Consider the following 57,671-nt stretch of genomic DNA (forward strand, 5'->3'; position numbering starts at 1 on the left):
ACATATTTGCATCGAAATGGTTACTTTAAACACTAAAAAGGCCCTGGTGGGCCTTTTTAATTAGTTTACTATGAGCTTCCACCCAAGTTTACCTTGTTGTTTAGACTCTTGTTGTAGCTCGCTGGCCATTAATGGATGATCTTTTAACCAGTTACTTTCAAACTTAAGGTCTAACACTTCATTTTTAGCAGTTAACTTAAACTTAGGCAGTACGTCATCTTGTCTGCGCATTGATAAGATGACTGCTATTCGTAGTAATCTCACTATATATTGCGCTAATAGACTATTTACGCCGAGTGAATTAAAACAGCCTTTTGGAAAATCAGAACGATGCGCATCCGCTACCGCTACTATTAATTTATGCTCTGACTGTGAAAAACCAGGCATATCAGTATTTTCCAAAATATAAGCAGTGTGTTTATGGTACTGCTTATATTCTATTAGTAATCCAATCTCATGAAGCTGCGCTACCGCTTTTAATAGTGGTAACCCATTTAAACTTTCAATTGGCCAATCTTTATCAATACTTACCGCTAACTGCATAGCCAAGCTTGAAACTCGACACGCTTGTTTTTGATCAACGTGATAACGACTCATAAACCCATCAACTGTGCGTTTACGAATGTCGTTATTATGAAACTCCGGAACCATGCTATATAAAACACCTTCACGCAGTGCTCCACCCGCCAACCCCATTTTTTCTATTTCAAGAGATTCAAATAGTGCGATTAAGATTGCAAGTCCTGATACAAATACCAGTCGACGGTCTTCACTTAATCCAGGAAGGTCTAGCGCTGCAATAGTGCTAAATGCAATTGCTTGCTCTTTTATAGTGTTGAGCTTTTCAAGCGTAAGTAAATCGTCAAGATTTTGAGCGACCATAATTTCTTGAATTGCTTGCACTGTGCCAGAAGCACCAGATGCAATTTGCCATCCCGCTGTTTTATATTCTGGAGAAATTTCATCAATGACTGTACGAGCTGCCTTTATGGCTGCGTTAAAGTTACTCTTACTTAATTGGCAATCTTTAAAGTAGCGCTCAAGATAGGTAACACAGCCCATATTGAGGCTTTTGTAATGTAAGGCATCAAATGCTTTACCAATTACAACTTCGGTACTTGCACCACCAATGTCAATAACAAGCTGTTTGCCAGTACAAGATGAAGTATGAGCAACACCTTTATAAATTGTGCGCGCTTCTAATTCTCCGCTAATAACATTAATGTTATGGCCAAGAATCTTTTCTGCATGATTTTTGAATACTTCGGCGTTAGTTGCTAACCGTAAGGTGGCTGTTGCTACTATGGTGATGTTTTTATCTGGGATATCTTGTAGACGCTCAGCAAAAAGGGCAAGGCATTCCCAGCCTCGCTGCATTGCTTCAGTGCTCAATACGTTATCTTTATCAAGCCCTGCGGCTAATCGGACTTTGCGTTTAACACGTCCAATTGTTTGTAGACCGCCAGCAATTGATTTGGCTATAAGCATATGAAAGCTATTTGAGCCCAAATCAATAACTGCGTACACATTTTTTTGCGGTTTAAGTTGCCCCACCGTTCAAAAACCTCTAGTTACTACTACTTATACAAACGGTCGTTTACGACCGTCCTTTTTGGTAACTATTATTTGGGCGACGTCCGCTGTTATTACTACGGTTACGTGGACCTGTTGAATAGTTGCGCTTTCTTTGAATAATAGGCTGAGTTAAATCATCTAGCAATGCTGTTTTATCATAATGTGATAAAGGAATGCTGTGCTCTATATATTCTTCAATTTCATGCAGGTTATATGCATATTGCTCACATGCAAAACTAATTGCGTGGCCTGATGCACCAGCGCGGCCAGTACGACCAATACGGTGAACATAGTCTTCACAATCGTCAGGTAAATCAAAGTTAAATACATGACTTACTTCTGGAATATGAAGACCACGCGCTGCAACATCAGTCGCAACCAAAAAGTCTAAGTCGCCTTTGCTAAACTGCGCTAATATAGTTTGGCGTTTTTTCTGGTTAACATCACCAGTAAGCATACCTACACGATGACCGTCTGACTTAAGCCAAGCATATACTGTTTCACAACTGTGCTTGGTATTTGCAAACACGATTGCTTTCTCTGGCCATTCTTCTTCAATTAAGGTTAACAACAGCTTAATTTTATCTTCTTGCGAAGGATGAAATAGCTCTTCTTGAATACGTTTACCCGTTTTAACGTCAGGTTCAATTTGAACATGTTCTGGGTTTGTCATGTGCTCAAAAGCTAATTCTTGTACGCGATACGATAATGTGGCAGAAAATAATAAGTTTAAACGCTTTGATGTATCTGGCATACGATCGAACATATAGCGAATATCTTTGATAAAACCTAAATCGAACATACGATCAGCTTCGTCAAGCACGACTACCTCAATTTCATTAAGGGTGTAACAGCCTTGCTTATACAGATCAATTAGACGACCTGTAGTACCAATTAAAATATCAACGCCTTTTTCTAGTTGTGCACGTTGTTTTTCGTAATCTTCGCCACCATATACTAAACCTAAGTTAAGATTACAGTGCGGCGCTAAAATTTTAGCATCTTTGTGTATCTGAATCGCAAGCTCCCGAGTAGGGGCCATGATCAGGGCTCTTGGATGTTTACTAGGTGCTTTGCTAGATTGTAATAACCGATGGCACGTGGCAGTTAAAAACGCCAACGTTTTGCCTGTACCTGTTTGAGCTTGGCCCGCGATATCGCGTCCATCACAAATAAAAGGTAGGCATTTTGCTTGAATAGGTGTGCAATATTCAAACCCATTCTCGGTTAAACCGGCAACCACTTCCGGTGCGATAGCAAAGTCTGAAAACTTTTTATCGGTTAAATGTGTCTTAGTCATAGCGTTTAAGCATAACGTTTAAACTTGCAATAAGAAACAAGAGTGTTTAAATACGCACTAAATATTTCGCCTAACTAAATCGGAGAGCGCAATGAGCGAGAAAATAATCCAAATTACTGACGATAGCTTTGAAGCTGACGTATTACAATCTGACAAACCAGTACTAGTAGATTTCTGGGCTGAATGGTGTGGACCTTGTAAAATGATCGCCCCTATTCTTCACGAAGTTGCTGATGAATACGACAGCCGTGTGACTGTTGCTAAATTAAACATTGACCAAAATGCTGGCACACCGCCAAAATTTGGTATTCGTGGTATCCCTACTTTACTTCTTTTTAAAGATGGTCAAGTAGCTGCAACGAAAGTAGGTGCTCTTTCAAAAACTCAACTTATTGAGTTTTTAGAAAACAACATCTAACTGTAAGCTAGAACAATAAAAAGGGCTTTTTGCCCTTTTTTAAATTTATTTTGTATAAAGACTGGACGCTTTGCCAGTGAACTGCTAGTTTATAAAGCCAACTAATCCTTAGTTATATTCAACAAACCTCACTCAACGATCAAAGCGATTTTGAGTATGACAACTGTAATAAAGAACCCACCAATATGCATTTACGCGAATTAAAAGACAAGTCCATTAAAGAGCTTGTAGACTTAGCTGAGTCCATGGGGCTCGAAAACGTAGCCCGCTTAAGAAAGCAAGATATCATTTTTGCCATTCTTAAATCCCATGCCAAAGGCGGAGAGAATATCTTCGGCGGCGGTGTATTAGAGATTTTACAAGATGGTTTCGGCTTCTTAAGATCATCAGAAGCCTCTTACTTAGCTGGCCCAGATGACATTTATGTTTCACCTAGCCAAATTCGCCGTTTCAGCATGCGTACTGGCGATTCAATTTCAGGTCTTATTCGTCCACCTAAAGACGGTGAACGTTACTTTGCTTTACTTAAAGTAAATGAAGTTAACTTTGATAAACCTGAAAACTCTCGAACTAAAATTCTTTTTGAAAACCTTACTCCATTACATGCAAACGAACGTTTTCGCATGGAACGTGGTAACGGCAGTAAAGAAGATATTACAGCCCGTGTACTTGATTTAGCATCTCCTATTGGCCGCGGCCAACGTGGTTTGTTAGTAGCTCCGCCAAAAGCGGGTAAAACAATGCTACTTCAAAATATTGCACAATCAATTACGCACAACCATCCTGATGTAACATTAATGGTTTTACTTATTGATGAACGTCCGGAAGAAGTAACAGAGATGCAACGCCTAGTTAAAGGTGAAGTTATTGCATCAACGTTCGATGAACCAGCTTCTCGTCACGTACAAGTTGCCGAAATGGTTATCGAAAAAGCAAAACGCCTAGTTGAACATAAAAAAGATGTTGTTATCTTATTGGATTCAATCACTCGTTTAGCACGTGCTTATAACACCGTTATTCCTTCATCAGGTAAAGTACTTACTGGTGGTGTTGACGCTAACGCATTACATAAACCTAAGCGCTTCTTTGGTGCTGCACGTAACGTTGAGGAAGGTGGTAGCTTAACAATCATAGCTACAGCTCTTATCGATACTGGCTCTAAAATGGATGAAGTTATCTACGAAGAGTTTAAAGGTACTGGTAACATGGAACTTCACCTTAACCGTAAAATTGCGGAAAGACGTGTATTCCCAGCTATCGACTTTAACCGCTCAGGTACTCGTCGTGAAGAATTACTAACAAAACCAGATGAACTTCAAAAGCTTTGGATTTTACGTAAAATTGTTCATGACATGTCAGAAATTGATGCAATGGAATTCTTAATCGATAAACTATCGATGAGCAAAACCAATGATGAATTTTTTGATTCGATGAGACGCCAATAAAAGCGTTTTAATTGAATAAAAAAGCGCCTTAGGCGCTTTTTTTATGTCTGGATTAAATACAGTTTAACTTTCATTATACTTTTTAAGTACACCCTGCAGCGTATCAACGAGCGCTTTAAAGTCATTTGCACTGCTTTTTTGGCTTCTGCGTAGAAGTGCTCTGTCTAAATTTTTAGCCGATTGCGCAATTTCATCCAAACCAAACATTTGTGCAGCCCCTAAAATGCGATGGCTATCTTTTTGTAGCGCATCTAAATCTTCGCTTATAAAATGCTGCGTAATCGTTTCACTCTCCAAAGCAAAGCTCTGCTTGAAACTAATCACAAGATCGCTCATATCAACTTCATTTTGCTTTGTAATTGGCTGATCTTCTGCATTATGTAGGTGACTAGAAAGCGCTTTATAAAATGACTCTTTGTCTATCGGTTTACCTAAGTAACCAGTAAACCCTAACTCTAAATAACCATCCACTTCATGACTCATAGCATTTGCTGTTAAAGCAAAAATAGGTCGCTCAAAACCACATTGTTTTAATAGCTGAAAAGCAGAACGCCCATCCATCACTGGCATTTGAATATCGAGCAATACCAAATCTGGATATTCTTTTAAGCACTGCTCTACCGCTTGCTCACCATTTTCAACAGCAATAACCTCGAGTCCCATTGAGCGTAAATAACGACTTATTAACCTACGATTATCAGGATGATCCTCCGCAAGTACGACACGACCTGCCAATTGCTTATTTGCCTTAGGAGCACTTTGAGTTTCAATCATGCTTTGAGATTTATTTACTTCTGCGCACGGTAAAAAGAACGAAAACTGACTGCCCTTTTTGTATTCGCTTTGTACGCTGATATAACCGCCCATCATCGCAGCTAATTGTTGCGATAAGCTAAGGCCTAACCCTGTACCACCAAAGCGACGGCTAATGCTGTTATCAGCTTGGCTAAAGCATTCAAAAATAAGCTTTAACTGTTTAGAGCTCATACCAATACCGGTATCTTTTACAATAATAACTAGTCCTTGCTCACTCTTATTTAATGCAATAATGATCTGCCCAGAATGAGTAAACTTAATAGCATTTGCACATAAGTTTATAAGAATCTGTTTTACGCGTATTAAATCCAGCTTAGTGTAAAACTCATTACCCACTTGATTGTCTAAAATAAGGTGTAGATTTTTTGCTTTTGCTTGGGTGATAAACATTGCGTGCACATCATTTACCAGCTCTACAATATCAAAGCACGAAATATTTAACTCTAATCTATTGGCTTCAATTTTACTTAAATCGAGTACATCATTTATTAAGCTTTTTAAATGGTCACTGTGACGCTGAATTACTCTTAATTCATCTTTAAGTGACTCAGGCTCATATAATTCATTAATCAAAGCATCTGTTTGCCCTAAAATAGCCGTTAGTGGAGTGCGAATTTCGTGACTAATATTAGCCAAAAACTGGCTTTTAACATCGTTGGCTTCTCTCAGCTCTTGTGCAATTGCCTGCAATTCTGCAGTACGTTGCGTAACTTGTTCTGTTAACTGCTGCTTAGCGCGTTTTTCTGCACCACGGCGATAAAGCGCGATACCAGTTACGACAACTAAAAGTAATAGTAAAAAAGAGAATAAAGTAAGCTGAGAACGCTGCGACATTTTTAGCTCTTGCACACGGCGATCTTGCTTAAGTTTTTCTATCTCTTGGTTCAATTGCGTTGCTTTAAATTGATGCTGAAGTACCGCTAGTGCATTTATAATTGCCGTACTTCTAAGCTTTCGCAACTCACTAATATATTTTTGTTGCAAAGCCATTGCGCTTGAATAATCGCCTTTACTGGCTTCAAGAAGTGCTTTGGCCCCTAAGCTCTCTCTAATTATTCGCTCACTACCATATTCATGAGCAAGTAAAATAGCTCTATCTAAATTTATTTGCGCCTCTTCTAAGTTACCCTTAACAAACTGAATTTTAGCCAGCGCATGTAGCGCATTAAGCTCTAAATTATGATTATCTATTTTAAGGGCGTAGTACTCACCTAATTTAGCTTGCTCGTACGCTTCATCCACTTTTTTTAATACTAAATTAGTATTTGCTAAATTTGTATATTGTGTAGATAACTTATTGTAATCATTAGCTGAAATATAATAGCGCAGCGCTAACTGATAATAATGCAGTGCTAAGTCAAATTGATTACTCTCCATATGGGCAACACCCATATTGTTATATACCTGCGCAATACCGCTTTTATCATCTAATCGTTGATAAACCTTAAGTACATCTTGATAAAGACCAAACGCACTATCGTAGCGTGATAAGCGTATATAAACGCCTGCTATATTAAGTAGTATATCGGTTTTATCTTGCTCACTGCCGTACGCCTCGTAGATAGCTTTTGCTTTTAAATAAAACTCTAGGGTATCGCCTAGCTTATTCATATTAAAATAGGCCAAACCAATATTATTTAATAAGTTTGCCTGCTCTAGTAATTGCTTATTCTTTTCTGCTAATGCTAGGGTACGGGTATATTCAATAATCGCTTTTTGAAATAAGCCTTGATAAAAAAGTACAACACCTTGCATTTTAATTGCACGAAAGTGCTCATCAGGGAAGAAAGTATCCGAAGTATGTTGTTCAAGTAATTTAAAGTAATGTAATGAGTCTTTAAAATTATCAACCGATAACGCAGTATTACCCAATGCCGAATAAACAGCGACACGCTCTTTTTTGGAGGCATTTTTATTAGCAAGTAGCATGTTTGCTAATTGTAATTTAGGCTCCCACTGCACTTCGTTTTTGAATTGCTCAAATAACGAATCATTATTTTGGGCATAGCTAGGAGCTATTAGTACACAGCATATAGTAAATAAGAGGCATTTTAACTTGCCCAGCATAATTTTAATCCTTCAAACCGTTACTTATATCAGTGTAATCTTTATTGAAGATACACCAACTACTAGGGCCTAAACAATGCTTAACCCACTGATTGATGAGATTTTTGAGCTAATACTAACAAAGCAGGTTTGGCAAGTTCATACTTTAGCAGCAGAACTGACAAACCGCAGCGCTATGACCACTCTCGATAAAAGTCCTGAACGTGATTTATTTAAACGTAACTTTTTAATCATGAATGCACTGTACCAACTGCAGGCACAATTACGCCCTCAGAGTTTACTCATTTCAGCTCTGCATATCGAGCTTTTAGAAAAAGGAGATAATAGTTTAGTAACAACAAGCGAAAATTTGCGAGATTATTATTTAGATTGGCATAATTACGATACCAGTGAAGAGCAGATTGATGAGCTTTTAAATAGCTTTTGGCGTCAGTTTAAAACGACATCACCACAACAGGCTTTAAATGAAAATGAATTTAAAGCATTGGCTTTAGAATGGAAGTTACCTGAAAATTTCACTCTTAAAAATGTTCAAAAGCGCTGGAGACAACTTGCATTACAAGTGCACCCAGATAAACCAAATGGCTGTGAAGTTGAGTTTAAAAAAATAAAAATACAATACGAGCAGCTAAAGGTAGCTGCTCGTTAATCTATTAATTTAGAAGTTTAAATTAACGAGTAAGGCGGCGTGCGCGTATTTTACGCCCTTTAATATTGCCTTCGGTTAATTTACGAAGCGCAGGTTTTAATGAGTTACGCTCAACAGCAACAAACGCTACGTTATCAAGTACGTTAATTTTACCCACCTGACGACCTGCAACCCCATCTTTACCCGTTAAAGCACCTAAAATATCACCTGCACGTACTTTTTGCTTTTTACCTGAATCAATCATCAAAGTAACCATTTCAGGGCGGTATGGTGGCTTGTCTAATAAATTAAATGGTGGCATTTGCTCTGGAGTAATATCGCGTTCGTAATGTTCGCCTATTTGAGCAATTTTAAACGCTTCGGCTTCACCGTAAATAGAACATGCAATGCCCTTTTTACCAGCGCGACCTGTACGACCAACACGATGCACATGTGTTTGCGTGTCATGTGCTAAATGGTAGTTAATCACCATATCCATATCGTCAATATCTAAACCACGTGCAGCAACATCGGTTGCAACAAGTATTGAAGCACTTTTATTTGAAAAGTGAATTAACGTACGTTCACGATCGCGCTGTTCTAAATCACCGTGTAGCGAAACAGCACTAAAGCCTTCATCAGCTAAATCGTCACACACTTGTTGTGTTTCTACTTTAGTATTACAAAACACAACACAGCTTTGTGGTGTAAATTTAAGTAATAATAATTTTAGCGTTGGGTAGCGCTGCTTATTATTATCCATTTTGTAGAAGTACTGCTTAATTGTACTTTTGGCTTGCTCTTCTTCTACTTTAACCATTTCTGGATTTTTAAGTACACGCTTAGCAATTGCTTCAATAGCTCTTGGGAATGTTGCACTAAATAACAATGTTTGACGATTTTGTGGGATACGCTCAATAATTGCATCAAGTGTATCTTGAAAACCCATATCAAGCATTTGATCGGCTTCATCAAGTACCAATGTTTCAACATCATCTAAACGTAAAGTACCTTTACGAATATGGTCATCAACACGCCCAGGTGTGCCAACAATAATATGCGCGCCATGTTCAAGCGAGCCTATTTGTGGACCAATTGATACACCGCCACATAACGTTAATATTTTAATGTTATGGATACCGCGCGCTAATTTACGCATTTCAACCGCAACCTGCTCGGCAAGCTCACGAGTAGGACACAACACTAAAGATTGAATACGAAAGCGTTTTACGTTTAATTTAGCTAACACACCCAAGCTAAACGCAGCAGTTTTACCTGAACCGGTTTTTGCCTGAGCAATGATGTCTTTACCAGCAAGTACAGGCGGTAAACTTTGCGCTTGTACAGGTGTCATATGCGCATAACCAAGTGTTGATAAATTATCAACGAGTCCAGCTGGTAAAGCCAAAGATGAAAAAGCAGTTGAAGTCACAGTAAGTTCCATAGCAATAAAAATAACGTGGGGGAAAGCCCCACTAAATATGCTGCTAATAATAGCAGAATTCGTAATTAGCAACCATTAACAAACACATAATAAAGCACGTTAACAAAAGGCGTTGAAAATGATAGTAGTTTGCATTAAGATCGCGATTGTTTTTTACATATCACTGCTGGAAGCAAACAATGAAACTGAATTCTCTTTACATAGCACTATTAGCAAGCATTACAACAAACACATATGCAAACACTACCGACCTTGAACGCATAGAAGTAAAGGGTAGCTACTTTAACGATTACAAAGTAGATAACGCTAATGGCGCAATGAGAACATCAGCTTCATTACTTGAAACCGCACAATCTGTCACTGTAATAACCGACACTATTATTAGCGAACAGCTTGCCACTACACTTGGCGAAGTACTCACAAATGACGCAAGCTTAACTGCAGGCTCACAACAACGAAATCGTGAAGTATTTAACTTACGTGGGTTTGAGCTAAGCTCATCAACAGGTTATTTACGTGATGGGCATCAGCATTGGTCGCACTACCAACAACCAATCGAAATTTTACAACAAGTTGAAGTAATTAAAGGCCCATCGAGCATTTTATATGGTCAATCAGGTCCGGGTGGCTTGGTGAACATGGTTACTAAAAAGCCTACAGCACAAACATTATTTAACGCCAGTGCCGATGTAGATCAACATGGCTCAACGCGCTTTATGGTTGATGCTGCAGGTGCCTTGACTGAATCTGAAGATTTACGTGCTCGTGGTATTTTAGTTAAACAAGATGTTGATTACTGGCGTGAATACCAAAACGGTGAAAACCGCGAGCGTGACCGCTTTTTAGGTGCTTTAGTTGTAGATTACGATATTAGCGACAACGCATTAGTACGTGTGCATTACGACCGCACAGACGACGAAGCAGGTTTAGATACTGGCGCATGGATAGACGATAATGCCAATGTAATTGGTGATGATAAAACAATCCGTGATATGTCTTGGGCGTTTACCGATATAACCGTAGAAAACCTAGGTGTAGACCTAGAAGTATTTTTAACCGATAACTGGCAAGTAAAGCTTGGCTATAACGAACAAACGTTTGAGCGCCAACGCTTTGAGTCAGCACCGAATATGCCAAGTGACTTTGTTGAGGGGGACAGCTATGAGTCTCGTCCTTACGACCGTTTTGACGATTGGCAATTTAAAACTGCATTTATTGATTTTATTGGTGAATTTAAAACAGGTAGCTTACAGCACCAATTTTTAATTGGCGCAAACTCGCTTGATTATTACTACGGGCAACGTCGTACCTCTGCCGACTCTTTTGATTTTTCTGCAGGACAAGCAGAACCATCTCGTCCATCAGTAAGCTATAAAACAGATGATACAGTAAGCGAAACTGAATACGACTACTACGGAATTTACGTTCAAGACTTAATTTCGTTCTCGCCTGAGTGGCAACTATCATTGGGTGGTCGTTACGACAAACAAAATAGCACAGGAAATGATAACGAATCATTTGTACCAAAAGTAGGTGTGCTTTATCACCCAAATGCTTCTGCAACTATATACGCTAGTTACTCAGAAGGTTTTGAGCCTCAAGGTAGCGAAACACTGATTGATGAAACAGATGTAAATAACGGCATGAAATTAGATGCTGTTACATCTAAGCAAAGAGAGATTGGTATAAAATGGCAGTTATTTGATGACCGCCTAATGCTTACCAGTGCTATTTTTGATATTAGCAAAGAAGGTACTCTTGTTAGCGAACAACTTGAGACGCCTATTGGCTCATTCACAAGTGAAACAAACCAAGTGGGTGAACAACGCCACAAAGGTGTTGAAGTAAGCGCACAAGGTGCCGCTACTGACCGCTTATTTGTTATGGCATCAACTATGTACTTAGATGCTAACTTTGAACGCGATGAAGTATTGGAAGGTAAACGCCCTACCGATGCACCAAAATGGTCGGCATCACTTTGGACGCGTTATGAATTAAATGACGCCATTGCACTTAATGCTGGTGCATTTTACGAAGGTGAGCGCTTTGCCGATAGCAACAATACAATTACTAAAGATGCATATACGCGTGTTGATGTAGGTGCAACTTATAAGTTTAACTTAAGTAATACCGATATTAACTTACGCCTTAACATCGAAAACTTATTTGATAAAAGCTATTTAGGTGGTGGCGGCACAAATAATGTAACTGTTGGCGAGGGTACAAATCTTCGTTTAGCTGCGCAATTTAGCTTTTAAATAAATGCCTTAAATAACAGCTTTAAAATATAGCCCGCGTACATTTACGCGGGCTTTTTTATATCTAAATATTTACACTTAACAGCATTAAACCTATTACAAAGCCTATTCATCTCATCTATTTTTTATCATGTTTGTTACATGCTCTAATAGCGCTAATTATTAAAAAGGCCTACCAAAATGAAAAAATTAATTACCGCACTGCTGCTTACTAGCAGTATGGCTGCAAACGCTAACAGCGCCGAATTTACCCAAAAGCAATTACAACAAGTAGACGAAGTGCGCACCTCTACACTAAATAGTGATTTAAGCTATAAATTACTAGAGTCATTAACAACTGAAGTAGGCCCACGCCTTCCTGGTACCGAAAACGATAAAAAAGCGGTTGCATGGGCTCAAGCCAAATTTAATGAACTGGGCTTTGATAAAGTATGGTTAGAAAAAGCCACATTTCCTGAATGGCGCCGTTATAGCGAAAGCGGAAAAATACTAACACCAAGCGAGCAACCACTGCACTTAACTGCATTAGGTAACAGTATAAGCACGCCAAAAGATGGGATTACAGCGCCGGTTGTATTATTCGAAACACTTGATGAATTAAAAGCCGCACCGGCGAACAGTTTAAAAGGTAAAATTGCATATATTAATTACCGTATGAACCGCGATATAGACGGGAATGGTTACGGACCTGCTGTAAAAGCACGCGGTACAGGCGCTATAGAAGCGTCTAAAAAAGGCGCTGTTGCCTACATGATGCGCTCGGTTAGTACCGGTCATCATCGTTTTGCACACACCGGTGGTAGTTACTATAAAGAAGGTGTTACAAAAATACCTAACGTAACAATTGCTAACCCAGATGCAGATCAAATAGCACGCTTAGTCGCTTTAAATAAAGACGTATCGGTAAATATTAATGTGCAAACCGAAAGCCTTGGTGAAGGCACTGGTTATAACGTGATTGGCCAATTTAATGGTACCGAAAACCCTGAGCAATATGTATTAATTGGGGGGCATTTAGATTCTTGGGACTTAGGGACTGGCGCATTAGATGACGGCGCAGGCGTTGCACTAACAATGGCAGCCGCTAAACATATTAGCGATGTAAAACGTCCTAAGCGCAGTATTCGTGTGGTACTTTTTGCAGCTGAAGAGCTAGGTCTTTGGGGTGCAAAAGCTTATTTTGCAGAGCATAAAAACGAGCTAAGCAATATTGTTGCAGCCGCTGAGTCTGATTTTGGCGCCGATGTTGTATATGCTTTTGAATCGAACGTAAGCGCAGAGTCACTTCCTGTAGTTCGCGCTATAGCAAAAGAACTTGCGCCGTTAAATATTGAGCACATTGGTAAAAACCAAGCGAATGGTGGCCCCGATCTAATTCCACTTAAAGCAGCAACGTCAGCGCCTATTTTTGAACTTGCTCAAGATGGAACAGATTACTTTGATTACCACCATACAGCTGACGATACGCTTGATAAAGTAACACCTGCTAAGCTTCGTCAAAATACCGCTGCATACGCTGTATTTGCTCTAATGGCTGCCGATGCAAAAACCACTATCAAGCCTAAAGCTCAAAATAAGTAATAACAGACATACTTACTTACAGTTTGTAGCTTTAACTAACACGCTTCTTGTTTTACCTTTAGGTAATTAAACAAGGAGCGTGCTTTATGTTACTTTTCAACACGAGTGAATCATTTCCACATTTTGCACAAATAACACGCTGCCCTCACTGCCAAAGCGACGCCTACCATTTAGTAAATAAAAGCCGCTATTTACGATTTAGCATTTTACCTATGCTTGCCTTAAAATTAAGCTATAAACGCGAGTGCTATCAATGCGGAAAAAGCGAACCTGTTAAAATACCGCAACTACCGTTAATAGAAAAACTAAGCCTACCTAAATACTTTATTGGCGTATTTTTATTGCTTTGGATTGTTTCGTTTTTTTATCAACAACACCTTGATACAGAGACTCAAAAGCAAAGCTATTTGAATACACCTAAAATATATGACACCTACTTAGTACACGCCGACAAATTTACACACGAACCCTGGACCCTAACCAATTTAAGAATTGCTCAAGTTTTAAGTTTTGATAAGCAGTTTATTACCTTTCAGATAAGCAACTACAGCTATAAACGTAATAATAGTATTACCTTGGCAATGCGTACCAGCCAACTAATTCAAGACAATTACTTCTCCACTAAAACAATCACTCTCCCTCGTGATGAAGTAAAGCGTTTGTATAAAGACGAAGCTATTTATGACGTGCTGCGACCTTATGCCAACAGCCTTTATGGCGGGTTTGTGATGTTTCCTCCCAAACCTAAGCCACTATATAAAGGTTTAAAACTCGATAAAAACAATCAACAAGGCATTATTTATTTTAAAGATAAGTTGTTTTTTGAAGCATTTAATAGCTTTAAGCTAGCTGCTGAAGCGGGTTCTCAATGGGGGCAATTAAATTTAGCGCAAATGTATCGTGATGGTCAGGGAATAGCTCAAAATTATCAACAGGCTATTTATTGGTATAAAAAGGCCATTGAGCAAAAAAATACTAAAGCACAATTTGAATTAGAATCGCTTTGTAAAATAGCTAACTGTGAATGAGTGAATTTAAATATAGCTGGCGCAACAAGTACGCCAGCTATAAACTATTTTTTAAATAACTTTGTATAACCTACATGTATAAGCACAACAACTAAGCCGGCAATAACACCTAGCAAACCATCAAACAAGAGAGGCGCTAATACTTCTCCTGTGCCGCCAGCAACAGACTGAGCATAGCTCGTTACATCCACTTGAGTATGATGCAATAACTCAACACCATGCACTAAAATCCCGCCGCCTACTAAAAACATTGCAATGGTGCCCGCAAATGCTAAAAACTGCATCAACCTAGGCGCTGCTGCGAGTAAGCCTTTTCCGAGTAACTCTTTAAATTTATTAGCTGACACTTTAGATTGGTTGAGTAAATAAAGTCCTGCATCATCCAGCTTTACAATACCGGCCACCAAGCCATAAACGCCAATCGTCATTATAATTGCGATAACACAAAGCACTAAAGCTTGGTTAAGTAATGTAGCGCCTGCCACAGTGCCTAAAGTAATAACAATAATTTCGGCAGAAAGAATAAAGTCGGTTCTTATTGCCCCTTTTATTTTTTGTTTTTCATACTCAACTAAATCTAATTTTTCATCTTCATCTACCACTTCATTGTGATGAGGCAAAAACTTAGCAAATACTTTTTCAGCTCCCTCAAAACATAAAAATAAACCACCCATCATTAAAAGCGGTGTTATTAACCAAGGCAGCCATACGCTTATTAATAAAGCGGCGGGTACGAGTATCGCTTTATTTAAAAATGAGCCCTTTGCCACAGACCAAACAACCGGTAATTCACGCTCTGCTGCAACACCTGTAACCTGCTGTGCATTGAGCGCTAAGTCATCGCCTAATACACCCGCTGTTTTTTTTGTTGCTACCTTACTCATTGTCGCAATGTCATCAAGTAAAGTGGTTATATCGTCTAATAACGTTAAAAGGTTAGTGCCTGCCATAAAGCTTCCGAGCTCAAAAAATATTGCTATAAACATAACGTAAAGCGCTACTTTCACCAACGGTTAATTTTGCTTTGTTATTCTTACATTAGATTAAAATTTTGCCCTGTGTTTTAACTAACGTTTAAAGAAGGTGGGAGGAAAAATGAAAGTATATTTAGCATTAATCGCTATTTTACTAAGCTTAACCGCATGTAGTGATTTAAAAACCAGTACTGCTTACCAATGCGATGATGAGAGCGTAAAACTCAATATTATTAATAATTCTGAAGCCGAACTTATCTTTAACAATAAAGTGCATGTACTTAATCACGAAAAAAGTGCATCTGGGAATAAATATATAAGTGAAGAGGTACTGTTTTGGGGTAAGGGTAATGAAGCCATGTTAATCATTGCAGGTAAAAAAAGACAGTGCATCAAGGTTTAACACAAAACTAACCAATAAATTACAGCAATGCTACAATAATTAAATACCCATTATTGTGATGAAGTTATGCGTTCAATTGCGATCAAACATAAAATAATTTTAGCTTTTACAGCCATTGGTTTATTGGTGCTAACAAGTAGTGTGTTTTTTTATTGGTCATTAAACAAAATTAGCGTTAACAATACCCGAACAGAAAAATTAGCGGTTCCTGTACAACAGTTCAGTAAAGATTTAAGGCTATCACTACTGTCTATTACCAAATTTAACGCCTTAGCTTACAGCCAAGCAAACCTTGATTTACTTCAACAAAATAAAAAACAGTCGCAAGCTGAGCAACAACAATTTAGCGATATGCTCAATTCGTTAAGCACTCAACTAAATCAACAAATAACAATGCAAAATTTACTCGCCAGTACCAACGAAGGCTTTGAGCAACTGACTAAAGTAAGTGTCGCAATGTTTAGCGCTAAAGAGAGTAAGTTTTTAGCGCAAAATTCCACCATAGAATTATCAGCAACGTTTAACGAGCAACTTTACAATTTAAGTTCTAACTTACTTGATATAGAACTTTTAGAAGTGCCTGCAAAACAGCAGGCGCTACTTAATGCTATGTTTGGAACAGCGACCCGTATAGATGATTTATTGTTTAACTTAAGCAATAATATAAAAAGCATTACTCAAACTACAAGTATCAATGATTTAAATAGTCATCAGCAAGATACTCTATTTCTACTAGATAACATCCAACCTAATTTCACCTATTTAGAGCAACAAGCGCTACCTTTTAATAATGCGTTTAACGCTAAAAATTTAACGGCTAAATTTAATCAATTAAGAGAGTTACTTAACAACAATACAGGAATTTATGCCCAACAAAATAAAGTACTCAAAAGTACTATTGCTGCGGCTCAAAATTTTGAACACTTTCAACAGCAATTTATAACAACAGAAAGTCAGCTTATTGAACTTAATAAATTGGCTGATAAGCGCTTTAATGCATTACAAACTAATGCAAAGGCCGCCATAAATACTGGGATTAGTTCTGTAGTAATTATTACGCTTGTTTTAATTATATTGATTATCGCTATCTCTATTTTTACAACTCGCGCAATGCTAAAACCGCTTAAAAAAGTAAACCGCGATTTAGCCCGAATCGCCTCAGGTGATTTATCAAAGCGAAGCCATCCGCGCAGTAAAGATGAATTTGGTACTTTGCTAAATAACATAAATAAACTCAGTGAAGACCTTACCCAGTTAATTGGCGCAATTAGTAGTGACGCCCATGAACTAGACCGCAGCGCTATTAAAACCAGTGAAAAAGGTCAGCAAATGACGGTTGTTGCACAACAGCAGTTGGAGCGAAGCGCGCAGGCAACATCGCTTGCACAAAATATGCTAACCAACTCACAAGCGGTTTATGAACAAGCAGATAAAACATCAAGTGAAATAACCAATGCATCGCAATTTGCCAATGACGTAAACAAGATTGCTAATCAAAATAGTCTAAGTATAGAAACTTTATTACAGCGCCTTGATAAAGCAGTAGGCAGCACTGAGGAACTAGCCCAACACACTCAGCTTATTGAAGCCATTGTTGAAACAATTAGCAGCATTGCCGAGCAGACCAACTTATTGGCACTCAATGCTGCAATTGAAGCAGCGCGAGCGGGTGAAAACGGACGCGGGTTTGCTGTAGTTGCTGATGAGGTTCGATCATTAGCTGCACGTACACAGACCTCGACTAGCGAAATAAACACCATGATCCAAACATTGCAACAACACACTAAAACAACTCAAGAACACATTACTGATGGCCAACACCAAGCCAAGCAATGTGTCAAAAACAGCACTGAACTAAATAAAGCCGTAGAGCGTATTAAAAGCACATTGTTGTCTGTTAATCAGATGAGTGAGCAAATTGCTCATGCATCACATGAGCAATTGACTAACAGTAGCGACATTCAACAAATAATGGCCAAGGTGACAGAGCAAGCAACCTTGAATGCCAAAAACGCGACAACCCTAGCAAGCGAAAGTGAAGACGTAAATCAACTTGCACACTCCTTAACAAGTGCCGTTGAGCGCTTTAAGTTTTAAGTGCAAGTAATGACTTGGCTTGCATGAAATGGGTATAATACTTCAACTCTTTTGCTTAATAGCGGCCCACAATGAAATATAAAGATCTACGTGATTTTATCGATTTGCTTGAAAAAAAAGGCGAACTTAAACGTATCACCCAAGAAATCGACCCGTATCTTGAAATGACCGAAATATCTGATCGCACATTGCGTGCTAAAGGTCCTGCGTTATTATTCGAAAATCCAAAAGGCTACGATATGCCGGTGCTTACCAACTTATTTGGTACACCAAAACGCGTAGCAATGGGCATGGGCCAAACAGACGTTAGCGAGCTGCGCGAAGTGGGTAAGCTACTCGCTTTTTTAAAAGAACCTGATCCACCAAAGGGTATTAAAGAAGCTTTAGGCGCTATACCTATTTTTAAGCAAGTGCTTAATATGCCTGCAAAAGAAGTTAAAAAAGCACCTTGCCAACAAGTGGTTTTAGAAGGTGATGACGTAGACTTAACTAAATTACCTATTCAGCATTGCTGGCCAGGTGATGCAGCGCCATTAATTACTTGGGGCCTTACAGTTACTAAAGGGCCTTATAAAAAGCGCCAAAATTTAGGTATTTATCGCCAGCAATTATTAGGCAAAAATAAAATAATTATGCGTTGGTTGTCGCATCGTGGTGGCGCGCTTGATTTTCAAGAATGGTGTAAAGAAAACCCAGGGCAGCCTTACCCTGTCTCGGTAGCACTAGGTGCCGATCCAGCTACTATATTAGGTGCAGTAACGCCTGTACCCGACACATTAAGCGAATATGCATTTGCTGGTTTATTACGTGGTAGCAGAACCGAAGTTGTAAAATCTATTTCCAATGACTTGCAAGTCCCTGCCAGTGCAGAAATAGTACTTGAAGGTTACATTATGCCAGGTGAAATCGCACCTGAAGGCCCTTATGGTGACCACACCGGTTACTATAATGAAGTAGATGACTTTCCAGTTATGACTGTGACTCACTTAACGCATCGTAAAGATCCTATTTATCACAGCACATTTACTGGCCGACCGCCTGATGAGCCTGCGATTTTAGGTGTAGCACTTAATGAAGTGTTTGTGCCTATATTACAAAAGCAGTTTCCTGAAATAGTCGACTTTTACCTTCCGCCTGAAGGGTGCTCATACCGTATGGCGATTGTAACAATGAAAAAACAATATCCTGGCCATGCTAAGCGCGTGATGATGGGAGTTTGGTCGTTCTTACGTCAGTTTATGTATACCAAGTTTGTAATTGTGTGCGATGACGATATTAATGCCCGTGATTGGGAAGATGTTATTTGGGCTATAACAACCCGAATGGATCCTGCTCGCGATACAACATTAATAGAAAACACACCTATTGATTATCTCGATTTTGCATCGCCAGTCTCTGGCCTTGGTTCAAAAATGGGAATGGATGCCACCAATAAATGGCCTGGCGAAACCACCCGCGAATGGGGCGAGCCTATTGTTATGGATAAAGACACCAAAGACCGCGTAGATGATATTTGGGAAAGCCTAAATATTCTTTAAGTGTTTATATGTAAGTACATAACAGGCTATAAAATAACCCTGCAGATATGCTAGAATCGAGTCATTCGATTGCGTATCTGCTGTTTAAAGCGCTGCTAAAAGGTAAAAAATGCAAACATTAAAAGCTGAAGTTGTAGCTATCAGCCCACTTACAGAATTTGTTCACAAAGTAATTTTAAAGCCACAACAACCTGTGACCTTTGAAGCTGGCCAATACATGCAACTCGTATTGGGCGAAAAAGACAAACGTGCTTTTTCTATAGCTAGTCGCCCTTCACAGTGCGATGCAATAGAACTGCATATTGGCGCGTCAGGTGCCGATTCGTATGCAATGCAATCGCTGGAACATTTACGAAACGCCCATACCACTGGGCAGTTAGTAGACATTGAAGCTGGCTTGGGTATTTCACAGTTGCGCCTGCAATGTGAGCGTCCTATTATTTTACTTGCCGGTGGCACTGGTTTTTCATACGCAAAATCAATGGCTGATCACTTAGCTGAAATTAAGTGCGACCGTCCTGTATTATTTTACTGGGGTGTAAAAGAAGAATCTGCTTTATACGCACATACAGAAATGCAAACATGGGCCGATAGCCACAAAAACTTTGAGTTTATCCCTGTGGTAGAAAACCCATCTGCTAATTGGCAAGGTCACACTGGCTATGTACATAAAGCGGTAATGCAAGATATTGTATCACTTGAACCATACGATATTTACATGGCCGGTCGTTTTGACATGATAGGTATTGTCCGTGATGACTTTATTACTCATGGTGCAATTCGTGAAAACATGTACGCCGATGCATTCGCATTTATCAAATAATTGAAATTAACTTTCAGTTATGAATAAAGGCACCTAATCGGTGCTTTTATTTTATATAACAACAAATACTTAATAGTTAAAACCTATCAATCTCATCAACATAAACAATTTCCTAAATCCCTATCTATAAACCATACTTTGTATAGAACATCAGCGGGAGAGACCCAAATGCTAAATACAAAAGTAAAAGATTTTATGCAACGCAAGTTGCCAAATATCACACCAGATACAGAAATGACGACAGCCATAGCAGAACTACAAAAATTTAAACTACTTGGCGCACCAGTATTTGATAAAGATAAATGCCTAGTCGGATTTATATCTGAGCAAGAACTATTAAAACCACTTACGCAAAGCAGTTATTTTTGTGATGGGATGGTTAAAGTATCGCAACTTATGCAAACAAAGGTAGTGACCGTTAGCGGCGATACCAACATTATTGAGCTTGCACAGCAGATGCAGCCTGGTAAACCAAAAAACTACCCTGTTGTAGAGGGTGCTAAAGTAATAGGCATGATCAGCCGAGCAGATGTACTTAAAGCACTTTACGATAATTACATAAGCTGCCAAACACACTAAATTGCAGATAACAAAATGCCGCTTATAAAGCGGCATTTTTAATGTGTATTAAATAGAGTTAACGTGCGCTAACGATTGCTGAAAGCTCTTTTTTATCGCCATCGCTTAAAAATGCTATTTCTAATGCATTTTTTTGGGCTTTTTCCATATCAGCTTGAGATAAGCCCGCTTTAGGTGCTGCAACGGTATATTCGTACTCAATTTCAATGCCTTCAACCGCAGGGTCATCAGTATTAATACACGCTAAAATACCGTGATCTAAAAACTGTTTAAGTGGGTGCTTAGCTAAATCGTTTACTGTACTGGTTTGAATATTACTTGTTAAGCACGACTCAATACCAATACGGTTATCGCGTAAGTAATCCATTAGTTTTGGATCTTCAATAGCTTTAACGCCATGCCCTATTCGGCTTGCACCTAGCTCATTAATTGCTTGCCAAATACTTGGAGCACCGAGTGCCTCTCCAGCATGAATAGTCGAAGCTAAATAAGCATTTCGTACTTGTTTAAAGTGCTCTACAAACAACTCACCAGGAAAGCCAATTTCGTCACCGGCTAAATCAACAGCGACTAAATCATTTTTAAATGCGAGTAATGCATCAAGCTCTTTTTGACATGTTTTTACGCCATAAGTGCGCGATAAAATACCAATCAAGTTAGCTTTTATATTTGCACCCTTTGTTGCTGATTTAATACCATCAACAACCGCCTCTACAACCCCTTCTGGGTGTAAACCTTGGCTTTGTGCCATGTAGTAAGGGCTAAATCGAAGCTCTACATAATCAAGGCCTTGTGCTTGTGCATCTTCAATGTTTTCAATCGCTATGCGTCTACACGCATCGTAGTCGCCAAGTACAGTGACACCCCAATCTAACTTTTGTAAAAAAGCCATAAGGTTTGGCTCAGGGTCAATAACTTGAACATGAGGAATTAATGCCTCAACGTTATCTGCAGGTAACTCTATATTAAACTGACGACCAAGTTCTAATATGGTTTGCGCACGTACATTACCATCTAAATGACGGTGAATATCTAGCAAAGGTAATTTTCTATTGATCATAATAGCAACCCAGTTTAGTTAAATTTGCGCGCATGATACGCAGATATAGTTATTTTTCAAGTCTATATGGTTTGCGTTAAGTTTAAGCGGTCATATGTCTGCTTTTTGTGCAAAAAATAACGTTACTTATTTATTTATTTGATAAATAATGCCAAAGAGTTTTAAAAAGCGTATTTGCATCAATAGGTTTGGTAATATAACTATTCATTCCAGAGGCTAATGCCTTTTTAACGTCATCGTCATGAGCGTTCGCCGATAGCCCTATTATGGGTAAATCAATTAACCCTAAATCACAACGAATTACTTTTGTTGCTTGGAGTCCATCCATTTTTGGCATCTGAATATCCATAAGAACAATGTCGTAGCTATTTTCGGTTAGCTTTTCTATGGCTTCAAAACCATCATTAGCAATATCGGCAATACACTCTTTTGTTTTTAAAATGGCACTGGCAACATGCTGGTTAAGTGGGTTATCTTCTACTAGAAGCAACTTATAGTTTGCGAATGATAAGGTACTTACATCTATTTCGTCGTATTGCTGCTGAATTTGCTCTGCCTTTGGTAAAGGCGATATAAGCGGCAAACTAAATGTAAATGTAGAACCTTTGCCTTCATAACTGACTAAATCAATTGCACCACCCATTAACTCAACCAGCTTTCTGCAAATACTTAACCCTAAGCCTGTACCACCATATTGACGTGAGGTTGAGCTATCGGCTTGCGCAAACGGTTTAAACAATTGTTTTTGTGCTTCACTACTAATACCAATACCCGTATCGTTAATACTAAAGTAAGTCATTTTTTTCGACTGCCAAATTTTCAGAGTGATCTCACCTTCCCCTGTAAATTTAACCGCATTATTGAGCAGATTCAGCAGCACTTGTTTTAAGCGGATTGGATCGGTATTAATGACCAAAGTTGATGTTTTATCAAAATCGAGACTTAACTTTATTGATTTAATGTCAGCTTCAAACTGAAGTAAATTAAGCATTTCATCCGCTAAACTCGCTACATTAATAGGCTCTTGCATTAAGTCTAGCTTGCCTGCTTCCATTTTTGAAAAGTCGAGCACATCGTTTAATACCCGCAGTAAAACACCCAGTGCTCCATCTGCTTGTTCAATGTAACTTCTTGCCTGTTGCCAATCATTCTGCTGCAGCGCTAAATAATGCAGCCCTTTTATACCGTTAATAGGGGTGCGGACTTCGTGACTCATGTTTGCTAAAAACTGTCCTTTAATATGACTCGCTTCATCTGCTTTTTGTTTTTCTTTGCGTAGTGTATGTGTTTGCTTGGCCACTTGTTCGCGAATTTGTATGTTTGTACCTGTAACTGAAATCAAAAATGTAATCAGTAACCACACAAACAACATACCTACTATTTGTGCAAGCCAATACATTAACCAAGACGTTCTAACTATTGGTTCATATAACTCGACCTGCCACATGCGCTTGCCAATCAACAATTGATATTCTTTAAATAGCGCCTGCGAGTTATCGGTATCGGCAATATAAATTGCCTGCTTTTTCCCTGGTATCGTTGTATCAAAAAAACTGGCTGAAATTGAGTTGTTGTGATCAAATAATAGTGTTTGCGATAAGCGTTTCAGGCTGATAATCGCTGCCACAAAGCCTTGAAAATCATCTTCGGTAGAGGACTCTCCAAAAACAGGATATAAAAAAAGTACACCGTGTTCGGCTGTATTTTGGACCAAGTTAATTGGCTCACTTAGTGCAAGTTCATTAAGCTCTTTCGCTTTGCTAAGCGCTGCACCTCTTACTTTACTAGAAGCTAAATCAAACCCTAAAACATCTTCATTACCTTTTAAGGGATATACGTACTTTACTGGAAAGTAATTACTACGAGTACCTGCAGGTTGCCAAGCTCCATCTAGTGACTTTTCTTTTATATATAGAGGTTGGCCGGAGGCTGGATTTTCATGTGTTTCAAAATCTGCGAGTTTATTTGCTGGTATATAAGGTATCCATTCAAATGCTAGAATTTCTTGGCTGTAGCCCAACTGCTTTGAAGTAAATTGTTTAAACTCTTTGAAATCCACGTCACTACTACTAGCAAAAAATGTAGCTAATAAGCCTAAATGAGCAGTAATACCATCAAGCTTTTGGCTTATAGCATTTTGCACAACAAGTATTTTGGCTTCTTGCTTTTGAATATCTTTTTCTTTTTTAACACTAGCAGCGCCATAAAAACTAACGCTAATCAGTATGTAAATTAATAGTGAAGGTAAAATTACCAACATACGGTGGCGTACTTGCGTGTAATTAAAGGCTGCGAGCATGAGTGGAGTAAATATAAGTACACCAATACTGTCGCCAATCCACCATGCTATAAAGTTATCAAAAATAGCATTGGTCGGAATCACATTATTCAATGCTAATAAGCTAGTTCCCACACCTGCAGCAATAACACAACATATTGGCCCCGCTACTATTAAGCTTTGAACACTGTGTTTTAAAGAAGATAAATCTAGCGGAGCCTTTATAACATTTACTATAATTTGACGACCAATCCAAGCCTGTAAAACAGAGGCTAAAGTGACGCAAATAGCTTGTAAAAGCACATTAAAATGAAGAATATCTACGGTGTTATCAAGGTGAATTAAGTTAGTACAGAAAGCACCAAGAATAAGGCCAATAAATGACTTACGTCCCCAAATTAAAAAGCTCGCTAAAGCAATTCCTGAGGGCGGCCAAGAGGCGACCGCATAGCCATCTACAGAAAGAAGTGAATTGCTAAAATACCCAGTAAAGAAGTAAGCACAAGCCAAGCTAAGGGTTAATATTAAAAACTTTCTCAATGCTTGTGCTCCTGAACTACAAAAAATGCTAAGTAGTTATAGTGTAGTCATTTATTGATATAAAACGAGCGCCTTTTCTGCTTGTGCACTATTTTTATAACTCAAAACAGCTTGTTCAGAGAACTGTTTTTTATTGTCACTATTCAGTGCTTTATCAAAAATTCTAGCTGCTAAGTCATAATCACCTTTAGCATTAGCAAGGCAAGCCAGCGCAAGTAATAGTGAATTATTTGAATCATCCTTTTTAAGGCGTTCTTGTATGTTTATTTGCAACTTAGGCGCATCGGCTGCTGTTGATTTACTTAATATATTGGCAAGCTCTAAGTGTTGCTCATTGTGCTTAACCATTTTAATTAAGTCACTTTCAATAACAGCCAATTGACCTGCTTGCGCCATTTGCATTAAATATGCGGTGTGGGCATGAGCTTGCAGCTTTTTAGGTAGCTGTTTATATTTTTCGCTCAGTTTGTCTGCATCTAACGCATTAAAGTAGGCACTAAATAACTGCGTCCACTGTGCATCAGTAAGTGCTTTTTTGCGCAGTAAACGCGGCAAAAAGTCTTCCAGCGCACTAAAGTGTTGTTGCTGTACTAATACTTCTGCATAAAGTTTTAACTCAAGTGCGGTGACTTTTTTAGCTTCTGCACTAATACGCATTTGTGACTCAATCGCGCTACTGTCGCCACTTGCCAACCATAGCTTTGCTACTTTTAATTGATGCTCTGTGCTTATTTCAAATAAACGCTCAAGTGCTTTATCTGTTTGATTATTAGCAAGCGCTGCTTTTGCAAGTAATGCTAAGCGAATATCTTCAAACTTATCTGGTACGCTATTACCCGATAAAGCCTGTTCTACGTGCTCGTAATCATCATTAATAGCACTCCACAGAGCCTGCTCAATAGCTGCTTGTTTGCGCTCTTGGCTACGTGCAAAAAAGCCATGTTTAGTATTATGATAAATCGATAATAAGTAGCGGATTAGCTTGTATGTTAAATATAAAACAACAGCGGTAATGACTGCCATTATACAAAACGATACTATCGTGCCTTCTATCGTCGTATTGTTAAATGAAATAAGTACATAACCTTTTTCATCTAGCACAAATGGAGTAACCGCTAGTACAACAACAATAGCTACAATTAAAATAATTAGCCCTATCATTGCGCCCACTCCTTAACCTTTTGTGTACTATTTAAGGTTATTTTTGGATTAAAATTAAGCTGCTCTTTTTCGAGTTTAGACAACGCTTTAAGTACCGTTTTGGTTGCATCATCGTCTTGCTTAAAGTACTCACCAACTAAACGCTTTGCTTCACTTAAGGCGCTAAAGAAAATACTCGCCTGCTTACTCATAAGTGCATCTTGTGCCTGAGTTATATTAAGCTTTATACGTTGATTAATTAAATGGCGCTCTTGATCTGTAAGTAATGGCTCAATGGAAACACCCTCGTGCTGGCGAATAGTAATAAAGCTATCCACAATTTTATTCCAGCTATTACTCAGGTTTTGCTGCCAATCACTCACGTCATCACTTAAAGCATTTTCATCTATTGCAGCCGCTTCTTCTGGCAAGTTAACCGCATTAAAAACTAAATTATCAACGCTATTAAGTGCACTGTTTAGCTGTAAATAAATAGCCTCTGTTGCTATAGGTTTAAGGCTATCAAGTGTTTGTATGTCTTGCATAATAGCTTGGCGAACTTCAACTGTTCCTGGGTGTTCGCTAAGTAATGCATCTAAGCGCTTTAAAACAGCACTAGTGCCTTGGTAATCTTTTTCAGCCCATAGTTTAAATTCAGCCATACGCTGTAAGCTGGTTACTTCTTGTGGGTTTAAAGACGAGCCTTGTTGCTGCGCTTTTTGCAGGGCTGCTTTTAGCTCTTGCTGATTTTGAGCTGCACTTTCACTTAGGGTTGCGGCTACTTTTTTCTCACTATTAAACAGCGCTTGCTGCAAATTAGATTGCGCCGATTTAAGTGCTTGCAGCTCTTGAACGAGTAACTTATTTTGCTCGCTTAACTCATTAACGGCTAGGTTTTGCGCCTTACCAGCATTTAATTTTTGATAAAACTCGTATCCAACACCAGAGGCCACAATTAACGAAATAAGAAGCGCAAGTGCTGCAACCTTACTTACCTTTTGTTTGTTTTTTTCTGTCGTATTTTTTGTAGCTGCTGGCTCTTGCTTAGCTGATTTAGCTGAGGCCGTGTTAGCTATTGTTGATGTGGCTTTTTCTGCCGTAACTGGCTTTGACTGTTCGCTCATGTTGCTACCTTGCTGATTTATGCAGGTAAACATAGCATTATCGCTAGCCCCTGCTGCAATGTGTATATTAGCCGAACTTACCTGTTGCAACTTTAAATAAGCGGCTATCCGCTCGCTTGCAACATAAAATCGGCACTGTTGTAACCATTGTAGTTGGTGTGCAGTAAGGCTTTTAAATATAGCATCAACTGCTGCATTACTTGTTATGACTATACCGTGTACATTCTGGCCTTTCCAGTGGTCTGTCCAGTTAGGGGTGATACTCTCTGTGGGTTCACGTTTGTACACAACACAATTATTTAAAAAAGCACCACGCTCTTTTAGCGTTTTAGCTAACTCAGGGCGGCCACCTTGCCCCTTAACTAACACTATATTACTGCCATCAACCTCGGCGAGTGATTTGAGCGCAAGTAACCCTTCTGAATCATACTGCTTTGGTACTGCTGCGCGCACACCAAATTGCTCATATATAATGTTGGCTGTTTGTTGTCCAACCGCATAAAACTGCGCTTTGGTATTTATATCGGGTTTTAATTGCGAAAGTGCACTGACTGCATCTTGCGATATAAATATTATTTTATCTGCATTTAACAGCGGACTAAGTTCAGTGCTGGAGGGTGTTAAATGCGTTATTTTTAATACCGGAAATAAAGACGCCTGATAACCCGCTTGCTCAAGTTGCTGTGCAAGGGCTGCGCCTTTTCCTTCGGGCCGAGTTATCAGAATATGTGTCATTTATGCGTCTCTATAAACTTCAGCTAATATTTTGTCTGCGCCTTGAGCTAGTAATTTTTTAGCAAGCTCAATACCTAGTTCTTCTGCGTCATTTACATGACCTGTTACTTCGTCACGTAAAATTTCGCTGCCATCAACAGCACCCACTAAACCACGCAAATGTACCTGCTCGCCATCAACTAATGCATAAGCACCAATAGGAACTTGGCAACCACCTTCTAAATAGCGGTTCATCGAACGCTCTGCGTTTACGCGAATACGTGTTTGTGTATGCTCAAGTGGTGCAAGTAATGCCTTTGTTACTTCATCATCAATACGACATTCGATACCTACAGCGCCTTGACCATTTGCCGGTAATGACACTTCTGGCTCAATGTAGTCAGCAATACGCGACTCCATTTCTAAACGAATAAGCCCTGCAGCCGCTAAAATAATAGCATCATATTGGCCGTCATCTAATTTACCTAAACGCGTATTTACATTACCGCGCAAATCACGAATATCTAAATCAGGGCGAAGTGCTTTAATTTGGCACTGGCGGCGTAAGCTAGAAGTACCCACAATGGCGCCCTGTGGTAGCTCGTTTAAATTTGCAAAATTGTTTGATACAAACGCATCACGCGGATCTTCACGCTCACAAATAGTATACAGCTCTAATCCTTCTGGGAACTCTACTGGCACGTCCTTCATAGAATGCACGGCAATATCAGCTCGGCCATCTAACATGGCTTGCTCTAGCTCTTTAACAAATAAGCCTTTACCGCCAATTTTAGCCAATGGCGTATCTAAAATTATATCCCCTTGCGTCGACATTGGGACTAATTCTACGCGCACATCTGCATGAAAACGCTCAAGCTCTGCTTTTACAAATTCGGCCTGCCAAAGTGCTAAGGCGCTTTTGCGCGTTGCGATGCGTACTAATTTTGTTTTTTCTGTCATAGGGGTATCCAATTAATTACTGCGTTTAGCTAGTTTTAGTCAGCTAAAATTCTAAATTCTTTTTGGGCAATTAAATTGCCTTGCTCATCAACTACATCAACACGCCAATGGCCTGTCTGTGTGTCCATGATATTTTTTGTTGAGTACGTTCTGTAGCGAGGCGAAGTAACATTAAGTGTAATTTCAGCCATAGTTTCACCTTCAAACGACCAAACATGCTTAACTTGCTGGCCTTGAAGGTTTTTAATCTCACTAAAAAACGAAAGCCCTTCATCAAACTGACTTAATCTAATATCAGCAGCAAACACATTAGTAGGTTCACGCTTACTTACTTTGCGAGTAAGTACTGCACGGCTAATTTTACCTGTATCTATTTGCGCCCCCAATGCCACACTTGCCACTTGTGCTGTAGGTGAAAAACCTTCAGTGCCACTCAATGCACCATCATCACTTTCTAAATCTAAAAGTAAGTCGCTTTGACTGGCTGGCTCAGCTACGTTTTGAGCTTCTGCGGTTTCTTCTTGCACATCATTATCAAGGTTTGAGTTTAACTCTGTATTAATACTCTCACTTTGATCAATCACAATATCGTTGTTAGCTAATAAAACTGTATCAGTATTTACAAGATCCGCTTTATCAGGTGCATTAATTGATATGCTTTGCTCAACCTCATTCTGCTCAAATAATAACGGTTCAATGCTCGGTTGCGTTATCTCTGCGGGCTCGTTAGGAGTGTTGTTTACTGATGATTGAGGCTCAACATCCGTTACTTCAACGCTTGTCTGGTTTTGAGCGTTACTACTAAAGCTTAAAAATTGCTCCTGCTCATTTGGATGCTCACCTTGCTCTGCACTGGCTGACGTTGTTAAGCCATACACAACTGCTGCAGAGGTCATTAATACCAACATAGCAATACTCACAATACGACGCCAATTCCACTCGTAGCTTACCGTTGGTACACTCTCTTGTAGTTCGCGTTTAACATTTGCTTTAATAACTATTTTTTGACTCATATTGACCTCAGCGGTTCCAAAATTAGCTTAAACGAGCAATTAACCATTGGCGAATAGCTTGCAATTCTTCTGCGCAAACTTGGTGGGCCATTGGATATTCTTGCCAGCTTACATCCATGTTATGTGCTGTTAATACTTCAAACGCACTTCTTCCCGCACTATGCGGTACAACGTTATCTTGGCTACCATGAGCCATAAATACGTTTAAATCAGTATGCTTTGCTTCATCAGTAAATTTTTGCGGCACACACATATAAGTAGAAAGCGCCATAACACCCCCAAGCTTTTGCTCAAAGCGCGGTGCTAAATGCAGAGACACAACACCACCTTGAGAAAAACCAGCTAAAATAATTTTATTAGCAGGTATGCCATTAGCAATTTCTTTATTAATTAACTCTTCTACCTTTGCAGCCGAATCCCTTACGCCTTGTTCATCGGCACGCTTATCTAATTCTATAGATTTAATATCGTACCAAGAGCGCATTTCCATACCACCATTTATGGTGACCGGTTGTACTGGCGCATGCGGAAAAACAAACCGTATACCAAGCTCACTTGGTAAATTAAGCTGCGGAGCTACTGGCGCAAAACCATCCCCAGAGTCACCTAAACCATGTAACCAAATAACCGTTGCTTTGTGCTCACTTTGGGCTGCATATTCTACAAATTCTAAACTCATAGTGATGATTGCCACTTAACTTCTTGGCCTGCTTGGCGAGTTGAGGCTTCATTTATAAACGCCCAAAATTCAGCGCCAGAGCGGTTATCAATCCATAACCCATCACGCATTTCAAAATGATGTCCGTTAAACTTAGTCGCAACCCATACTTGATGAAGAGGTGCTTGCTTATTAATCACTATTTTACTTTTATCAGGAAAAATAATTTCTAAAATACCTTGTGCCGATTCGTAATCTAAATCAGCTTCGCAATCATCAACCTGCTCTTCAATAGTGAACATAAGAGCTTCGGCTAATCGGTGATATTCGTGTTCAGTCATTGTTATTTCCTTTGCAGGCGAGCCGCCTAATATTGGGTACGTTTTAGCTTTGAATTAGCTTTAAAAATGTGCAGCTAGTGTAACAGGAATAAAATCATCCGCGAATAGCTGCATTTTTTAGATATTCTGTTACTCTGCGATTATAAAGCCAGCAACCGTATTAATCTAATGAAAGCGACACATACCTTACAATTAAAAAAACTATTAATAAGCACTGTACTGTTAAGCGCCTTAGCTGGCTGCGGACAAAGCGGTCCGTTATATTTACCAGAGCAACAAACAGAACAAAACCAACCTCAAAATACAGCTCAGCCAGTCACTACCGCTGAGCAAGCCAAAACACAGCAAAGTCAGGGGCAATAAATGGATTATTTTAACTACAAAAACAACCAATTATTTGCCGAAGATGTAAGTGTGGCAAGCATAGCGCAGCAATACGGCACGCCGTGTTATGTGTACTCGCGTGCTACATTTGAGCGCCATTATTTAGCGTTTGCTAACGCCACTAAAAATCATAAAAGCTTGGTATGTTACGCCGTTAAAGCAAACTCAAATATAGCCGTACTTAATATATTAGCGCGCCTAGGATCGGGTTTCGATATTGTATCCAAAGGCGAACTTGCACGTGTAATTAAAGCGGGAGGCGATGCTTCTAAAGTGGTTTTTTCGGGCGTGGCGAAAACGTCTGACGAAATAGCTTACGCATTAAAACTGGGCATTAAATGTTTTAACGTTGAATCAGCCTCTGAGCTTGAGCGTATTTCTGAAGTGGCTTGCGAGCTTAACCTAGAAGCGCCTATTTCTATTCGCGTAAACCCCGACATAGATGCAAAAACACATCCGTACATTTCTACTGGTTTAAAAGAAAATAAATTTGGTATTGATATACAAACTGCAGTAAGTGTTTATCAACAAGCAGCGGCTTTACCTGGTTTAAAAATTATTGGTGTTGATTGCCATATTGGCTCTCAATTAACTGAAGTAAGACCATTTTTAGAAGCCCTTGATAAACTCATGGCGCTTATTGATGAGCTAAAAACCAACGGTATTGAGCTAACTCACTTAGATATTGGTGGCGGTTTAGGCGTGCCATATAACAACGAGCAACCACCGCACCCAAGTGAATATGCAGCGCAAGTTACCGAACGCTTAGCTAACTACAAACACCTTGAACTTATTTTTGAACCAGGGCGCGCTATTGCAGCTAATGCAGGTATTTTAGTTACTCAAGTTGAATTTATTAAACAAAACCAAGACAAATTTTTTGCCATTGTAGATGCCGGTATGAACGACATGCTTCGCCCTGCGCTTTATCAAGCGTGGCAAAAAATCATTCCGGTATCAGTTCGCGACGACGAAACACCTACTCACAACTTTGATATTGTGGGTCCGGTGTGCGAAACCGGCGACTTTTTAGGAAAAGATCGTGAACTAGCGCTTAAACAAGGCGACTTACTCGCACAGCGAAGTGCTGGTGCGTATGGCTTTACCATGAGTTCAAACTACAACTCGCGCCCGCGTGTTGCAGAAATAATGGTAGATGGTCAGCAGCATCATCTTATTCGTGAACGCGAAACTATTGAAAGCCTTTATCAGGGTGAGAAAGTTTTACCATAAACGTTTTTGTCTACTAGCTGCTCTGTGGCATGATTAGCACAGAGCAAAACCGAATTAGAGCGCTATGTTAGTTAATTTTTCCAAAATGCACGGCTTAGGCAACGACTTTGTTGTGATTGATAACATTACACAAAATGTTTTTTTGTCGCGAGATCAAATCAAAAAACTGGCAGATCGCCATTTTGGCATTGGCTTTGACCAATTGCTGATGGTTGAAGCGCCGTACTCTCCCGATCTCGACTTTCATTATCGAATATTTAATGCCGACGGTACCGAAGTAGAACAATGCGGTAACGGCGCACGCTGTTTTGCCCGCTTTGTACGTATGAAGGGCCTTACTAACAAGCATAAAATTACTGTGTCGACCAAGTCGGGCAACTTAACGCTCTACATCGAAAAAGACGGTCAAGTAACGGTTAACATGGGTCATCCAAATTTTGAGCCAAGTAAAATCCCTTTAAAAGCGAGCAAGCGTGAGCTTACTTATATTATTAGAACCGAAGAACACACTGTATTTAGTGGCGCGGTATCTATGGGTAACCCGCATTGCGTGCTAGAAGTTGACGACGTAACCACCGCGCAAGTTGATATATTGGGTCCATTACTTGAAAACCACGAACGTTTTCCGCAAAAAGCGAACATTGGCTTTATGCAAGTTGTATCGCATGAACACATTAAATTAAGAGTGTGGGAGCGCGGCGTTAACGAAACCCTAGCCTGTGGCACAGGTGCGTGTGCAGCAATGGTGATTGGTCATATGCAAAATAAGTTATCAACAACTGTTCAAGTAGATTTACCAGGCGGTAGCTTACAAGTACGTTGGAGTGGCGAAGGTCACCCAGTACGCATGACTGGCCCCGCAGAGCATGTGTTCGACGGGCAAGTAGCGCTATGAGCGAGCTAAGTAAAGAACAGGTTATTGATTACTTACATCAACATCCTGATTTTTTGGTTCAGCACCCGGAGCTACTCGCACAACTTGAGCTGCAACAGCAAGCTCAAGGTGCAACGTCGCTGGTACATATTCAGCAACGCCAATTACGCGAGCACAACACGCTTTTAAAAAGCCAAATAGACGCCATGAGCAAGCATGCAACGCAAAACGAGCTTGTATATCGTTTGTTTAGCCAGTGCCATCGCCAGCTTTGGAATCATGACGATTTTGATACTCTTGCAAATAATCTACGCAATATAATTTGCTCAAGTGAAGATGTTAACGACTGCAAATTAGTAAAATATAATCCCGAGTACGACGAGCTTATTGCGCATCGCCTTACCCATTCTGGGCATTATTTAGGGCGTATTAATCAGCAAGAGCGCGAATTATTATTTAGTGAAGATACACAATCCGTCGCTATTTATTTAATTGGCGACACCAAGCACCCTATCGCTATTTTGGCGTTTGGTAGCAGTAACGTAAACCATTTTGAGCCCGCTCAAGATAATCTGTTTGTACTCGACTTTATAAACGCATTACACCTGCGGTTGCAAAAACTAGCATGAGTGACGATGCGCCTAATATTACCCAGTTAAGCGACAATTGGCGTACACCTATAACGCTATTTAGTGACTATTTAAAGTTTGAAAAACAATATTCAGCGCACACCGTAAACCAATATGTAAGCCAGCTTGGCTTTGCAGCACTTTATTTTAGCAAATTATGTGACGACTGGTTTGGCGTGCAAGGCGAGCATATTCGCCGCTACAGCATGGCACTACGCTCAAAACAATTAAGTGGGCGTACTATTAGTTTAAAGCTCAGCTGCATTCGTAGTTTGTATAAGTTTTTAAAAGCAAAAAACATTGCCGAGCAATCGCATTACCATAATCCGGCTATAGGTATAAAAGGCCCTAAGTTTGCAAAGCCTCTACCTAAAAATCTCGACGTAGATCAAATGGCACGCTTGCTCGAAATACCCGACGACGAACCTCTCGCAATTAGAGATAAAGCAATGATGGAGCTTATGTATTCATCAGGACTGCGTATAAGCGAGTTAGTTGGCGCTAACATACAAGATATTAGTGCTGCCAATGGCGAAATTTTAGTGCGTGGTAAAGGCAATAAAGAGCGATTAATTCCGGTGGGCAAAAAAGCGTTAGATGCATTAAAAAAATGGCTCACAATACGCCCTCAGTTTGCAAAGCCCGATGAAATAGCAGTATTTTTAAGTAGCCAAAAAAACCGTATTTCTATTCGCCAAGTGCGCCTACGCATGCAAGAGTGGGGAATAAAACAAGGCATTAGCTCGCAGGTTCACCCGCATAAGCTGCGCCACTCGTTTGCGTCACATATTTTAGAATCATCTGGTGATTTACGCGCAGTGCAAGAATTACTAGGGCACAGCAGTTTGTCGGCTACACAAGTATATACACATTTAGATTTTCAACATTTAGCCAAGGTGTACGACAACACTCACCCTCGCGCAAAAAAACGAACTGATTAGGAAAATAAATATGATCCGATTTAATCGTGCTATTAAGCCATTTTCTGTCATGAGCTTTGATTTAGACGACACGCTATACAGCAATCACCCTATTATAAAAGCAGCCGTTAAAGCCCAACAAAATTATTTAAACGCGCTACCGGGCTATCAAGAGCAAGGTCCAAAGTACTGGCAACTATGTCGCGAACTTGCCGTAATACAAAACCCAGATCTCGCAGATGATGTAACTAAATGGCGCAAACACACCCTACGTTTAGCGCTTTCTAAACTTGGGTTTACCGCAGATGATGTAGAGCGCCATGCAAATGCCGCCTATAACGCCTTTGCCGATACGCGCAGCAACATAGTCGTAAGCGATGACGTACTAAACTTACTAGATAACCTAGCCAAACACTTTACGCTTGTTGCGATTACTAACGGTAACGTTGAAATTGAACGCTTTAACTTACACGATAAATTTGAACTCGTACTGCAAGCAGGTATGCACGGTAAAGCAAAACCTCACAGCACCTTATTTGATAAAGCAGCCACACATTTAAACGTTGCTAAAAGTGAAATTTTACACATTGGCGATAGCCTAGATACCGACGTACAAGGCGCAAATAATGCCGGTTGCCAATCGGTATGGTTAAACGATCAAGGCGCCAATTATGCTTATAAAGGGCTGGCTGATATTGAAATAGTCAACATCCATGCTTTAACGCACTTTATTAAATAACCTACTCGTTTAAAAATAAGAGGTCACAATGAGCCACTATACCAAGCTAATCACCTTGCTATTAATTGGCTCGCTTAGCCTTAACGCTTATTTATTATGGCCGCAGCCTGCGTTAACTACACCACAAAAAACGCAAAGTGCCCAGCAAAGCATATCGCCTAAACAACAAAATACGTTACTAAATACGGCAAAGCAGCAATTTAAACAACACCAATTTGAAGCCGCACTTAGTAGCTATCAACAACTCAAAAATAGCTACCCAGAAAGTGCAAAAAAACTTTATTCATCGTGGCTGATACAGCTTAAAACATGGCTAAATAGCAATTTATTACTCAGCGAGTCATTTCTCAATGCGCTATTAAATAACAGCCCTTATAACGTAGAATTACTTAACTTACAGGTTGAGTATTTAATAAATAGCGAGCAAACACAAAACGCCATTATTGCTTTATTTGAGCTTAATTCATTACAACCTGCTGATCAGCAAAGTAACGAAAATACACGTTTAAATACGCTCACTCAAAACGAATTACACACATTAACTGAGCAACAAAATTGGCAAGCTATTATTGAGCAAACACAAATTTGGCTTGATTATAAAAGCGATAACGCGCAGTTTTTATATCCGCTTGCGTACGCCCACTATCAGCAAGGCGATTTAATTAGCGCACAAGCAACCCTTGATCGAATGCCAAACCAGCACAATCTGAAAAGCCAAGTGCAAACACTGCAAGCGATGATCAATAAAGCACAATCGCTAGACGACTTTGTTGCTTTAACGCCTTACGGCGCGCATTACTTAATAAACACCGAAATAAATAACAATCTATCGACCGAACTAATGATTGATACAGGCGCAAGCGTAACCTCACTACCTACAAGTATAATTGAGCAAATTTCGCCACAACCTTTATATTTAGGCGATGTAACGGTAAACACAGCTAACGGTCAAATTGTTGTAAAACGTTATCAAATTGAATCGTTTAAAGTGGGCTCGCAAATTATTTATGGTTTTGAAGTGTTGAGCATTGAAAACACACGCGGACAAGGTTTGCTAGGGATGAACTTTTTATCGCGATTTAAATTCAATATAAATCAGCAAACAGATGAGCTAGAGTTGAGCGCTAAATAATTAAAAATCCAAAGGTAACACATGACACTAAATAACTATTTAAAAGCACTTGCTGAAAACCCAAAAAGCATTCAATTTACCGATACAATGGCTGTGATTGAAGCAAATTACGACTTTACTGCATGTGGCTTTAATAACCATGGATTACTTAGCGCTGCGAGTGAGAACAACGGCTCATGTAAAATTTTTGCGTTTGCTAAATTAAACGATTTAAGTAAACAAAATACCTTAGATTGCTTTGGTAAGTTTTACCGAGAAGACGTGCTGCAAAACCCAAAAGGCGATGATCACCTAAATATTCGCACGTTTATGTTAGCACCAGAGGCAACACCTTTTTTAGGTATTACCTTTGAAGGCGAGCCACTAAAAGAAAAATAGCCAGCAAAAATTAAAGTGGCTTTTCCATAAAGTAACGCGTACCTGAGCGTGGGTAATTATTAAGTTGATACTTAACACTATAACCGCGCTTTTCGTAAAAAGGTTTTGCTTGAAAATCAAGTGTATCAAGCTGAGCAGTTGTTGCTCCTAGCTCAATAGCAGCTTGCTCAAGTGCCGTTAGCAGTTTATCTGCAAGCCCTTTACCTCGTGCACTATCGCTACACCAAAGCCAACTAATCATCAGCCAATTTCCAAACACACACCCACTAATACCGGCAACAAGCTCGCCTTGCTCATCAGTAAATTTATAGCCTAATGGCACTCTTTGCGCATCAAAATGCTGGGCGTTAAATTCAACCATTTGTGCGCGAAGCGCTGAGTTTAACGCATCGATATTATCTACTTTTAATTGATACATTTATCGCCCTTAAAAAGCAGATACTAGCAAATTAGCTCAATCAATAAAGATTATTTTTACCGTAAGGTACTTCAAGCATATTGCTACCGGTTTTTTCTGGCTGACCGCACATTTCGTCGTAAGCGCTTGTTTGGCGCAGTACCATTTCGGCATACGCTATTTTGTCAAAACGCTTTTGAACATGCAGTGGGCTTAGCGCTCTTAAAAACTCACCGCTGTCTTCTGTTACATAGTATTCAACGTTATTAATCATTACTGATACTTGATAAAGCGCCATATCTAACGAGTGAACAATGACTTTTTGTAGCGGCTCGTGCTTTTTTAACTGTGAAAATTTAATACCCATCTTGACTACCTTTTTATATTTAACCTGAGTTCTGGTTATTTAACATTATCGATACGCAGCTTTGCTATAATCACGATCAAATTTTTATTAGCCGCTGGCGTCACACGTTATGAGCACAAAAATCCGACTCGCTAAATATATTGCCCATGCAGGTATTTGTTCTCGTAAACAGGCATCGCGTTTAATTGATGAAGGTGTTGTGACTGTAAATAATCGCCCAGCGAATCATATAGATCACGTTGATGAGCAAGACATTGTAATAGTGAATGAAAAAGAAATTAAAGGTGCTGCCGATTTAGTTTATTTTGCGTACCACAAACCAGTAGGTATTGACTGCAAATTAAATATTGATGACCCAGCCAGCCTTATTCACCATTTGCCCACACTCACCCGCGTTTACCCTATTGGTCGATTAGATAAAGACTCTCGCGGTTTGCTTATTTTGACCAACGATGGGGATTTTTGTAATCAACTAATACATCCTGACTTCCACCAGCCTAAACATTATTTAGTCACCGTAAATAAGCCTTTAGACGATGCTTTTTGTAAAAAAATGGCAGCAGGCGTACCCGTTGATAAACACATAACCCTGCCTTGTGAAGTAAATAAAATAGCCAGCAATCAGTTTAGTATTGTTTTAAAACAAGGGCTAAACAGACAAATACGTAAAATGGCGCATTACTGCGGATATAAAGTAATTGATTTATTTAGAGTGCAATTTAGTGACCTCACCCTTTCAAAACTAAACCTACCTGAAAACCAATATATACAAATTAATAAAAACGATATTTCAAAAATCTAATACCAAGTCACTTAATTACATCTCAAAAAGTTAAAAATAAACTTGCAATTAAAGATTACAGGTGTAGTCTTTAATTAAAGATTACATTTGTAGGCAATAGCATGATTGAGTTATCAAAAGCAGAGTTTGACGTGCTCGACGCACTTTGGATTAACTACCCCGCCACCGCGAGCCAAATAATTGAGCGCTTAAGCGACGATAAGCAATGGCACGAAAAAACCATTAAAACCCTACTAGGTCGACTAGTAAAAAAAGGCGCACTTACATTTGAAAAAGAAGGTCGTCAGTATATTTATATGCCGTGTATGGAGCGCGCCGACTACACCTTAAAAGAAAGCCAAAACTTTATTGAGCGCTTTTTTAGTGGACGTATTGCGCCACTTGTAAGCGGCTTTGCTAAATCGGAGCAGCTTTCTCAGCAAGATATAAACGAGCTTAAAAAAGTTATAGATGACTGGGAAAAAAACCAAAAGTAAGGGATTAACATGGTTATTCAAACTGGGTTTAATTGGTTAATTGAGCAACAACTACTATTAAGTATCTTGTTTTGTGGATTTATTTTACTCGAGCGATTTAGTTTAAAAGCCCTTGGCTCGCGGTTTGTATATAAATTAGCATGGCTATTACCTGCAGCATTGGTTATTGCTAATTTACCAAATGCGATTAAACCACTGCAAAATAGCAATATTAGCCATTACTTAATCACCCCTAACCAGCCTTTTACACATGAAATGGGTATTAGCTGGGCGCTCATGTATGTACTTATTACCGCAGGGTTATTAATAGCTAGCTTTATTACGCATACCCGCTTTGTTAAAAGCCTGCAGTTAACTGAGTTAACACAATTTGAAGGCACTCTTACCGCTGATGTTAAAACTTATACCAGCCAACATGTAGCCACGCCAATGGTGGTCGGTATTTTAAACAGCAAGCTGGTGTTACCGAGTAACTATAATACCCAGTTTGATAAAGCCACATTAGCGCTTATTTTAGAGCACGAAAACGTACACATTAAACGCAAAGACAACTTAACAAACGCACTTATATTACTGCCTACTATTTTACTGTGGTTTAACCCACTAGCTTGGTTTTGTTACGCAAGCATGCGCCGACTACAAGAGCTGACTTGTGATGAACGGGTATTAGCCGATAAAACCACTCAACAACATATTTTATATAGCAAAGCCTTAATAAACTGCGCGGCAAATGTGCCCACAGGACTTATGGCTTATTCACACTACGGAGATAAAAAAACCATGTTACAACGACTAATTAATATAAAACACAGCGGGGAGCGTTCAAAGCTTGCTAAAGGTGGCTTATTACTTGTAGCCGCAAGCATACTAAGCGGCTTAGCAATTGCAAAGCAACCAGAAGTAAATAAAACGCAAGAGGAACATATTTCACCAACAATACGCATTGAACCTGCTTATCCAATACAAGCAGCTCAACAAGGGATCAGCGGCTCTGTTGTATTAAAATACGATATTGCAGCAAACGGTAAAACAAAAAACATTAGTGTTATTCAATCTAAACCTAAAGATGTTTTTGATAAATCAGCGAAAGAGGCGCTAGCAAAATGGAAATATAAAGCATCAGATTCAGGTTTTGAAGATGTACTTGTGCAACTAGATTTTGCGATTAATAGTGAAGTGGCACCTACCGATTTAATTGAGCGAATTAAAGTATCGCATTAACGCCACGAGTTGTTCAAGACTACAAAGCAAGCGCCCTTTTAGGCTGCTTGCTTTGTGGTTTTAAAGTATAAACCTACAAACTCACCACAATCATGGCAATGGCTGTACCCAAACCAATAAACCACACTAATGAGCGAATTATATCTAGGTTCATATAGTAAAATACGCAATACAAAATACGCGACACAATATGCGTAACCGCTAGCGTTTCGGTCACTGCACCTACAGAGTTAGTGCCCAGTACAACTGCAATAGCGACAGCAAAAACAGCAAGCGATTCAAAACAGTTTTGATGAGCAGCGAGCGCACGTGCACCAAAGCCGGTTAATTTTATTTGTTGAGCCCTTGGGTGTTTATTGTCGTATCGACCTAATTTTGCCATTGCTATAGCAACCGGCACTTTTGCAAAGTAAGGCATTAATACCGCAAGTAATGCACATACAACTAATGTTGTCATAATTTATCCTTTTGATGTTTCGGATAATTTAGCATAAGCGCAATAAAAAAGCCGCCAGATACGTTTTATGACAAACGCTGGCGGCTAACAATAACATCAGGCTTACTATAGCTAAATTTATCCCCAAACCCGTGCGACATAATGTCGCAGATGATGAATATTCAATATCACGGTTAATGAATCGCTTTACTTCATAAAGCTTGTTAACTTTACTGCCTTACATTTTAACGATGACGACCATGACCTGGATATTTTTCACTTTTTTAGCCGCCTTCATGCAAGCATGGCGTAATGCCCTGCAAAGTAAATTAAGTAACGATGTGAGTGTTGCTGGCGTAACCCTCTCCCGCTTTATTATTGCAGGTCCTATTGCTGCCGTGTATTTATATGGTTTGTATCAATACCAAGATACAGCCATGCCTACGTTTAATAATGCCTTTTGGGGATTTATTGTAGGCGCAAGTGTTATGCAAATACTTGCCACTGGTTTAATGGTTAAGTTATTTAAAATGAATAATTACGCTGTAGGTGCTGGTCTTGCCAAAAGCGAAGCGTTAGTGGCTGCTATTTTAGGTGTATTATTTTTTGGCTCGGCACTTTCTTTACTCGGTTGGCTTGGTGTGTTTTTTGGCGCTATTGCCGTATTGCTACTCAGCGGCATAACAAGCGTTAAACACTTTAATGCTAAAACTGCATTACTAGGACTTTCTTGTGGTACTTGCTTTGCACTTACATCACTGTGGGTACGTGAAGCGAGCTTAAACTCAGGATTATTATTTCCACACTCAGCCGCTTGGGTTTTGCTGTTTGTAATTAGCTTACAAACACTAATACTACTGAGCTATTTATTATTAAAAGAGCCGCAAACACTCAGTAAACTGTGGCAATACAAAGGCACTACAGCCGCAATTAGTGTTTTTAGTTGTATCGGCTCTATTGGCTGGTTTAGTGCCATGAGCTTACAACATGTTGCTTACGTTAAAACACTTGGACAGGTTGAAGTATTTTTTACCATGCTAATTGCTGTACTTTGGTTAAAACAGCCACTTAAAAAACAAGATACTGCAGGCTTAATACTCATAGCCATTGCCGCTTTTTTGGTCATGTTGCCAAGTTAAGAGCATAAAAAAGCGCAGGCTTTTATACCTGCGCTATTCATAATTAAGCGTTTATTCGAATTACCAATTAAGAGCTTATTTTAAGTGTTATCACACCGCTAATAATCATCAGTACTCCCGCAATACGACCAAATGTAGCTGCATCGTTATAAAACAATATACCTACTAAAAACGTACCCGCAGCGCCAATACCTGTCCACACGGCGTATGAGGTGCCCATTGATATTTGCCTTTGAGCAAGCCACAACATAAAACCACTAGCGACTAAAAATGCCACCGCTATTGCTATGCCTTGCCAGCGAGTATCTGAATTTTGCGAAATTTTTAAACCTATCGGCCAGCCAATTTCAAGTAAACCGGCAATAACCAAATAAATCCACGCCATTAAACATCTCTCTTTTTCAATATAACTTCATATAAATCTTCGCGGCGATCTTTTAAGTTACGCACTGTGCCTTCGCTGTGAAGAATTTTTAACTTATCCATATCAAGGTCACTAAATAACAGCATTTCTGTATTAGGTGTGGCTTCGTTAAGTGTTGCATCGTGCGGGAACGAAAAGTCCGATGGCGTTAATACAGCCGATTGTGAGTACTGCACATCAAGGCTTTCTACTTGTGGTAAGTTACCTACCGAGCCTGCAATAACCACATAACATTCGTTTTCTATTGCACGCGCTTGTGCACAATGGCGCACACGTAAGTAGCTATTTTTAGTGTCGGTCCAAAATGGGACGAACAAAATATCTAACCCTTGTTTTGCTAATATGCGTGAAAGCTCAGGAAACTCTACGTCATAACAAATTTGAATACCTACACGCCCAGCATCGGTTTCAAATACAGCAATTTTGTCGCCGCCTTGAATAACCCAATCGTTTTGCTCATGCGGGGTAATATGTATTTTACGTTGCTCGTCTATTTTACCGCTGCGGTGGCATAAATAACTTACGTTATAAATTTTATCGTCTTCGGCAAGCGGCATAGAGCCGGTAATAATATTGGCGTTGTATTCTATTGCCATACGCGACATCGCGTTTTTAAACGTTTCGGTATATTCCGCTAAATAACGAATCGCTTCAGTTTGATTGCTTTGATTTCCTAAGCCCATTAATGGCGCGTTAAAAAATTCAGGGAATAGTATAAAGTCGCTTTTGTAGTCAGATACGGTATCTACAAAGTATTCAACCTGTTTTAGCATTTCTTCAACCGATTCAACACAACGCATTTGCCATTGCACAGCACCTACGCGCACAATTGATTTAGTTGACTCGAGTACCGTGTCGGTTGGTTCATACATAATGTTATTCCACTCAAGTAAAGTGGCGTAACCAACTGACTCTTGATCCTCTGGTAGGTACTTTTTAAGTAAACGCTTTACCTGGAAATCGTTAGATAGCTGAAAGCTTAAAATAGGATCGTACAGCTCTCTCTGATCTACTTTTGCAATGTATTCCATTGGCGTCATTTCACTACTGTGATTGTAATAACGTGGAATACGACCACCCGCTAAAATAGCGCGTAGGTTATATTGGCGGCACAGTTCTTTACGGGCATCATAAAGGCGACGACCTAAGCGCATGCCTCTGTGAGTTTCGCTAATGGCAACATCTAAGCCGTATAGCGCATCGCCATCGGTATCGCTAAATACACGGTCGTGACCATCTGCAATATCTTCGTATGTATGCGGGTTTGAAAAACGTGTGTAATCAACTTGTACGCTCAGCGCTAAGCCCACCAGCACGCCGTCATCTACAATACCTATTTGCCCTTCAGGAAATTGGTCTATTAATCTAAAAATGGTATGACTTGGCCACGCACCACCTAAGTCGGGATACGCTTGATCCATCAAGGTTTTAATTTGCGGATATTGCTCTCTGGTTAAATTACAAATTTCAAGATGGGTTTTTTCTGCCGACATACACAACTCCTTTAGGCATAAGAAAATAAAAGCCGAATGTACGCTCGATTAAATCAAGAATACACTCAGCTTTGTATCATGTTTTTTACTTTAGACGTACTACTTTAAGCTGCGATAAAAAAGTGTGGTTACTTTCTCTTTTGGTAACCAGCCTGCGTATTCAAGACCAAGTTCTGCCAATGGATCGGCTTTAAGTACTTGCTCTAAGCTTGCATTATTTTGCATTGCTTTTAGCATTACGTCTTTCGCGTTTTGAACTAGCTTACCATACGCTATCAGTCCTGAACGGTCACTTACCTTACCGTGTCCTGGTATTACTTTAGTGTTGTCGTCAATTTGATTAACTACATCGTTTACTGCTGCTAAAATACCATCAACGCTGCCGCCGCTATCTACATCAACAAACGGTAAGCTGCCAAAATTAAAGTAAATGTCGCCCATGTGCACTATGTTGTCGTTACTAAAAAAGATAACCGAGTCGCCATCGGTATGTGCATGTTCGTAATGCACTACATGGGCGTGTTCGTTATTAAAATGTAGTTTTAAGTCGTGACCAAAACTAATGCGCGGTAAAAAGTCTGACCCTTCGCCGTGCTGCTCTTCTAAACGTTTGTGTACATTGTCGTGTGCTATAACGTGCGCACCCGCTTTAGCAAAGTTTTCGTTGCCACCGGTATGATCGCCATGATGATGCGTATTAATAACAAACTCTGCACTGCCTGGTTTTAAATCACTAATCGTTTTTTTAATGTCGTCTGATAACTTGGCAAACTGATCATCAATAATATAAATGCCATCATCGCCTACACTTGCTGCAATATTACCGCCTTGCCCAAATAGTACGTATACATGCTCACTTAGTTTTTGTGCTGTTACTGGACCTTCATCTGCTTGCGCTGCTGTACTTAGTAATAAACCTGTTATTAATGCGGGTAGTATTTTTTTCATTTTTGTTCTCTGTTGTATGAAGTAATTAATATAGAACGTTTTTATCACTATTTAAGCTCACTCACTTATCACTTAAACGTTATTTAATAGGACTTATGACTATTTGATGCATAAGTGTTTGCGGCAATAAAGGTGTATGTTTACCCTCTACGTAATCACTAAACCCCGCTCTATAAAATTCAGAAAGAGGATGCCCCGATTGCCCACCGGGAATAGCTAAAATCGCATGTTCTAAATGCCCTGGTTGCGCAATAAAACGCTGTGATGCACCAAAACTACGCCCTTGTACTGCGGGCATATAACTATCACCAAAGCCCGCTGCTGTGGGCATATTTAATAACTTAGCAAGTAACGGCATTTGCTTTGCAAACGGATGCTCTATCACTAACTCATTTACCTTGCCCCACTGCCAGCTTTGAAGGTTATTACCAAATTGTTCTGTAAGTTTAGTGATAGTTTGGCTAAACGCACCGTGTAATTGTGCATCCCAGCTTTTAAATTGTGGGTTTATCCACGTGTCGGGTTTGTTGTTAATAAGCTGCCACACTGCGGGCTCTAAATCTCGTTTTACGTATTTAAGTGTGCCTTGTTGTTTATTTAATTGGCTTTCAATATTACTAAATAAAATATTAATCACTTCATCGCGGTAGCGCTTAACTAAGGTATACCCTATGGAGGTTGAACACGCACATTGCTGCCAATTTTCGAGCGCTGTTATATATTGCTGATTTTTGGTTTGATCTGTTTTTAATTGCTTTAATAGCAAAGCATGCCAAGGCATTAAAAAGCGAGCTTGATTATCGAGCTGTAGTGCGTAAAAGTCGCTCTCTGCAAATGTTTTTTTTTCAAATAATCTATCGCGAATTTGGCTCGAACGTGCACCGAGTGCATAGCCACCATTGCCAAAACGGGCGTTATCTTCAGCCGATACCACGCGAGAATTACCAGTCCATAATCGACCGTTTTGTGGGTTTTTAATAAAGGGACGTTCTAATTCATTTTGCTGCCAAAGCGCTGAGTAGTCACCGGCATTTACACCAAGTTCGCTAGGCGTTTTGCGAGCCGGTATACCGCCCATATTTTTCCACGCTGCGCTACCAAGACTGTCTACCACCATTAGGTTTTGCACAGGTATTCCTACATCGCTTGCTACAGCAAGTGCATCATCTACTGTTTCGGCTTGCTCTAACTTTAATAGTTGCATATTAACGGCGTAAGGCTGATGTGCAGCCCAGCTCAATGCATAAGGTTTTTCGTTAATGTATTTTACAGGGCCATATTCGCTGAGTATTAATGAATAGTTTTCGATCTCCCCATCGGGTAATGCAATAGGTTCATCTACTTGCCATGTTTTACTATCATCGTTTAATGCAATCCAATCGGCTGTATCTAAATAGCCGTTAGTAAACCCCCATGCAATATCATTGTTAGTGCCAACAACAATTGCCGGCGCTCCGGGTAGCGATACACCGGTTACCTGAGCAGGTTTTCCATTTTGTGTATAATTTAGCTGAGCTCTGTACCAAATTACAGGCACTGCCATCGATAAATGCATATCATCCGACACCATACCAGCGCCTGTTTTAGTAAGCGTTCCTGTAACTGCCCAGTTATTACTGCCGCGCTCTTGGTTTGCTTCAATACTTTTAACTGTATGCTCTGTTTGAGTGGGCAAAGTAGGTATGCCGCCGTTATAAGTTGCTAATTTACTACCATCAAGTGCGGCTTGGTACTTACTTGGTTGCGTTAAAAAATCAACCATTTGCTTTGTGTACGCTTGCTCAATTTGAATAAGTGCTTGGTCGCGCTCAAATGTCGCGCTTTGTAAATCAAGGTACATGCTAAATATCACAAGTAGGCTGTCTTCGCTTTGCCATGGCTTTTGTGTTGCACCGGTTAGTAAATATTCAAAGCTTGAATACCCTACTTGCGCTAAGCCTTCGTTTACACCTTGAGCGTAACTTTTAAGTAATTGCTTATCGGTCTCAGGTAAGGTTTGTAAAATAATTTGGCTGCGTTTACGCAATTGATGAAAACGCATCTTTTTATCGAGCCCCAACGCGGCTTCGCCAAATAATTCACTTAGCTCGCCTGCGGCATTACGTCTTAGTAAATCCATTTGAAAAAATCGGTCTTGCCCATGCGCATAACCTAAACCATAGGCAACGTCGTTTCGGCTATTGGCGTTTATTACTGCTTGCCCTAGTGCATCGCGCGAAATTTTTACGGGCTCTACTACCGCGTTACTACGTCCGTTTCCATCAAGGGCAGGTAAACTTAAACTAAGCACACCATAAACAACGGCGGTACTTGCCAGCCCTAAAATCACAATTAATAATAACAAGCGTTTGATTACTTTAAACATCAACCTTTCCTTTGCACGTTTTGACCAAGCGTTAAGGACATATAATAACCACAGTTTTATTAAATAATAATGTTCTTGCTCGCAAAGGGTGAAATAAACATCAAAATCCACGATAATGTCAGCTCCACACATCGTGCAGAACTAGTTGAGATCAATATGACTGAAAAAACATTTATCAAAGGTAAAGACCGCGACCTAGAATCGTCAATCTCTACCATGCAAAACAAGCTTGAAGCCCTACACATTAATGTTGAAGAAGCGCTTTGGCTTAACCCTGTAGCTAACTGTTATTCGGTTCATATAAAAGACAGTGACTGCGGTGTTATGTTTACCAATGGTAAAGGCGCAACCGACAAAGCCTCTATTGCCTCAGCACTCGGTGAATACTTTGAGCGTTTAAGCTGTAACTACTTTTTTGCAGACTTTTATCTAGGTGAAGAATTTGCCAATGGCGAGTTTACTCATTACCCAACCGAAAAATGGTTTAAAGTTGAAGGCGACGAAGTACCACAAGGTATTATGGATGAAAGCTTATGGGATTACTTTGACCCAGAGCGCGAACTTAACGCATCACATCTCTTTGATTTTAACTCTGGCAATATTGATCGTGGCATTTGTACCCTGCCCTACACTCGCCAACGCGATAACCAAGACGTATACATTCCGGTAAACGTTATTGGTAATATTTTTGTATCTAACGGTATGAGCGCAGGTAACACGAAGTTTGAAGCTCGCGTACAAGGTTTATCAGAAGTATTTGAGCGCGCGATTAAAAACCGCATCATCGCCGAAGGCATTTGTTTACCAATCGTGCCTGAAGATGTTGTTAAGCAATATCCTAAAATTCACGAAGCGTGTGAAGAGCTTCGCAGCCATGGCTTTCATTTACGTATTGCCGATGCATCACTTGGGGGAATTTACCCAGTAATGAGCGTAACGCTTATTAACCCAACTGATGGTTCTGTATTTGCCTCTTTTGGTGCTCACCCTTCATTTGAAGTAGCGCTTGAGCGTACCGTTACCGAGTTACTACAAGGTCGTCGTTTAGATCAACTAGATGTATTCCAACCTGCAACATTTGATAACGATGAAGTAGCAACACCAGAAAACATTGAACTGCACTTTATTGATTCAAGCGGTTTGATTTCGCATGATTTCTTCCGTGCAAAACCTGACTTTGAATTTGTACACTGGGACTTTAGCGGCACAACAGAGCAAGAATATAACTTCTGTACTGACCTGATTCACAGCATGGATCACGATATATACATCATGGATTACACGCACCTAAACGTATACGCATGTCGTATTTTAGTACCTGGCATGTCAGACATTTACCCTGTTGATGAGCTTATTTGGCGCAACAACAACGAAGGCGCAAAATTTCGCGAAGCATTCCTATCGCTTGATCAGTACGATGCAGAGCAATGGATGGAAATTTACGACAGCCTAGAAGAAGCCGGTCATAGCGATATTATCCGCGCCGCAGAATTTATTGGCTTAGCAACTGATGCCGACACACCATGGCACACACTGCGTATAGGTGAGCTTAAAGCGCACCTATGCTTAGCCGCAGGCAGCGAAGAAGCCATTGATTGGGTTGATTGGATACTTCATACGGGCCAAGTAAACGAAGATGCAATGCGCCACTTCCGCTGTTTAAAAGCGATTCTTGAAATTAAATACGATGACGAGCGCGAATACGCTGATTACCAAGATGCATTAGGCTTAATGTTTGGTGCTAATAATGTAGCGCTGGCTATAGAAATTGCCGAAGGTAAAAAGCAGTTTAACGGTTTAACTTTTCCAGGTTTATCGCTTGAAGGCTTTAAAAAGCATGCGGCACTACTTGATGGTTACCGCAAGCTACACGTAGCAAAGCAAAATCATTGGGCACGTGAAGTTAGCGATTCGTAACTCGCTAAACTACTAATTATAAAAAATAAACGGCGCATTTGTTAATGCGCCGTTTTCATTTATGTCATAAATTAGCTATAGTTAAATTGCCTAAATTAACGCCACGATGTAGCTAATGCCACCGTCTAGTAATAACAAAAAAACGAATGTTTATAACTTTAAGCTGACCTTTTGGTTATCGCTTACGCTAACTGTACTAGTTGGTGTTGTTCTTGATCGTATTAACTATAATCGTGTAAAAGATGCTCACCGCCTACAAATTCTTTCTGAAGTAAGTACATATCGTGCTCAATTAGAATCTATTTTAGTTTCTAATATCCAACTGGTTCGAGGTTTAGGTGTTGCCGTAGCGGCGCAGCCTAATTTACAGCAAACACAATTTGAACAAATTGCTCAACCGCTATTTGAAACCTCAAATGAGCTTCGCAATATTGGTGGCGCTCCCGATATGGTAATACGCATGACTTACCCCTTAAAAGGTAATGAAAAAGCACTCGGTTTAAACTTTTTAGAAGAAAAAAGCCAACGCGCTGATGCGATTAGAGCTCGCGATACAAATACCATTGTAATGGCTGGCCCATTAAAATTAATCCAAGGTGACATCGCACTTATAGCCCGAGTTCCTGTTTACATACCGCCAGAGAATCGCTTTTGGGGATTACTCTCAGTTGTTCTCAATATTGACAAAGTCTATGAAAATTCAGGTATTTATGAGCTAGGAAAAGAGTACAACGTCGCTTTACAAGGCAGGCATGGACTTGGCAGCAAAGGGGAATTTTTTTACGGTGATCAAAACATAATAGAGCAAGATCCCCTTGAGTTTACGTTAAGCTTTCAAGGTGGCAATTGGCAACTTTACGTAGCACCTAAAATAGGTTGGAGCCCACCAAATTCAGCTGTGTGGCCACTTCGGTTATCAATTATAATTATTTGCGGATTATTAATTTGGGCCTTTTTATTCTTTTTGAAAATGCTTAATCGTCAGCAACAAAATGAAAAAATGCTTGAAGCAATGAGTGATCTAGCTCAAATAGGCGCATGGTCATTTAACTTAGAAACTAAACAAGTGTATTGGTCTGATATGACCAAAAAACTATTTAAATACCCATTAAATAACCAACCAGAATGGCCTAAAGATTTAAATTATTTTAAAAAAGGCACTAGCAGAGAAACAATTAGACCTTTAATTGAACGAGCCATAAAATATGGTGAAAGCTACGAAGTTGAATTAGAAGTAATGGATGCAGAAGGTGGATCTGTTTGGGTACTCGTACATGGTGAAGCAGAACAAAAGAATGGACGATGCACACGTATTTTTGGCTCATTACAGAATATTGATACCCGTAAAAAGATTGAATTAGAAAATAATAAAACCGCATTACATAACGAAATTTTAGCTTCTCTTACCGTTAATAAATTAATATTAAATGGGCAACTTAGCCAATCGAAAGATATTATCACTGAAGCAATCTGCCAAGCATTCGATATTAAACGTGCCAGTATTTGGTTTTTTAATGAAGACAAGTCTCAACTAAGCCCCTTTGCCATACATAGCAAACATTCGTCTAGTGACAAAATTGACTCTATTTGGCTAAGAAAAAACAACCCCAGCTTTTTTAATGCAATAGATCATCAAGCAGTATTTAATGCACCCGATGCACTAGAACACCCAATACTCGCACCAATTAAAGAGCAGTATTTAATGCCACTCGAGATTAAATCAATGCTGTGCGTAATTATTCCTGCGGGAAGTGGTGCTATAGGCGTTGTTTGCGCCGAGCAATGTCAATCCAAGCGCCACTGGTCTAAAAACGAAGAAAGCTTTTTAATTGCCGTTGCAGCGTTAATAGGCAGCTTGCACTCGAGCCAGCAACGAATTGAAACTGAACAAAAGCTGGTTGCCGCCAAAGAAACTGCAGAACAAGCTGTTGAAGCTAAAAGTGAATTTTTAGCGAGTATGAGCCACGAAATTCGCACACCAATGAATGGTGTTTTAGGCATGCTTAATATAATTAAGCAAACGCAACTAGACCTACAGCAAAAGCATCATATCGAACTTGCTCAGTCATCAGCTCAATCTTTACTTAATATAATTAACGACATATTAGACTTTTCTAAAATTGAAGCCGGTAAGCTCGATATTGAAAACGTGCAATTTAACCTACCTCGGTTATTAGGAGAAGTGGTTGAGTCGTTTGCTTTAAAAGTAGAGCAAAACAATACAAAACTTATTTTAGATGCCACTCAAATTACAGTTAGCGAAATAATTAGTGATCCGAACCGCTTACGCCAAATTCTGAATAACTTAATTGGCAACGCCGTTAAATTTACTATTGATGGCGAAGTAGTTATTACCGCCAAAGTGGATGAAACAACGGATGGCTCGTTCCTACAATGTTCGATTATTGATACTGGCATTGGTATTGACCCTAAAAAACAAGCGTCGTTATTTGATTCATTTACACAAGCAGATACCTCAACTACACGCCAGTTTGGGGGCACAGGACTTGGCCTTGCGATAGTAAAACAATTGTGTGAATTAATGCACGGTGAAGTAAGCGTAAACAGTATGCAAGGTGAGGGAAGTACATTTTCTTTCACAATACAAATACAGCCTCGCTTAAGTAAAGAACAAGATTTACCGAGTCATTTAATTAAAAACAAACATATTTTAATTATTGATGAGTGTTCGTTAAATGCAAATACAGCCAGTAAACAACTCACAGTATGGGGCGCAAAAGTTAATTGCGTACATGACTATCTTGAGGTTGATGATTATTTAAATAATGTAACCACCCACCCTGAAGCTATTTTAGTTGATTACTACTTTTTTGAAAAAGCGCCGCAAACGCATATAACTGCGCTTAAAAACTTTATAAATATGCATAGTTGCAAGTTAGTCCTTATGGCGCCAATGAGTTATTCACCTGAGGAGTCTAAAGTAGGTATGGAAGTCGACTGTATGATTTTCAAACCACTCACACCTTCTGATTTGTTTGACTCACTCACTAACGATAAATACATTGAACAACAGCAGCAACAAGCACAACTACAAAATAAACTAACTAAAGCACCAGTACTCGATTCATCAGAGCCACAACTACTGCTCGTTGAAGACAATAAAATAAACCAAGTAGTTGCCTCGGCGCTATTAAAGCAAGCAGGTGTGACTTTTGATATTGCTGAAAATGGGCTTGAGGCAATTGTAAAACTCAATGCAAAACAAGGTAAGCCATATAAGCTAGTTTTAATGGATTGCCAAATGCCTGAAATGGATGGCTACCAAGCTACTAAAGCTATTAGAGAAGGCGATGCAGGTAAGGGTAATGAAAATATTACTATTATTGCACTTACAGCCAATGCCATGCAGGGCGATAAAGAAAAATGCCTAGCAGCAGGCATGAACGACTATTTAAGTAAGCCGCTCGATTTAGCCGCCCTAAAACCTAAACTCCAGCAATGGCTTGGTATCCAATAAAGGTGTAAGCTAATAAAATACGCTTACTAATTTGAGATTATTTATGCAGTTATCAGCAAATCAACAACGTATTCTTGGTTGTTTACTAGAAAAACAAAGCACAACGCCAGAACATTATCCGCTATCGTTAAACGCTCTAGTGAACGCATGTAACCAAAAGTCTAATCGAGATCCTGTGTTAAATCTTACAGATAGTGACGTGCAAAACGCACTTGATGAACTAATAGACATGCGTTTGGTAACTATAGATGAAGGGCTTTCTGGTCGCGTAAATAAATACGACCACCGCTTTTGCAACACTGAGTTTAGTAATCTGCAATTTTCTACTCAGCAGCGTGCCATTGTTTGTTTATTACTTTTACGTGGTGCCCAAACCCCAGGTGAATTAAGAACTCGCAGTGCTAGGCTTGCTGATTTTAATAACGTAAATGAAGTAGAAACAGCGCTCAATAAACTGATTGAAAGCGATTACGCCCGTAAATTAGAACGAGAAGCAGGTAAACGCGACAGCCGATACATTCATTTATTTGGCGAACAACAAAATAATCCCGCCGATGCCTTTGTTGCTCTACCAAGTGAAGTAATTAAAGATAAAGAATTAAGTGATTTACTGGCAGAAGTAGAAGAATTAAAAGTAGAGCTTCGCAAAATAAAAGCTCATTTAAAACTTTAATTAATTAAGACTAAATCACATAATAAGTTTATTGCGTATCACATATTAAATTTTATAAGGAGCTGGCAATGCGCGCCGAAATTATGGCTGAAATGAAGGTTCAGCCAACTATTGATGTAAATGCTGAGATAACTCGCCGAGTTAATTTTATTAAAACACGTTTGGTAGCAGCTCATTCACGCTCGTTAGTACTGGGTATTAGCGGTGGTGTTGACTCATCAACCTGCGGCCGCTTATGTCAACTTGCTGTAAACGAGCTAAATAAAGAACACGATACTGACAAGTATCAGTTTATTGCAGTGCGCCTACCTTATGGTGTACAAGCTGACGAAGATGAAGCACAAATGGCGGTTGATTTTATTCAGCCAAGTAAACGTATGACCGTAAACGTACAACCTGCGGCTGATGCATTGCATGAGCAAGCGATAGCTGCTGTAGTTGGCTGTGGTGAAGCACTGCCTGAGCAAGCTCAAATAGATTTTATTAAAGGTAATGTTAAAGCGCGTCAACGTATGGTTGCTCAGTACGAAATTGCAGGTTTTTGCCAAGGCCTAGTAGTGGGTACCGATCATAGTGCTGAAAACATTACTGGTTTTTATACTAAATTTGGTGACGGCGCGTGCGATTTAGCCCCTCTGTTTGGTTTATCAAAACGCCAAGTTCGTGCACTTGCTACTGCACTAGGTGCCCCAGCTTTATTGGTAGATAAAGCACCTACAGCTGATTTAGAAAGTGACCGCCCAGGTTTAACAGACGAAGAAGCACTTGGTTTGAGCTATGAGCAAATTGATGACTTTTTAGAAGGTAAACCTGTGTCTAATGATGTTGAACAAAAGCTTGTAAGTATTTACACGCGTACACAACATAAGCGTCAACCAATTCCGACAATCTACGATTAATGTTTAGTAGCTAAAATAAAGCAATTAATGCCTTTGAGGATTAATTGCTTTTTTGATCGACAGATTAAGAAGCTGCGTATATTTTAATGAATTAACGCTTTGAATTTTATAATACCAATTGCGTTAAGTTAGTGAGCTATTATAGCCCTATGAAAAAGCGATAGAACGATGATATTTTTAATAATATTGGTATAACTACCCGCCAAAGAGAACACTGCCTTATATGACATCGCCCATTTTAATTACCGGCGCAGGCCAACGTATTGGTTTAGCACTCGCTCAGCATTATATAGCCCAAGGGCTGAGTATTATTATCACGTATCGTACTCGTCACGCCGCTGTTGATAAATTAGAGCAACAAGGCGCTGTATGCATTTATGCCGATTTTAGTACCGATGACGGTATAAGTGCATTTATAAATAAGCTTAAAGAGCATACAACATCCCTACGCGCTATTGTTCACAATGCATCAAGCTGGGACTGCGAAGCCAACAATCCTGACTTTGCAGTACTGTTCGATAATATGATGCGTATACATGCCAAAACACCGTATTTAATTAATTTAATGTGCGCTGAGCTGCTTTTAAACTATCAGCAAAGTGCAAAAGTACCTGCTGATATAATTCACCTTACTGATTATGTAGTTGAAACAGGCAGCCCTAAACACTTAGTTTATGCAGCAAGTAAAGCGGCTCTCGATAACTTAACTAAATCGTTTAGCGCTAAATATGCGCCAAACATAAAAGTGAACTCGGTTGCTCCATCACTCATTATTTTTAATGAACATGACGATGAGCAATATCGAGCTAAGACCCTTAAAAAATCATTAATGGGAATTGAACCCGGATGCCAAGAAATTATCAATAGCATTGATCTACTATTACAAAGCCACTACATCACAGGGCGCTCTTTGCCTGTTGATGGCGGCCGTCATTTAAAGTAAATATAAATAAACTGAGATATTTATGCACAATGAATTAAAAGAAAGTTACGAAAAAATCATCACCGCAGTAGGCGAAGATGCTAACCGCGAAGGCTTACTTGATACGCCAAAACGTGCTGCAAAAGCAATGGAATATTTAACGCAAGGATATCGTCAAACGCTTGATGAAATAACTAATAAAGCGGTATTTACATCTGACGCTGACGACATGGTGTTAGTGCAAGACATAGAGCTTTACTCTATGTGTGAGCATCATTTACTACCTTTTATTGGCCGTTGCCATATTGCTTATATTCCAAACGGTAAAGTATTGGGCTTGTCTAAATTTGCACGTATTGTTGATATGTTTTCACGCCGTTTTCAAATTCAAGAACAGCTAACGCATCAAATCGCTAAAGCAGTTGAAGAAGTTACTGGCGCTAAGGGCGTAGGCGTTATTGTTGAGGCAAAACACATGTGTATGATGATGCGTGGTGTAGAAAAGCAAAATTCAAGCATGCGTACATCAGTAATGTTAGGTAACTTTAGAAGCGATCCTAAAACACGTAACGAATTTTTGCAGCTTATAAAAGGTTAACCCTATGGCTAATGCAATTATTAACGTTACTAATTTGCGCCTGCGTACGTTTATTGGCTTTAACCCCGATGAGCGTGAAAAAAAGCAAGATGTAGTGATCAACCTAGAGATTCACTACCCTGCTGATGACGCGTGTAAAACGGATGAAGTAGACCAAGCACTTAATTATAAAGTGATCACCAAAGAAGTAATTAGCTTAGTAGAGCAAGGGCATTTTTTATTGCTCGAAAAATTAGTGGCTGAAATTCTTGCGGTTTGTCACTCACACCCAAGTGTTCATTACGCCAAAGCACGTGTTGATAAACCACATGCACTGCGTTTTGCCGACTCAGTGTCGTTAACGCTTGATTGGGCTAAATAAGGTCTTAAAAAACTTATTTAAAAAAGCTTTTCGAATCCTACGGCAAGGGCGATAACCGCTAAATAGCGAGCGCCTTTGCCTAGTGTTACTAGTAATAAAAACAGACTAAAGCGTACTTTAAATATCCCCCCAATTACAGTTAGCGGATCGCCTACTACTGGCAGCCAAGCAAATAACAAACTATATACACCATATTTATTAAATTGCTTTTGTGCGTTATCAAGCCCTTTTTGCGATACAGGAAACCATTTTTTATCTTTAAAACGCAGTACCTGCGTGCCTAACCAGTAATTAACGCAGCTCCCCAATACATTTCCAAGTGTTGCTACACACCACATAAGCCATAAATTAACTTTACCTTGGGCAATCATCCCCACCATTATCACCTCAGAAGAGCTAGGCAGTAATGTGGCAGATATAAATGCGCTAATAAATAACGTGAGATAAAGCATAATGCCCTTATGGCTAAACGTAAAAACCCAGCCTATAGCTGGGTTTACAATATAATGACTGAGGTTTTATTTTATCAAATTTAAACTAAACGGGTAATTAAACTCTTTACCTTCGTTAGCTTTAATACTTGCCATTACAACCATTACAAACCCAAAAATTGCTACTATAGGTAGTAATATTAAGCCTACTGCTACAAACATCAGTAAAAAACAAACTACATATGCAATTGCCATCGTTATTTGAAAGTTAAGCGCCTTTTTACCGTGCACGTCAACAACTGGCATCTCATCTCTTTTAATTAACCACACAATTAATGGCCCAATTATTGAGCCAAACGGCACAATAAATCCGGCAAGCGCACTCAAATGGCATAACATAGCCCACATACGGTCATCTTTGTTAACTGGTTCAACCTGTTGATTTTCTTCCATAACACTCTCCTTTTTGTTTCATGTATGTTGCCTCTTAACTAAACAAATGTCTACAAATCAACCAACGTATTTGTATTTAAAAATCACAGCGTAAAATCTTGTGATAAAAAAGTGATAAGTTTGTGAGAGTTTCTGGAGACGATTATTCAATACTAAACTCGAATCATCACTTACAGGAATAATAATGAAAACTTCTACATTAACAATTGCAATTCTTTTAGCGGCAGCTAGCCAATCGACTATGGCCGCAGAATTAGACCTAAAAGTTACTAACCTAACCAAGGGTATTCACTTTACTCCACTGTTAATTACAGCACACAACAGCGAAGACACACTATTTGAAGTCGCAACAGAGGCATCTACAGCATTACAAACAATGGCTGAAGGCGGCAATATTGCAGAGCTAGTTGCACAAGCAGCTGCAGCGGGCAGTGATATGGCTGCAAATCCAGCTGAAGGTTTACTTGCACCAGCCGCATCTACAACGGCAACACTAACAACTACTGACGGTAACGAGTACCTATCTTTAACTGCAATGATGCTACCAACTAATGATGGCTTTGTAGGCTTAAACAGCTGGAAAATCCCAACAGAAGCGGGTACTTACACAATTAATTTAAATGCTTACGATGCAGGCACAGAACAAAACAATGAGCTTGTAGTTGAAGGCTCTGGCGCTCCAGGTACTCCGGGGATTCCTGCGGCTCCAGGTGGCGACGCTGGCACTGGCGGTACAGGTATATTAAGTGGTGATACAAATACAAGCATCCATATTCACCC

General features: G+C 39.5%; 53 protein-coding genes (1 of these 53 running past the window's edge). 31 read left to right on the forward strand and 22 right to left on the reverse strand.

The features are described from left to right. Positions 1-60: 60 nt before the first annotated feature. Both gppA and rhlB read right to left on the reverse strand, forming a co-directional pair. Positions 61-1,554, reverse strand: coding sequence for a guanosine-5'-triphosphate,3'-diphosphate diphosphatase (gppA, locus tag CXF76_RS12335; RefSeq protein ID WP_010555420.1), 1,494 nt, complete (start codon positions 1,552-1,554; stop codon positions 61-63). A 43-nt stretch (positions 1,555-1,597) separates the two neighbouring features. Next, a complete protein-coding gene (gene rhlB / locus CXF76_RS12340) occupies positions 1,598-2,875 on the reverse strand; it encodes an ATP-dependent RNA helicase RhlB (RefSeq protein WP_002960940.1) in 1,278 nt (425 codons plus the stop codon). Positions 2,876-2,966: 91 nt separating this feature from the next. Between rhlB and trxA the strand changes: the two genes are divergently transcribed. Then, positions 2,967-3,293 (forward strand): thioredoxin TrxA, encoded by a 327-nt coding sequence (gene trxA, locus CXF76_RS12345; RefSeq protein WP_002960942.1) that lies wholly within the window; start codon positions 2,967-2,969, stop codon positions 3,291-3,293. A gap of 185 nt (positions 3,294-3,478) precedes the next feature. Then, complete coding sequence (gene rho / locus CXF76_RS12350; protein ID WP_002960945.1) at positions 3,479-4,738, forward strand: transcription termination factor Rho; 1,260 nt, start codon at positions 3,479-3,481, stop codon at positions 4,736-4,738. Positions 4,739-4,801: 63 nt separating this feature from the next. Here the strand turns inward: rho and CXF76_RS12355 are convergent, their stop codons facing one another. Further along, entirely contained in the window at positions 4,802-7,621 is a 2,820-nt protein-coding gene (locus tag CXF76_RS12355) for an ATP-binding protein (protein ID WP_007580583.1), read from the reverse strand. 76 nt (positions 7,622-7,697) lie between these two features. Between CXF76_RS12355 and CXF76_RS12360 the strand changes: the two genes are divergently transcribed. Then, positions 7,698-8,270 (forward strand): DNA-J related domain-containing protein, encoded by a 573-nt coding sequence (locus CXF76_RS12360; protein ID WP_007580582.1) that lies wholly within the window; start codon positions 7,698-7,700, stop codon positions 8,268-8,270. A gap of 22 nt (positions 8,271-8,292) precedes the next feature. Here CXF76_RS12360 and dbpA read toward each other — a convergent pair whose 3' ends face one another. Next, on the reverse strand, positions 8,293-9,681 hold the full coding sequence (gene dbpA / locus CXF76_RS12365; protein WP_007580581.1) for an ATP-dependent RNA helicase DbpA: 1,389 nt from the start codon (positions 9,679-9,681) through the stop codon (positions 8,293-8,295). Between the two features lie 191 nt (positions 9,682-9,872). Between dbpA and CXF76_RS12370 the strand changes: the two genes are divergently transcribed. The 3 genes from CXF76_RS12370 to CXF76_RS12380 all read left to right on the forward strand — a co-directional run bounded on the left by CXF76_RS12370 (position 9,873) and on the right by CXF76_RS12380 (position 14,560). Continuing rightward, positions 9,873-11,951 carry a TonB-dependent siderophore receptor gene (locus tag CXF76_RS12370; RefSeq protein ID WP_101163806.1) on the forward strand — a complete coding sequence of 693 codons (2,079 nt, stop codon included), beginning with the start codon at positions 9,873-9,875 and terminating at the stop codon, positions 11,949-11,951. A 180-nt stretch (positions 11,952-12,131) separates the two neighbouring features. Next, the gene (locus CXF76_RS12375) at positions 12,132-13,532 is read left to right on the forward strand and encodes a M20/M25/M40 family metallo-hydrolase (protein WP_101163807.1); all 1,401 of its coding nucleotides are present in this window, start codon (positions 12,132-12,134) and stop codon (positions 13,530-13,532) included. 86 nt (positions 13,533-13,618) lie between these two features. After that, positions 13,619-14,560, forward strand: a complete 942-nt coding sequence (locus CXF76_RS12380; RefSeq protein ID WP_024589662.1) for a tetratricopeptide repeat protein — start codon at positions 13,619-13,621, stop codon at positions 14,558-14,560. A gap of 44 nt (positions 14,561-14,604) precedes the next feature. Here CXF76_RS12380 and CXF76_RS12385 read toward each other — a convergent pair whose 3' ends face one another. Beyond that, positions 14,605-15,510 carry a DUF808 domain-containing protein gene (locus CXF76_RS12385; RefSeq protein ID WP_101163843.1) on the reverse strand — a complete coding sequence of 302 codons (906 nt, stop codon included), beginning with the start codon at positions 15,508-15,510 and terminating at the stop codon, positions 14,605-14,607. Between the two features lie 145 nt (positions 15,511-15,655). Between CXF76_RS12385 and CXF76_RS12390 the strand changes: the two genes are divergently transcribed. From CXF76_RS12390 to CXF76_RS12410, 5 genes are all read left to right on the forward strand, one after another. After that, a complete protein-coding gene (locus CXF76_RS12390) occupies positions 15,656-15,937 on the forward strand; it encodes an MliC family protein (protein ID WP_101163808.1) in 282 nt (93 codons plus the stop codon). Positions 15,938-16,003: 66 nt separating this feature from the next. Further along, positions 16,004-18,034 carry a methyl-accepting chemotaxis protein gene (locus CXF76_RS12395; protein WP_101163809.1) on the forward strand — a complete coding sequence of 677 codons (2,031 nt, stop codon included), beginning with the start codon at positions 16,004-16,006 and terminating at the stop codon, positions 18,032-18,034. A 71-nt stretch (positions 18,035-18,105) separates the two neighbouring features. Continuing rightward, a complete protein-coding gene (ubiD, locus tag CXF76_RS12400; RefSeq protein ID WP_024589659.1) occupies positions 18,106-19,572 on the forward strand; it encodes a 4-hydroxy-3-polyprenylbenzoate decarboxylase in 1,467 nt (488 codons plus the stop codon). Positions 19,573-19,681: 109 nt separating this feature from the next. Beyond that, positions 19,682-20,395: an NAD(P)H-flavin reductase gene (gene fre, locus CXF76_RS12405; RefSeq protein WP_024589658.1), complete on the forward strand. Its 714-nt coding sequence runs from the start codon at positions 19,682-19,684 to the stop codon at positions 20,393-20,395. 168 nt (positions 20,396-20,563) lie between these two features. Continuing rightward, positions 20,564-20,974, forward strand: coding sequence for a CBS domain-containing protein (locus CXF76_RS12410; protein ID WP_024589657.1), 411 nt, complete (start codon positions 20,564-20,566; stop codon positions 20,972-20,974). Between the two features lie 58 nt (positions 20,975-21,032). Here CXF76_RS12410 and add read toward each other — a convergent pair whose 3' ends face one another. The 8 genes from add to cyaY form a co-directional block, all read right to left on the reverse strand. Then, positions 21,033-22,034, reverse strand: coding sequence for an adenosine deaminase (gene add, locus CXF76_RS12415; protein ID WP_007580566.1), 1,002 nt, complete (start codon positions 22,032-22,034; stop codon positions 21,033-21,035). A gap of 130 nt (positions 22,035-22,164) precedes the next feature. After that, the gene (locus CXF76_RS12420) at positions 22,165-24,852 is read right to left on the reverse strand and encodes a CHASE domain-containing protein (RefSeq protein ID WP_101163810.1); all 2,688 of its coding nucleotides are present in this window, start codon (positions 24,850-24,852) and stop codon (positions 22,165-22,167) included. Between the two features lie 51 nt (positions 24,853-24,903). Then, complete coding sequence (locus tag CXF76_RS12425; protein ID WP_101163811.1) at positions 24,904-26,013, reverse strand: heme biosynthesis HemY N-terminal domain-containing protein; 1,110 nt, start codon at positions 26,011-26,013, stop codon at positions 24,904-24,906. Further along, the gene (locus CXF76_RS12430) at positions 26,010-27,851 is read right to left on the reverse strand and encodes a uroporphyrinogen-III C-methyltransferase (RefSeq protein WP_101163812.1); all 1,842 of its coding nucleotides are present in this window, start codon (positions 27,849-27,851) and stop codon (positions 26,010-26,012) included. Before CXF76_RS12430 ends, CXF76_RS12425 begins: the two co-directional genes overlap by 4 nt. Next, positions 27,852-28,790 carry a hydroxymethylbilane synthase gene (hemC, locus tag CXF76_RS12435; protein ID WP_101163813.1) on the reverse strand — a complete coding sequence of 313 codons (939 nt, stop codon included), beginning with the start codon at positions 28,788-28,790 and terminating at the stop codon, positions 27,852-27,854. A 35-nt stretch (positions 28,791-28,825) separates the two neighbouring features. Beyond that, positions 28,826-29,803, reverse strand: a complete 978-nt coding sequence (locus CXF76_RS12440) for a DUF2914 domain-containing protein (protein WP_101163814.1) — start codon at positions 29,801-29,803, stop codon at positions 28,826-28,828. 22 nt (positions 29,804-29,825) lie between these two features. Further along, the gene (locus CXF76_RS12445) at positions 29,826-30,482 is read right to left on the reverse strand and encodes an alpha/beta hydrolase (RefSeq protein ID WP_024589652.1); all 657 of its coding nucleotides are present in this window, start codon (positions 30,480-30,482) and stop codon (positions 29,826-29,828) included. Continuing rightward, entirely contained in the window at positions 30,479-30,802 is a 324-nt protein-coding gene (cyaY, locus tag CXF76_RS12450) for an iron donor protein CyaY (RefSeq protein ID WP_101163815.1), read from the reverse strand. The genes CXF76_RS12445 and cyaY overlap by 4 nt, the downstream gene beginning before the upstream one ends. A gap of 168 nt (positions 30,803-30,970) precedes the next feature. On the opposite strand from cyaY, the gene lptM reads away from it, so the two are divergent. From lptM to CXF76_RS12490, 8 genes are all read left to right on the forward strand, one after another. Beyond that, positions 30,971-31,165, forward strand: a complete 195-nt coding sequence (lptM, locus tag CXF76_RS12455) for an LPS translocon maturation chaperone LptM (protein WP_101163816.1) — start codon at positions 30,971-30,973, stop codon at positions 31,163-31,165. After that, on the forward strand, positions 31,166-32,419 hold the full coding sequence (lysA, locus tag CXF76_RS12460) for a diaminopimelate decarboxylase (RefSeq protein ID WP_007580550.1): 1,254 nt from the start codon (positions 31,166-31,168) through the stop codon (positions 32,417-32,419). Positions 32,420-32,483: 64 nt separating this feature from the next. Next, on the forward strand, positions 32,484-33,314 hold the full coding sequence (dapF, locus tag CXF76_RS12465) for a diaminopimelate epimerase (RefSeq protein ID WP_007580548.1): 831 nt from the start codon (positions 32,484-32,486) through the stop codon (positions 33,312-33,314). Further along, on the forward strand, positions 33,311-33,922 hold the full coding sequence (locus CXF76_RS12470; RefSeq protein WP_024589648.1) for a DUF484 family protein: 612 nt from the start codon (positions 33,311-33,313) through the stop codon (positions 33,920-33,922). Before dapF ends, CXF76_RS12470 begins: the two co-directional genes overlap by 4 nt. Continuing rightward, entirely contained in the window at positions 33,919-34,863 is a 945-nt protein-coding gene (locus CXF76_RS12475; protein WP_024589647.1) for a tyrosine recombinase XerC, read from the forward strand. The genes CXF76_RS12470 and CXF76_RS12475 overlap by 4 nt, the downstream gene beginning before the upstream one ends. Before the next feature lie 10 nt (positions 34,864-34,873). Then, a complete protein-coding gene (locus CXF76_RS12480; RefSeq protein ID WP_101163817.1) occupies positions 34,874-35,581 on the forward strand; it encodes an HAD-IA family hydrolase in 708 nt (235 codons plus the stop codon). A 28-nt stretch (positions 35,582-35,609) separates the two neighbouring features. Beyond that, positions 35,610-36,713, forward strand: coding sequence for a retroviral-like aspartic protease family protein (locus CXF76_RS12485; RefSeq protein ID WP_101163818.1), 1,104 nt, complete (start codon positions 35,610-35,612; stop codon positions 36,711-36,713). A 21-nt stretch (positions 36,714-36,734) separates the two neighbouring features. After that, on the forward strand, positions 36,735-37,091 hold the full coding sequence (locus tag CXF76_RS12490) for a HopJ type III effector protein (RefSeq protein WP_024592619.1): 357 nt from the start codon (positions 36,735-36,737) through the stop codon (positions 37,089-37,091). 10 nt (positions 37,092-37,101) lie between these two features. Here the strand turns inward: CXF76_RS12490 and CXF76_RS12495 are convergent, their stop codons facing one another. Further along, the gene (locus CXF76_RS12495; RefSeq protein WP_101163819.1) at positions 37,102-37,509 is read right to left on the reverse strand and encodes a GNAT family N-acetyltransferase; all 408 of its coding nucleotides are present in this window, start codon (positions 37,507-37,509) and stop codon (positions 37,102-37,104) included. Between the two features lie 40 nt (positions 37,510-37,549). After that, entirely contained in the window at positions 37,550-37,855 is a 306-nt protein-coding gene (locus CXF76_RS12500; RefSeq protein ID WP_024589642.1) for a DUF6482 family protein, read from the reverse strand. Between the two features lie 109 nt (positions 37,856-37,964). Between CXF76_RS12500 and CXF76_RS12505 the strand changes: the two genes are divergently transcribed. The 3 genes from CXF76_RS12505 to CXF76_RS12515 all read left to right on the forward strand — a co-directional run bounded on the left by CXF76_RS12505 (position 37,965) and on the right by CXF76_RS12515 (position 40,354). After that, positions 37,965-38,657 carry a pseudouridine synthase gene (locus CXF76_RS12505; RefSeq protein ID WP_024589641.1) on the forward strand — a complete coding sequence of 231 codons (693 nt, stop codon included), beginning with the start codon at positions 37,965-37,967 and terminating at the stop codon, positions 38,655-38,657. Positions 38,658-38,758: 101 nt separating this feature from the next. Further along, complete coding sequence (locus tag CXF76_RS12510) at positions 38,759-39,133, forward strand: BlaI/MecI/CopY family transcriptional regulator (RefSeq protein WP_007580531.1); 375 nt, start codon at positions 38,759-38,761, stop codon at positions 39,131-39,133. A gap of 9 nt (positions 39,134-39,142) precedes the next feature. Further along, positions 39,143-40,354 (forward strand): M56 family metallopeptidase, encoded by a 1,212-nt coding sequence (locus CXF76_RS12515; protein WP_101163820.1) that lies wholly within the window; start codon positions 39,143-39,145, stop codon positions 40,352-40,354. A gap of 73 nt (positions 40,355-40,427) precedes the next feature. Here CXF76_RS12515 and CXF76_RS12520 read toward each other — a convergent pair whose 3' ends face one another. Continuing rightward, positions 40,428-40,811, reverse strand: a complete 384-nt coding sequence (locus CXF76_RS12520) for an MAPEG family protein (protein ID WP_101163821.1) — start codon at positions 40,809-40,811, stop codon at positions 40,428-40,430. Between the two features lie 239 nt (positions 40,812-41,050). Between CXF76_RS12520 and CXF76_RS12525 the strand changes: the two genes are divergently transcribed. After that, complete coding sequence (locus CXF76_RS12525; protein ID WP_198551858.1) at positions 41,051-41,929, forward strand: DMT family transporter; 879 nt, start codon at positions 41,051-41,053, stop codon at positions 41,927-41,929. A 67-nt stretch (positions 41,930-41,996) separates the two neighbouring features. Here the strand turns inward: CXF76_RS12525 and CXF76_RS12530 are convergent, their stop codons facing one another. The 4 genes from CXF76_RS12530 to CXF76_RS12545 all read right to left on the reverse strand — a co-directional run bounded on the left by CXF76_RS12530 (position 41,997) and on the right by CXF76_RS12545 (position 47,159). Continuing rightward, entirely contained in the window at positions 41,997-42,314 is a 318-nt protein-coding gene (locus tag CXF76_RS12530; protein ID WP_007580521.1) for a DMT family transporter, read from the reverse strand. Beyond that, complete coding sequence (locus CXF76_RS12535) at positions 42,314-43,846, reverse strand: bifunctional GNAT family N-acetyltransferase/carbon-nitrogen hydrolase family protein (protein ID WP_010554553.1); 1,533 nt, start codon at positions 43,844-43,846, stop codon at positions 42,314-42,316. Before CXF76_RS12535 ends, CXF76_RS12530 begins: the two co-directional genes overlap by 1 nt. 99 nt (positions 43,847-43,945) lie before the next feature. Next, positions 43,946-44,794: an MBL fold metallo-hydrolase gene (locus CXF76_RS12540; RefSeq protein ID WP_010554552.1), complete on the reverse strand. Its 849-nt coding sequence runs from the start codon at positions 44,792-44,794 to the stop codon at positions 43,946-43,948. A gap of 79 nt (positions 44,795-44,873) precedes the next feature. Further along, a complete protein-coding gene (locus CXF76_RS12545; protein WP_101163823.1) occupies positions 44,874-47,159 on the reverse strand; it encodes a penicillin acylase family protein in 2,286 nt (761 codons plus the stop codon). Positions 47,160-47,315: 156 nt separating this feature from the next. Here CXF76_RS12545 and ycaO point away from each other — a divergent pair, with 156 nt between their 5' ends. From ycaO to folX, 7 genes are all read left to right on the forward strand, one after another. Beyond that, complete coding sequence (ycaO, locus tag CXF76_RS12550; RefSeq protein WP_024589636.1) at positions 47,316-49,076, forward strand: 30S ribosomal protein S12 methylthiotransferase accessory factor YcaO; 1,761 nt, start codon at positions 47,316-47,318, stop codon at positions 49,074-49,076. 115 nt (positions 49,077-49,191) lie between these two features. After that, on the forward strand, positions 49,192-52,554 hold the full coding sequence (locus CXF76_RS12555) for an ATP-binding protein (RefSeq protein ID WP_101163824.1): 3,363 nt from the start codon (positions 49,192-49,194) through the stop codon (positions 52,552-52,554). A gap of 43 nt (positions 52,555-52,597) precedes the next feature. Further along, complete coding sequence (locus tag CXF76_RS12560) at positions 52,598-53,227, forward strand: YceH family protein (protein ID WP_024589634.1); 630 nt, start codon at positions 52,598-52,600, stop codon at positions 53,225-53,227. A gap of 68 nt (positions 53,228-53,295) precedes the next feature. Further along, entirely contained in the window at positions 53,296-54,126 is an 831-nt protein-coding gene (nadE, locus tag CXF76_RS12565) for an ammonia-dependent NAD(+) synthetase (RefSeq protein WP_024589633.1), read from the forward strand. A gap of 223 nt (positions 54,127-54,349) precedes the next feature. After that, on the forward strand, positions 54,350-55,069 hold the full coding sequence (gene folM / locus CXF76_RS12570; RefSeq protein ID WP_101163825.1) for a dihydromonapterin reductase: 720 nt from the start codon (positions 54,350-54,352) through the stop codon (positions 55,067-55,069). 22 nt (positions 55,070-55,091) lie between these two features. Beyond that, the gene (gene folE / locus CXF76_RS12575) at positions 55,092-55,646 is read left to right on the forward strand and encodes a GTP cyclohydrolase I FolE (RefSeq protein ID WP_002962341.1); all 555 of its coding nucleotides are present in this window, start codon (positions 55,092-55,094) and stop codon (positions 55,644-55,646) included. Between the two features lie 4 nt (positions 55,647-55,650). Further along, positions 55,651-56,007 (forward strand): dihydroneopterin triphosphate 2'-epimerase, encoded by a 357-nt coding sequence (gene folX, locus CXF76_RS12580; RefSeq protein ID WP_007377309.1) that lies wholly within the window; start codon positions 55,651-55,653, stop codon positions 56,005-56,007. Positions 56,008-56,024: 17 nt separating this feature from the next. Here folX and CXF76_RS12585 read toward each other — a convergent pair whose 3' ends face one another. Continuing rightward, positions 56,025-56,459, reverse strand: coding sequence for a YqaA family protein (locus CXF76_RS12585; protein ID WP_024605954.1), 435 nt, complete (start codon positions 56,457-56,459; stop codon positions 56,025-56,027). 66 nt (positions 56,460-56,525) lie between these two features. After that, positions 56,526-56,891, reverse strand: a complete 366-nt coding sequence (locus tag CXF76_RS12590; protein WP_007580507.1) for a DUF4870 domain-containing protein — start codon at positions 56,889-56,891, stop codon at positions 56,526-56,528. Between the two features lie 184 nt (positions 56,892-57,075). On the opposite strand from CXF76_RS12590, the gene CXF76_RS12595 reads away from it, so the two are divergent. Beyond that, a protein-coding gene (locus CXF76_RS12595) for a spondin domain-containing protein (protein ID WP_101163826.1) crosses the window boundary here: on the forward strand, positions 57,076-57,671 show its 5' portion. Its footprint extends 106 nt past the window's final position; only the first 596 of its 702 coding nucleotides appear in the window; its start codon is at positions 57,076-57,078; its stop codon lies beyond the right edge, outside the window.

It is taken from the genome of Pseudoalteromonas sp. 78C3 (assembly GCF_002836695.1).
Lineage (GTDB): Bacteria > Pseudomonadota > Gammaproteobacteria > Enterobacterales > Alteromonadaceae > Pseudoalteromonas > Pseudoalteromonas arctica.

Excerpts from the sequence above, each read along its gene's own strand:
- CXF76_RS12425 (WP_101163811.1), bottom strand. The coding sequence starts at position 26,013 with ATGATAGGGCTAATTATTTTAATTGTAGCTATTGTTGTTGTACTAGCG.
- trxA (WP_002960942.1), top strand. The coding sequence starts at position 2,967 with ATGAGCGAGAAAATAATCCAAATTACTGACGATAGCTTTGAAGCTGAC.
- ubiD (WP_024589659.1), top strand. The coding sequence starts at position 18,106 with ATGAAATATAAAGATCTACGTGATTTTATCGATTTGCTTGAAAAAAAA.
- CXF76_RS12590 (WP_007580507.1), bottom strand. The coding sequence starts at position 56,891 with ATGGAAGAAAATCAACAGGTTGAACCAGTTAACAAAGATGACCGTATG.
- CXF76_RS12370 (WP_101163806.1), top strand. The coding sequence starts at position 9,873 with ATGAAACTGAATTCTCTTTACATAGCACTATTAGCAAGCATTACAACA.
- CXF76_RS12355 (WP_007580583.1), bottom strand. The coding sequence starts at position 7,621 with ATGCTGGGCAAGTTAAAATGCCTCTTATTTACTATATGCTGTGTACTA.
- ycaO (WP_024589636.1), top strand. The coding sequence starts at position 47,316 with ATGACTGAAAAAACATTTATCAAAGGTAAAGACCGCGACCTAGAATCG.
- CXF76_RS12535 (WP_010554553.1), bottom strand. The coding sequence starts at position 43,846 with ATGTCGGCAGAAAAAACCCATCTTGAAATTTGTAATTTAACCAGAGAG.
- folX (WP_007377309.1), top strand. The coding sequence starts at position 55,651 with ATGGCTAATGCAATTATTAACGTTACTAATTTGCGCCTGCGTACGTTT.
- CXF76_RS12385 (WP_101163843.1), bottom strand. The coding sequence starts at position 15,510 with ATGGCAGGCACTAACCTTTTAACGTTATTAGACGATATAACCACTTTA.
- CXF76_RS12430 (WP_101163812.1), bottom strand. The coding sequence starts at position 27,851 with ATGACACATATTCTGATAACTCGGCCCGAAGGAAAAGGCGCAGCCCTT.
- CXF76_RS12470 (WP_024589648.1), top strand. The coding sequence starts at position 33,311 with ATGAGCGAGCTAAGTAAAGAACAGGTTATTGATTACTTACATCAACAT.
- CXF76_RS12490 (WP_024592619.1), top strand. The coding sequence starts at position 36,735 with ATGACACTAAATAACTATTTAAAAGCACTTGCTGAAAACCCAAAAAGC.
- cyaY (WP_101163815.1), bottom strand. The coding sequence starts at position 30,802 with ATGACTGAACACGAATATCACCGATTAGCCGAAGCTCTTATGTTCACT.
- CXF76_RS12445 (WP_024589652.1), bottom strand. The coding sequence starts at position 30,482 with ATGAGTTTAGAATTTGTAGAATATGCAGCCCAAAGTGAGCACAAAGCA.
- add (WP_007580566.1), bottom strand. The coding sequence starts at position 22,034 with ATGATCAATAGAAAATTACCTTTGCTAGATATTCACCGTCATTTAGAT.
- rhlB (WP_002960940.1), bottom strand. The coding sequence starts at position 2,875 with ATGACTAAGACACATTTAACCGATAAAAAGTTTTCAGACTTTGCTATC.
- dapF (WP_007580548.1), top strand. The coding sequence starts at position 32,484 with ATGTTAGTTAATTTTTCCAAAATGCACGGCTTAGGCAACGACTTTGTT.
- rho (WP_002960945.1), top strand. The coding sequence starts at position 3,479 with ATGCATTTACGCGAATTAAAAGACAAGTCCATTAAAGAGCTTGTAGAC.
- CXF76_RS12395 (WP_101163809.1), top strand. The coding sequence starts at position 16,004 with ATGCGTTCAATTGCGATCAAACATAAAATAATTTTAGCTTTTACAGCC.
- CXF76_RS12390 (WP_101163808.1), top strand. The coding sequence starts at position 15,656 with ATGAAAGTATATTTAGCATTAATCGCTATTTTACTAAGCTTAACCGCA.
- CXF76_RS12525 (WP_198551858.1), top strand. The coding sequence starts at position 41,051 with ATGACCTGGATATTTTTCACTTTTTTAGCCGCCTTCATGCAAGCATGG.
- CXF76_RS12360 (WP_007580582.1), top strand. The coding sequence starts at position 7,698 with ATGCTTAACCCACTGATTGATGAGATTTTTGAGCTAATACTAACAAAG.
- CXF76_RS12410 (WP_024589657.1), top strand. The coding sequence starts at position 20,564 with ATGCTAAATACAAAAGTAAAAGATTTTATGCAACGCAAGTTGCCAAAT.
- CXF76_RS12515 (WP_101163820.1), top strand. The coding sequence starts at position 39,143 with ATGGTTATTCAAACTGGGTTTAATTGGTTAATTGAGCAACAACTACTA.
- CXF76_RS12520 (WP_101163821.1), bottom strand. The coding sequence starts at position 40,811 with ATGACAACATTAGTTGTATGTGCATTACTTGCGGTATTAATGCCTTAC.
- CXF76_RS12485 (WP_101163818.1), top strand. The coding sequence starts at position 35,610 with ATGAGCCACTATACCAAGCTAATCACCTTGCTATTAATTGGCTCGCTT.
- CXF76_RS12555 (WP_101163824.1), top strand. The coding sequence starts at position 49,192 with ATGCCACCGTCTAGTAATAACAAAAAAACGAATGTTTATAACTTTAAG.
- CXF76_RS12500 (WP_024589642.1), bottom strand. The coding sequence starts at position 37,855 with ATGGGTATTAAATTTTCACAGTTAAAAAAGCACGAGCCGCTACAAAAA.
- CXF76_RS12480 (WP_101163817.1), top strand. The coding sequence starts at position 34,874 with ATGATCCGATTTAATCGTGCTATTAAGCCATTTTCTGTCATGAGCTTT.
- folE (WP_002962341.1), top strand. The coding sequence starts at position 55,092 with ATGCACAATGAATTAAAAGAAAGTTACGAAAAAATCATCACCGCAGTA.
- lysA (WP_007580550.1), top strand. The coding sequence starts at position 31,166 with ATGGATTATTTTAACTACAAAAACAACCAATTATTTGCCGAAGATGTA.
- CXF76_RS12475 (WP_024589647.1), top strand. The coding sequence starts at position 33,919 with ATGAGTGACGATGCGCCTAATATTACCCAGTTAAGCGACAATTGGCGT.
- fre (WP_024589658.1), top strand. The coding sequence starts at position 19,682 with ATGCAAACATTAAAAGCTGAAGTTGTAGCTATCAGCCCACTTACAGAA.
- nadE (WP_024589633.1), top strand. The coding sequence starts at position 53,296 with ATGCGCGCCGAAATTATGGCTGAAATGAAGGTTCAGCCAACTATTGAT.
- CXF76_RS12560 (WP_024589634.1), top strand. The coding sequence starts at position 52,598 with ATGCAGTTATCAGCAAATCAACAACGTATTCTTGGTTGTTTACTAGAA.
- CXF76_RS12380 (WP_024589662.1), top strand. The coding sequence starts at position 13,619 with ATGTTACTTTTCAACACGAGTGAATCATTTCCACATTTTGCACAAATA.
- folM (WP_101163825.1), top strand. The coding sequence starts at position 54,350 with ATGACATCGCCCATTTTAATTACCGGCGCAGGCCAACGTATTGGTTTA.
- hemC (WP_101163813.1), bottom strand. The coding sequence starts at position 28,790 with ATGACAGAAAAAACAAAATTAGTACGCATCGCAACGCGCAAAAGCGCC.
- lptM (WP_101163816.1), top strand. The coding sequence starts at position 30,971 with ATGAAAGCGACACATACCTTACAATTAAAAAAACTATTAATAAGCACT.
- CXF76_RS12505 (WP_024589641.1), top strand. The coding sequence starts at position 37,965 with ATGAGCACAAAAATCCGACTCGCTAAATATATTGCCCATGCAGGTATT.
- CXF76_RS12495 (WP_101163819.1), bottom strand. The coding sequence starts at position 37,509 with ATGTATCAATTAAAAGTAGATAATATCGATGCGTTAAACTCAGCGCTT.
- CXF76_RS12375 (WP_101163807.1), top strand. The coding sequence starts at position 12,132 with ATGAAAAAATTAATTACCGCACTGCTGCTTACTAGCAGTATGGCTGCA.
- CXF76_RS12585 (WP_024605954.1), bottom strand. The coding sequence starts at position 56,459 with ATGCTTTATCTCACGTTATTTATTAGCGCATTTATATCTGCCACATTA.
- CXF76_RS12545 (WP_101163823.1), bottom strand. The coding sequence starts at position 47,159 with ATGTTTAAAGTAATCAAACGCTTGTTATTATTAATTGTGATTTTAGGG.
- CXF76_RS12540 (WP_010554552.1), bottom strand. The coding sequence starts at position 44,794 with ATGAAAAAAATACTACCCGCATTAATAACAGGTTTATTACTAAGTACA.
- CXF76_RS12530 (WP_007580521.1), bottom strand. The coding sequence starts at position 42,314 with ATGGCGTGGATTTATTTGGTTATTGCCGGTTTACTTGAAATTGGCTGG.
- CXF76_RS12440 (WP_101163814.1), bottom strand. The coding sequence starts at position 29,803 with ATGAGTCAAAAAATAGTTATTAAAGCAAATGTTAAACGCGAACTACAA.
- CXF76_RS12510 (WP_007580531.1), top strand. The coding sequence starts at position 38,759 with ATGATTGAGTTATCAAAAGCAGAGTTTGACGTGCTCGACGCACTTTGG.